The 57,159-nt window shown below is 65.2% G+C and carries 51 protein-coding genes and 1 tRNA gene (1 of these 52 only partly in view); 25 read left to right on the top strand and 27 right to left on the bottom strand.

What is annotated here, in order from left to right; translation table 11 throughout:
• Positions 1-685, bottom strand: partial view of a hydrolase gene (locus K6T56_03905; protein ID MCL6555490.1) — the 5' portion only. Its footprint begins 338 nt before the window's first position; only the first 685 of its 1,023 coding nucleotides appear in the window; it begins with the start codon at positions 683-685; its stop codon lies beyond the left edge, outside the window.
• Positions 685-1,101 carry a nuclear transport factor 2 family protein gene (locus tag K6T56_03900; protein ID MCL6555489.1) on the bottom strand — a complete coding sequence of 139 codons (417 nt, stop codon included), beginning with the start codon at positions 1,099-1,101 and terminating at the stop codon, positions 685-687. Before K6T56_03900 ends, K6T56_03905 begins: the two co-directional genes overlap by 1 nt.
• A gap of 57 nt (positions 1,102-1,158) precedes the next feature.
• Here K6T56_03900 and hemN point away from each other — a divergent pair, with 57 nt between their 5' ends.
• Positions 1,159-2,523, top strand: a complete 1,365-nt coding sequence (gene hemN, locus K6T56_03895; GenBank protein ID MCL6555488.1) for an oxygen-independent coproporphyrinogen III oxidase — start codon at positions 1,159-1,161, stop codon at positions 2,521-2,523.
• A gap of 57 nt (positions 2,524-2,580) precedes the next feature.
• On the opposite strand, the gene K6T56_03890 is transcribed toward hemN, so the two are convergent.
• From K6T56_03890 to glnE, 6 genes are all read right to left on the bottom strand, one after another.
• Complete coding sequence (locus K6T56_03890; GenBank protein ID MCL6555487.1) at positions 2,581-5,025, bottom strand: EAL domain-containing protein; 2,445 nt, start codon at positions 5,023-5,025, stop codon at positions 2,581-2,583.
• 8 nt (positions 5,026-5,033) lie between these two features.
• Entirely contained in the window at positions 5,034-5,870 is an 837-nt protein-coding gene (locus tag K6T56_03885) for a phosphate/phosphite/phosphonate ABC transporter substrate-binding protein (GenBank protein MCL6555486.1), read from the bottom strand.
• 55 nt (positions 5,871-5,925) lie between these two features.
• Positions 5,926-6,951 (bottom strand): lipopolysaccharide heptosyltransferase II, encoded by a 1,026-nt coding sequence (gene waaF, locus K6T56_03880; protein MCL6555485.1) that lies wholly within the window; start codon positions 6,949-6,951, stop codon positions 5,926-5,928.
• A gap of 82 nt (positions 6,952-7,033) precedes the next feature.
• Positions 7,034-7,228 (bottom strand): zinc-finger domain-containing protein, encoded by a 195-nt coding sequence (locus K6T56_03875; GenBank protein ID MCL6555484.1) that lies wholly within the window; start codon positions 7,226-7,228, stop codon positions 7,034-7,036.
• 10 nt (positions 7,229-7,238) lie between these two features.
• Positions 7,239-8,159 carry a branched-chain amino acid transaminase gene (locus K6T56_03870; protein ID MCL6555483.1) on the bottom strand — a complete coding sequence of 307 codons (921 nt, stop codon included), beginning with the start codon at positions 8,157-8,159 and terminating at the stop codon, positions 7,239-7,241.
• 121 nt (positions 8,160-8,280) lie between these two features.
• Entirely contained in the window at positions 8,281-10,929 is a 2,649-nt protein-coding gene (gene glnE, locus K6T56_03865) for a bifunctional [glutamate--ammonia ligase]-adenylyl-L-tyrosine phosphorylase/[glutamate--ammonia-ligase] adenylyltransferase (protein MCL6555482.1), read from the bottom strand.
• An 80-nt stretch (positions 10,930-11,009) separates the two neighbouring features.
• Between glnE and acs the strand changes: the two genes are divergently transcribed.
• From acs to K6T56_03835, 6 genes are all read left to right on the top strand, one after another.
• Entirely contained in the window at positions 11,010-12,980 is a 1,971-nt protein-coding gene (acs, locus tag K6T56_03860) for an acetate--CoA ligase (GenBank protein ID MCL6555481.1), read from the top strand.
• An 85-nt stretch (positions 12,981-13,065) separates the two neighbouring features.
• Positions 13,066-16,890 (top strand): TIGR02099 family protein, encoded by a 3,825-nt coding sequence (locus tag K6T56_03855; protein MCL6555480.1) that lies wholly within the window; start codon positions 13,066-13,068, stop codon positions 16,888-16,890.
• Positions 16,891-17,027: 137 nt separating this feature from the next.
• Positions 17,028-17,351: a hypothetical protein gene (locus K6T56_03850; GenBank protein MCL6555479.1), complete on the top strand. Its 324-nt coding sequence runs from the start codon at positions 17,028-17,030 to the stop codon at positions 17,349-17,351.
• Positions 17,348-18,238: a carbon-nitrogen hydrolase family protein gene (locus K6T56_03845; GenBank protein ID MCL6555478.1), complete on the top strand. Its 891-nt coding sequence runs from the start codon at positions 17,348-17,350 to the stop codon at positions 18,236-18,238. The genes K6T56_03850 and K6T56_03845 overlap by 4 nt, the downstream gene beginning before the upstream one ends.
• Before the next feature lie 7 nt (positions 18,239-18,245).
• A complete protein-coding gene (gene tldD, locus K6T56_03840) occupies positions 18,246-19,721 on the top strand; it encodes a metalloprotease TldD (GenBank protein ID MCL6555477.1) in 1,476 nt (491 codons plus the stop codon).
• A 312-nt stretch (positions 19,722-20,033) separates the two neighbouring features.
• A complete protein-coding gene (locus K6T56_03835) occupies positions 20,034-20,462 on the top strand; it encodes a DUF2934 domain-containing protein (GenBank protein MCL6555476.1) in 429 nt (142 codons plus the stop codon).
• Between the two features lie 200 nt (positions 20,463-20,662).
• On the opposite strand, the gene K6T56_03830 is transcribed toward K6T56_03835, so the two are convergent.
• From K6T56_03830 to aat, 6 genes are read right to left on the bottom strand one after another with little or no spacing between them, the layout of a single operon-like run.
• Positions 20,663-21,484 (bottom strand): metal-dependent hydrolase, encoded by an 822-nt coding sequence (locus tag K6T56_03830; GenBank protein MCL6555475.1) that lies wholly within the window; start codon positions 21,482-21,484, stop codon positions 20,663-20,665.
• Positions 21,485-21,499: 15 nt separating this feature from the next.
• Complete coding sequence (locus tag K6T56_03825; protein MCL6555474.1) at positions 21,500-22,021, bottom strand: dihydrofolate reductase; 522 nt, start codon at positions 22,019-22,021, stop codon at positions 21,500-21,502.
• Positions 22,022-22,032: 11 nt separating this feature from the next.
• A complete protein-coding gene (locus K6T56_03820) occupies positions 22,033-22,827 on the bottom strand; it encodes a thymidylate synthase (GenBank protein MCL6555473.1) in 795 nt (264 codons plus the stop codon).
• 18 nt (positions 22,828-22,845) lie between these two features.
• The gene (locus tag K6T56_03815) at positions 22,846-23,655 is read right to left on the bottom strand and encodes a hypothetical protein (GenBank protein ID MCL6555472.1); all 810 of its coding nucleotides are present in this window, start codon (positions 23,653-23,655) and stop codon (positions 22,846-22,848) included.
• Positions 23,655-24,380, bottom strand: coding sequence for an arginyltransferase (locus K6T56_03810; protein ID MCL6555471.1), 726 nt, complete (start codon positions 24,378-24,380; stop codon positions 23,655-23,657). The genes K6T56_03815 and K6T56_03810 overlap by 1 nt, the downstream gene beginning before the upstream one ends.
• A gap of 4 nt (positions 24,381-24,384) precedes the next feature.
• Positions 24,385-25,092: a leucyl/phenylalanyl-tRNA--protein transferase gene (aat, locus tag K6T56_03805; GenBank protein MCL6555470.1), complete on the bottom strand. Its 708-nt coding sequence runs from the start codon at positions 25,090-25,092 to the stop codon at positions 24,385-24,387.
• Positions 25,093-25,231: 139 nt separating this feature from the next.
• Between aat and ccoS the strand changes: the two genes are divergently transcribed.
• From ccoS to K6T56_03765, 8 genes are all read left to right on the top strand, one after another.
• Positions 25,232-25,426 (top strand): cbb3-type cytochrome oxidase assembly protein CcoS, encoded by a 195-nt coding sequence (gene ccoS, locus K6T56_03800; protein ID MCL6555469.1) that lies wholly within the window; start codon positions 25,232-25,234, stop codon positions 25,424-25,426.
• An 18-nt stretch (positions 25,427-25,444) separates the two neighbouring features.
• Complete coding sequence (gene ccoN / locus K6T56_03795; GenBank protein ID MCL6555468.1) at positions 25,445-26,887, top strand: cytochrome-c oxidase, cbb3-type subunit I; 1,443 nt, start codon at positions 25,445-25,447, stop codon at positions 26,885-26,887.
• A gap of 14 nt (positions 26,888-26,901) precedes the next feature.
• Positions 26,902-27,516, top strand: coding sequence for a cytochrome-c oxidase, cbb3-type subunit II (ccoO, locus tag K6T56_03790; protein ID MCL6555467.1), 615 nt, complete (start codon positions 26,902-26,904; stop codon positions 27,514-27,516).
• A gap of 10 nt (positions 27,517-27,526) precedes the next feature.
• Positions 27,527-27,691 carry a cbb3-type cytochrome c oxidase subunit 3 gene (locus K6T56_03785; GenBank protein ID MCL6555466.1) on the top strand — a complete coding sequence of 55 codons (165 nt, stop codon included), beginning with the start codon at positions 27,527-27,529 and terminating at the stop codon, positions 27,689-27,691.
• 27 nt (positions 27,692-27,718) lie between these two features.
• On the top strand, positions 27,719-28,621 hold the full coding sequence (gene ccoP / locus K6T56_03780; GenBank protein ID MCL6555465.1) for a cytochrome-c oxidase, cbb3-type subunit III: 903 nt from the start codon (positions 27,719-27,721) through the stop codon (positions 28,619-28,621).
• A 103-nt stretch (positions 28,622-28,724) separates the two neighbouring features.
• Complete coding sequence (gene ccoG / locus K6T56_03775) at positions 28,725-30,101, top strand: cytochrome c oxidase accessory protein CcoG (protein ID MCL6555464.1); 1,377 nt, start codon at positions 28,725-28,727, stop codon at positions 30,099-30,101.
• 3 nt (positions 30,102-30,104) lie between these two features.
• Positions 30,105-30,599: a FixH family protein gene (locus tag K6T56_03770; GenBank protein ID MCL6555463.1), complete on the top strand. Its 495-nt coding sequence runs from the start codon at positions 30,105-30,107 to the stop codon at positions 30,597-30,599.
• 68 nt (positions 30,600-30,667) lie between these two features.
• Entirely contained in the window at positions 30,668-30,919 is a 252-nt protein-coding gene (locus tag K6T56_03765; GenBank protein ID MCL6555462.1) for a hypothetical protein, read from the top strand.
• Between the two features lie 49 nt (positions 30,920-30,968).
• On the opposite strand, the gene ettA is transcribed toward K6T56_03765, so the two are convergent.
• Both ettA and K6T56_03755 read right to left on the bottom strand, forming a co-directional pair.
• Positions 30,969-32,633, bottom strand: coding sequence for an energy-dependent translational throttle protein EttA (ettA, locus tag K6T56_03760; GenBank protein MCL6555461.1), 1,665 nt, complete (start codon positions 32,631-32,633; stop codon positions 30,969-30,971).
• A 150-nt stretch (positions 32,634-32,783) separates the two neighbouring features.
• Positions 32,784-33,524 (bottom strand): DUF599 domain-containing protein, encoded by a 741-nt coding sequence (locus tag K6T56_03755; protein ID MCL6555460.1) that lies wholly within the window; start codon positions 33,522-33,524, stop codon positions 32,784-32,786.
• Positions 33,525-34,039: 515 nt separating this feature from the next.
• Between K6T56_03755 and K6T56_03750 the strand changes: the two genes are divergently transcribed.
• Both K6T56_03750 and K6T56_03745 read left to right on the top strand, forming a co-directional pair.
• The gene (locus K6T56_03750) at positions 34,040-35,530 is read left to right on the top strand and encodes a HAMP domain-containing protein (protein ID MCL6555459.1); all 1,491 of its coding nucleotides are present in this window, start codon (positions 34,040-34,042) and stop codon (positions 35,528-35,530) included.
• Positions 35,530-36,891, top strand: coding sequence for a sigma-54 dependent transcriptional regulator (locus K6T56_03745; GenBank protein MCL6555458.1), 1,362 nt, complete (start codon positions 35,530-35,532; stop codon positions 36,889-36,891). Before K6T56_03750 ends, K6T56_03745 begins: the two co-directional genes overlap by 1 nt.
• A 19-nt stretch (positions 36,892-36,910) precedes the next feature.
• Here the strand turns inward: K6T56_03745 and K6T56_03740 are convergent, their stop codons facing one another.
• The 3 genes from K6T56_03740 to pdhA all read right to left on the bottom strand — a co-directional run bounded on the left by K6T56_03740 (position 36,911) and on the right by pdhA (position 41,970).
• A complete protein-coding gene (locus K6T56_03740) occupies positions 36,911-39,889 on the bottom strand; it encodes an FAD-dependent oxidoreductase (GenBank protein ID MCL6555457.1) in 2,979 nt (992 codons plus the stop codon).
• Between the two features lie 86 nt (positions 39,890-39,975).
• Positions 39,976-40,959, bottom strand: coding sequence for an alpha-ketoacid dehydrogenase subunit beta (locus tag K6T56_03735; protein ID MCL6555456.1), 984 nt, complete (start codon positions 40,957-40,959; stop codon positions 39,976-39,978).
• Positions 40,960-40,968: 9 nt separating this feature from the next.
• On the bottom strand, positions 40,969-41,970 hold the full coding sequence (gene pdhA, locus K6T56_03730; protein ID MCL6555455.1) for a pyruvate dehydrogenase (acetyl-transferring) E1 component subunit alpha: 1,002 nt from the start codon (positions 41,968-41,970) through the stop codon (positions 40,969-40,971).
• A gap of 225 nt (positions 41,971-42,195) precedes the next feature.
• On the opposite strand from pdhA, the gene K6T56_03725 reads away from it, so the two are divergent.
• Positions 42,196-43,701: a leucyl aminopeptidase family protein gene (locus K6T56_03725; protein MCL6555454.1), complete on the top strand. Its 1,506-nt coding sequence runs from the start codon at positions 42,196-42,198 to the stop codon at positions 43,699-43,701.
• Between the two features lie 22 nt (positions 43,702-43,723).
• On the opposite strand, the gene K6T56_03720 is transcribed toward K6T56_03725, so the two are convergent.
• Positions 43,724-44,725 carry a zinc-dependent alcohol dehydrogenase family protein gene (locus K6T56_03720; protein MCL6555453.1) on the bottom strand — a complete coding sequence of 334 codons (1,002 nt, stop codon included), beginning with the start codon at positions 44,723-44,725 and terminating at the stop codon, positions 43,724-43,726.
• Positions 44,726-44,749: 24 nt separating this feature from the next.
• Positions 44,750-47,431, bottom strand: a complete 2,682-nt coding sequence (locus K6T56_03715; GenBank protein ID MCL6555452.1) for a cation-transporting P-type ATPase — start codon at positions 47,429-47,431, stop codon at positions 44,750-44,752.
• Positions 47,432-47,488: 57 nt separating this feature from the next.
• On the opposite strand from K6T56_03715, the gene aroC reads away from it, so the two are divergent.
• From aroC to K6T56_03700, 3 genes are all read left to right on the top strand, one after another.
• Positions 47,489-48,595, top strand: coding sequence for a chorismate synthase (gene aroC / locus K6T56_03710; protein MCL6555451.1), 1,107 nt, complete (start codon positions 47,489-47,491; stop codon positions 48,593-48,595).
• Positions 48,596-48,619: 24 nt separating this feature from the next.
• Positions 48,620-49,789 carry an MFS transporter gene (locus K6T56_03705; GenBank protein MCL6555450.1) on the top strand — a complete coding sequence of 390 codons (1,170 nt, stop codon included), beginning with the start codon at positions 48,620-48,622 and terminating at the stop codon, positions 49,787-49,789.
• Positions 49,790-49,907: 118 nt separating this feature from the next.
• Positions 49,908-49,983: transfer RNA gene (locus K6T56_03700), tRNA-His, on the top strand.
• A gap of 159 nt (positions 49,984-50,142) precedes the next feature.
• On the opposite strand, the gene smpB is transcribed toward K6T56_03700, so the two are convergent.
• Entirely contained in the window at positions 50,143-50,595 is a 453-nt protein-coding gene (smpB, locus tag K6T56_03695; protein MCL6555449.1) for an SsrA-binding protein SmpB, read from the bottom strand.
• A gap of 96 nt (positions 50,596-50,691) precedes the next feature.
• Here smpB and K6T56_03690 point away from each other — a divergent pair, with 96 nt between their 5' ends.
• Both K6T56_03690 and K6T56_03685 read left to right on the top strand, forming a co-directional pair.
• A complete protein-coding gene (locus K6T56_03690; protein MCL6555448.1) occupies positions 50,692-51,126 on the top strand; it encodes a type II toxin-antitoxin system RatA family toxin in 435 nt (144 codons plus the stop codon).
• Entirely contained in the window at positions 51,116-51,445 is a 330-nt protein-coding gene (locus K6T56_03685; GenBank protein MCL6555447.1) for an RnfH family protein, read from the top strand. Before K6T56_03690 ends, K6T56_03685 begins: the two co-directional genes overlap by 11 nt.
• A gap of 165 nt (positions 51,446-51,610) precedes the next feature.
• Here K6T56_03685 and K6T56_03680 read toward each other — a convergent pair whose 3' ends face one another.
• Together K6T56_03680 and K6T56_03675 are read right to left on the bottom strand one after the other, a co-directional pair.
• Complete coding sequence (locus K6T56_03680; protein MCL6555446.1) at positions 51,611-52,057, bottom strand: DUF4124 domain-containing protein; 447 nt, start codon at positions 52,055-52,057, stop codon at positions 51,611-51,613.
• 49 nt (positions 52,058-52,106) lie between these two features.
• Positions 52,107-52,433 carry a hypothetical protein gene (locus K6T56_03675; protein MCL6555445.1) on the bottom strand — a complete coding sequence of 109 codons (327 nt, stop codon included), beginning with the start codon at positions 52,431-52,433 and terminating at the stop codon, positions 52,107-52,109.
• Positions 52,434-52,593: 160 nt separating this feature from the next.
• Between K6T56_03675 and guaB the strand changes: the two genes are divergently transcribed.
• Positions 52,594-54,054 (top strand): IMP dehydrogenase, encoded by a 1,461-nt coding sequence (gene guaB / locus K6T56_03670; GenBank protein MCL6555444.1) that lies wholly within the window; start codon positions 52,594-52,596, stop codon positions 54,052-54,054.
• Between the two features lie 67 nt (positions 54,055-54,121).
• Positions 54,122-55,684: a glutamine-hydrolyzing GMP synthase gene (guaA, locus tag K6T56_03665; GenBank protein ID MCL6555443.1), complete on the top strand. Its 1,563-nt coding sequence runs from the start codon at positions 54,122-54,124 to the stop codon at positions 55,682-55,684.
• A gap of 239 nt (positions 55,685-55,923) precedes the next feature.
• Here guaA and K6T56_03660 read toward each other — a convergent pair whose 3' ends face one another.
• From K6T56_03660 to K6T56_03650, 3 genes are all read right to left on the bottom strand, one after another.
• On the bottom strand, positions 55,924-56,445 hold the full coding sequence (locus K6T56_03660; GenBank protein ID MCL6555442.1) for a DDE-type integrase/transposase/recombinase: 522 nt from the start codon (positions 56,443-56,445) through the stop codon (positions 55,924-55,926).
• Between the two features lie 120 nt (positions 56,446-56,565).
• Entirely contained in the window at positions 56,566-56,712 is a 147-nt protein-coding gene (locus K6T56_03655; protein ID MCL6555441.1) for a hypothetical protein, read from the bottom strand.
• Between the two features lie 128 nt (positions 56,713-56,840).
• The gene (locus K6T56_03650) at positions 56,841-57,065 is read right to left on the bottom strand and encodes a hypothetical protein (protein MCL6555440.1); all 225 of its coding nucleotides are present in this window, start codon (positions 57,063-57,065) and stop codon (positions 56,841-56,843) included.
• Positions 57,066-57,159 lie beyond the last annotated feature (94 nt).

Below are 57,159 nucleotides of genomic sequence, written 5' to 3'. Positions count from 1 at the left end.
CGAAGCGGTACAGGGTCGAGGCGCTGCGGATGGCGGCGGGACTCACCGGCAGCCGGTGGCGGGCGATTTTGTCCAGGGCCTTGGCCCTGAGGCTTGCCAGAAAATGACGCACATAGAGCTGGCGGTTCAAACCCCGGTCCAGCGTCCGGCCGGCGGCGACGAGGTCCACGGGGGCGGAGACCGCGGCTGCCGCATCGATCACCGACCGGCAGGCGGCACCCCCCTCCCCCAGCCATTTGAGGAGCGCATTGCCCCCCAGGGAAACCCCCACCGCGAAGAGGGCCCGGCGGGGAAATTCGGCGCGCAGCCGGCGCAGGATGAGATCGATTTCCGCGCTGTCTCCGGAATGGTAGGCGCGGGCCAGGCGGTTGGGCTCGCCGCTGCAGCCGCGGAAATGGGGGATGACTCCGGAGAAGCCGCGCCGGCGCACCGCCTGCATGAGCGCCCGCGCATAATGGCCGCGGGAGCTGCCTTCCAGTCCATGGAAGAGCACCAGAAGCGGCGCATCGAGGGGCCCGTCCACCCAATCCAGGTCGAGGAAATCACCGTCGGCCAGCACCCAGCGCTCGCGGCGATAGGGGATGGAGGGCACGCGCACCAAGAGCGCCGCATAGAGCGTCTGGAGATGCCCCCCGGCGAGCCACAGGGGCGCCCGATAGGTGGAATGCACAAGCCGGCCGGGCATCAGTGGAGGGCGTGGCCGCTTGTGGCCGTCGCCGCTCCCGGTGCCGGCGAGGCATGGTGCAGCACCATGCGCCAGCCCAGGGGCGTGCGTCGGTAGATGTTGGTGGCGGTCATGGGCGCCACGGGCCGGCCATCCGGCACCAGGATGTGCTCCATGACGATATGGATGGCGAGGTCATCGTGGCGGCTCACCTGCACCGCTTCCACGCCGAAGCGCATGGCCACCTCGGCGCCGAACAGTTCCCGCCATCCCTCCCGCACCGCGCGCACGCCGCGCAGGGGTCGGCCCATGGGATGCACGCACACGACGTCGTCGGCTTCATCCCATACGGCCATCATGGCGGCCAGATCGTTGGCTTCGAAGGCGCGGTAGAACGCCGTTTCCGCGTCGGCAGGGGTTTCGAAGCGGGAACTCATGGGGCCGTCTCCGTTGGGCTATAATGGATAGCCTTATCCTCTTTGTGCAAACCTGCCATGCGTGTCGCGCCTGAACTGCTCGAAAAATACAGCAAGCCCGGCCCCCGCTATACGTCGTATCCGACGGCTCCCTATTTTACGGAGGCGTTCGGGGAAAGGGAATGGCGGGAGGAGATGCGCCGCGCGCAGCATCACCGCGGCTTGTCCCTTTACGTGCACATTCCTTTCTGCGACACCCTCTGCTACTACTGCGGCTGCAACATGGTGGCGACCCATGATTACAGCAAGGCGACGCGCTACCTCGATTTCCTCAGCCGCGAAATCGATTCTTATGCCGACCTCATCGCAAAGGGGCGCAGGGTCGAACAGCTCCACTGGGGCGGCGGCACGCCGACCTATCTGCGACCGGATGACATCCGACGCCTCGCCGAGCATCTGCATCGCCGTTTCGTCTTTGCCGGGGAGGTGGAGGCGGGCTGCGAGGTGGATCCGCGGGAGCTTTCCCGGGAGCACGTGGCGGCACTGAAGGAAGCTGGCTTCAACCGCCTGAGTCTGGGCGTGCAGGACCTCGACCCGGTGGTGCAGCGTGCGGTGAACCGGGTGCAGCCCGAGTCACTGGTGCGGCAAGTCTTCGGCTGGATGCGGGAGGCGGGTTTTGCCAGCATCAACATGGACCTCATGGTGGGCCTGCCCCACCAGAGCGTGGCAAGCTTCGCCACCACCCTGGAAAAAATCATCGACATGGGGCCCGACCGGCTGGCGGTGTTTAGCTACGCCCACGTGCCGTGGCTGAAGAAGCACCAGAAGCTCATCCACGAGGCCGACCTGCCGGATTTTTCCACCCGCATCGCTCTGCAGCAGCTCATCCTGGAGCGCCTCACCGCGGCAGGCTACGTCTATATCGGCATGGATCACTTCGCGCGGCCCCATGACGAGCTGGTCAAGGCGCAGGCGCAAGGCACCCTGCACCGCAATTTCCAGGGCTACACCACGCACAAGGACTGCGACATCTACGCCTTCGGTGTCTCGGCCATCAGCCAGACCGAAGACGTTTATGTGCAGAACTGCAAGCGGCTTTCGGACTATGAGGCGCGCATTGCGGCGGGGCGCCTTGCCACGGAACGGGGTGTCCGGGTGAGCCGCGACGACAAAATCCGCCGCGATGCCATTCTCGCCCTGATGTGCGATCTTTACCTCGACCGGCAGGCCCTGGCGGCGAAATGGGGCATCGATTTCGACGCCTATTTTGCCGACGCCCTCGATGAGCTTGCCGGGCTGGCGGCGGACGGGCTGGTGGTGATCACCCCGGAACGCATCGCGGTCACCGACCTGGGGCGCATCTTCCTGCGCAATATCGCCATGTGCTTCGATGCCTACCTCAAGCGTGATCGGGACCAGCCCCGCTATTCACGCACGGTGTGAACGGGTCTTCCCGGCCGGGCGGCCGGTCATCGGCCTTTGAGGAAAGCGGTTGGGGATTCAGGGGTGGCCGCCCTGCGCCTGCTGCGTATCGCCGTCATCGGCGCGCAGGGGCTCGGGGCGGTGCAGATGGAAGCCCTGGCCGTAATCGACGCCGATCTCCCGCAGCGCGATGAGGGTGGCTTCATCCTCCACGAACTCGGCGACACAGCTTAGACCCAGGCTGCGGGCGATCTGGGCGATGGCAACCACGATGGCGCGGTCATGGCCATCGCTCAGCATGTTGCGCACGAAGCCGCCATCGATCTTCAGATAGTCCACGGGCAGGTTTTTCAGATAGCCGAAGGAGGACAGTCCGCTGCCGAAATCGTCGAGGGCGAATTGACAGCCGAGGGCCTTGAGTTCCGCCATGAAGCGATGGGCCTGGCCGATGTGCTGGATGGCCGCGGTCTCCGTGATCTCGAAGGCCAGGCGGCGGGGATCGATGCCGCTTTGACGGATGCTCTCCCTGACGAAATCGAGGAAGGCTGGCTGGCCGAGGGATTGGCCCGAGAGGTTGATGGCGTAGGAGGCATAGCGGTCTGGCGGCAGCCGCGCGATGAGGGCCAGGGCATGCTGGATCACCCAGCGGTCGATGTCCGGCATCTGGCGGAAGCGCTCGGCGGCGGGGATCAGTCTGCCGGGCAGCACCAGCGTGCCATCCGGCTCCACCATGCGCACCAGCAGTTCGCAGCGGCGGGGAAGTCCGGCATCCTCTCGTAGCGGCAGGATGCGCTGGTGATGCAGGACGAAGCGGTTTTCCCGGAGTGCCGGCGGAATGCGCGCCGACCATTGCATTTCCATCTGCCGCCGCGCCTGTTCCACATCGTTTTCGCGGAACACGTAGATTTCGCTGCGTCCCTTGTCCTTGGCGATGTAGCAGGCTACATCGGCGGCGGTGAGCACCTCCGCCAGCGTGCCGGTATCGGGACCGAGGGCAACCACACCGATGCTGACACCCACCTGAAAGGTGTAGCCGTCGCTGCGGAAGCGGTAATCGCGAATGGCATCCCGCAGAAGGCCGGCCAGCGCCTGGGCCTGTTCCAGGTCCACATCGTGCAGCAGCAGGCCGAATTCATCGCCACCGAGGCGGCCCAGCAGATCCTTCTCCCGGATTTTGCTGCCGAGCAGATGGGTGAGCTCGATGAGCAGCCGGTCGCCGGCGGCATGGCCGCAGGTGTCGTTGACCACCTTGAACTGGTCCAGGTCCATGTAGCAGAAGGCATGGCTGCGACCTTCCTGTTGCGCTTCCGCCAGGGCCCGTTCCAGGGCCTGCTCGAAGGCGCGGCGGTTGATTAGCCCGGTGAGCAGGTCATGGGTGGCCTGATATTCCAACTGCCGGGTCGCCTCCCGCGCCGCGGTCACGTCGCGCACGGCCAGCAGCGCGCCGATCAGCCTGCCGCCTTCGTCGTAGAGGGGCGAGACGGTCTCCTCCACGGAATGCCGGGTTCCGTCGCTGCGCCGCAATTGGGCGCGCGGTGTGCCCGGGATCACCGTGTCCTGGGCGAGGCACTGACGCACCGGGTTGGAAAGGCGCACGCCGGTTTCCTCGTCCACCACCTCGTAGATTGCCTCCACGGGCTTGTTCCGGGCTTCGGCCAGGGTGTGACCGGTGAGGGATTCGGCGACCGGGTTCATGTAGGTGACGCGGCCTTCGGCGTCGGTGATGATCACGCCATCGGCAATGGCGTGCAGGGTGACCTCCGCCCGCTGTTTTTCCAGGAACAGGGCCTGCTCCGACCGGCGCAGGGCTTCGATGCGGTCGCGCACGGCCGCCGACATGCGGTTGAAGTTTTCGGCCAGTTCCCGGATTTCGTCCCGGCCCCGCGCCGGGATGTGGATTGCGTAATCGCCGGCGGCCACCCGGCGGGTGGCGTTGAGCAGGGAGCGGATGTGACGGGTCAGCAGGAAACCTGCGGCGCCCAGGAGGAGAAAGGAAAGGAACACCTCGGTGCCGGCGATCCAGGCACTCTGGCGCAGGAGCTTGTCCCGGGAACGGGCCAGGGAGGCGAGGGACAGACCGAAGCGCACACTGCCCACCTGCACACTGCCCACGGTGAGGGGCGAATAGGCATCATAGGTGAGATCGAGGAGGCTGCCGGCGACATCGCGGTCCAGCGGCGGCATGGCTGCAGGATCCACTGCGCCTTCCAGCGCATAGACCTGCCCCCGGTTGTCGTAGACCACGATGTAGGCGAGATCGGCGCGGGGGCTGTTCACCAGTTGCTGCAGGATTTCCCGGATGGACGCATGGTCCCGTTCGAAGAGGCGGGCGGAAAGGGCCGCGTTGAGGAGTGGGGTCAAGGATTCCAGCCGGGCCTGGGTCTGTTCCTGCAGCGTCTCATTCAACAGACGGAAACTGTTGGCCAAAAGCAGCCCCAGCATGAGCACCTCCACGACCAGACTGACCAGAACCAGCTTGGTGCGCAGGGAGCGCCAGAAGGGAACAGGGGGAAGGTCCGGCATCGTCTCGTTTACGGTTTGTTTGCCAACGCCGCTTCCACGACCGGGACGAAGGGGTCGATGGCTTTCATGCTTTGATCGTCAATGGGCCGGAAGCCCTTGAGTCCCGTCTGCTCGAAATAAGCCCGGCCTTCCGGTGTCTGGGGGAAGCGCAACAGTGCGGCGCGGATTTTCTCCCGCAAGGCCGGCTCAAGGTGCGGATGGGCATGGAGTGTGAAGCCGGGGGTGCCCGGCGTGCGGTCCAGCTCCCGCAGTTGCGCTTTCAGCGCCGGCTCGGCGTTGATCCAGAGCAGGATGCCGGTGGCCGAGGCATCCGCTTCCCCGCGCGCGGGGGCGTAAAGGGCGTTATTGTGGGTGCCGGTCTCCACGATGGTGACGTCGCGGCCCGGGACGAGCCCGTGCTGGCGCAGGTGTTCGACGGCCATCTGATAGATGAGGGAAACGGGCTGGGCGATCATCACCGTGCGGCCCTTGAGGTCGGCAAGCTCACGGATGGGCGACTCCCGCTGCACCAGGAAGACCGCCTGCACTTCGTGTCCCGTCATCACGAGCCGCTGAAAGCCGGCGCGCTTTTCCGCCAACCGCCCAATGTGGGGCGCGCTCAAGATGAGGTCGTATTCCCCCGCCAGGGTGCGTCTGGCATAGGTGAGGAAATCCGGCGCGGTGACAAGCTCGACGGGACGCTTGAGCTCGGCTTCGAGATAACGCTTGAGGGGGGTGTGGAATTCCACCAGCTGGACGCGGGAGACGTAGGGAAAAAGGGCCAGGGTGAGCGAGTTGGCGGCAGGGGCCGCGGGGCTTGCCAGCAGCAGAACGATGCCGAATGCGCGCAAAAGGAAACGCACCATGATTCCCTCCCCGGTTGGTCCGACAATCCCAACCTAGGAAGCCCGAGCCGGCGAGTCAAGAATTCCCCTTAAGCGCGGGAGGGGCAAGGAGGGCGGCGAGGGTGTTGCGCACGGCTTCCGGGGTGAGTTTTTCCAGGCAGTCGAGGTGGCCCAGGGGGCAGACCCGCTTGAAACAGGGGCTGCAGGGCAGGGCAAGGCTCAGGATGCGCGCTTGGTCCGAGAGGGGGGGTGTGAAAGCGGGACTCGAGGAGCCATAGAGGGCAACCAGCGGGGTTTGCACGGCGGCGGCCACATGCATGAGGCCGGAATCGTTGGTGACGACGGCACGGGCGCTCGCCAGAAGATCGATGGCCTCCTCAAGGCCCGTCCTTCCGCACAGATTGCGGGCCGGGCTTTCCGCGGCGATGGCTTCCCCCAGGGGGCGATCCCGCTGCGAGCCCAAAAGCCACACGGTGTGGCCCGCTTCGGCCAGCAGGCGGGCGAGATGGGCGAAATGGTGCGCCGGCCAGCGCTTCGCCGGCCCGTATTCCGCCCCGGGGCAGAAGGCGATGGGGGCGGGGTCGCCGGCAAGGCCCAGGCGGGCCAGGGTGGCGGTGCGCTGGGATTCTTCCACCCGCAGCCGGGGGGGCGGCAGGGGCCGGGAAAGGGGAGCGTCCTTTTCCTCCGCAAGCCAGGCGAAACGCTCCACCATGAGGGGCAGCGCCGCCTCGTCGAGGTGCCGCACATCGTTGAGGAGCCCATAGCGGAACTCGCCCACATAGCCCGTGCGGCGCCGGATGCCGGCAAAGAAGGGCAGCAGCGCCGATTTCAGGGAGTTGGGCAGCACGATCGCCCAGTCGAAGCGGCCCGCCAGCGCCCGGGCAAGCCGCCAGCGGCGGCCGAGCGCCAGTTCCCCATGGGCAAAGGGGTTATGGATGACTTCGTCCACCTCCGGCATGCGTGTCGCCAGCGGCGCCACCCAGGCGGCGGCGAAGACGGCGAGCTGCGCGCTGGGGAAGCGCGCCTTGAGCCGGGCGAAGAGGGGTTGCGCCATCACGGTGTCTCCCACCCAGGAGGGGGCGATGACCAGGATGCGCACCATGTTTAGGCCGCCCTCCCGCCCGAAATGCGGCCTCTCCCCAAAGGCACGGGGCCATGGCCGGCTGGGCTTGAGGCAGGGGACCTCACTCGTGGGGGCAGGCGCGGCCGCGCAGCCGATACTGGGTGCCGCAGTAGGGACAGAGGGCTTCCCCCGTTTCCTCGATGGGCAGGAAGACCCGCGGGTGGGCGCTCCACAGGGGCATGTCGGGGGTGGGGCAATAGAGGGGCAGATCGTCTTCCGTGATTTCGCGGAAGCGCGTAGGCTGGGTGTCGGCCATGGTTTGCGCCTCAGACGTAGGTGAGCCAATCCTGGTGCTGGGGATGGCGGCCGGTGACGCACTCGAAGAACAGCGTCTGCAGGCGGGTGGTGACGGGGCCGCGGCGTCCCTCGCCGATGACGCGGCCATCCAGCTCGCGGATGGGGGTCACTTCCGCCGCCGTGCCGGTGAAGAAGGCTTCATCGGCGCTATAGACCTCGTCGCGGGTGATGCGCTTTTCGATCACCGGCACGCCGATTTCCTGCGCCAGGGTGATGATGGTGTCGCGGGTGATGCCCTCCAGGGCGGAGGTGAGATCGGGGGTGTAGAGTTTGCCGTTACGCACGATGAAGATGTTCTCCCCCGAGCCTTCGGCGACGAAGCCGTCCACGTCGAGGAGCAGGGCCTCGTCATAGCCATCCTGTTCCGCCTCCTTGTGCGCCAGGATGGAGTTCATGTAATTGCCGTTGGCCTTCGCCTTGCACATGGTCACGTTGACGTGATGCCGGGAAAAGGACGAGGTCTTCACCCGGATGCCCTTCTCCAGGGCTTCCTGGCCCAGGTAGGCCCCCCATTTCCAGGCGGCGACGATGACGTGGACGGAAAGGTTCTTCGCCGAAATGCCCATGGCTTCCGAACCGTAGAAGGCCATGGGGCGGATGTAGGCGGAATCGAGGCCGTTTTCCCGCACCGCAGCAAGCTGGGCCTGGGAGAGGGTTTCCTTGTCGAAGGGCAGTTTCATGCCCAGGATGTGGGCGGAGCGGAACAGGCGGTCGGTATGTTCCCTGAGACGGAAGATGGCCGTGCCTTTTTCGGTCTTGTAGGCGCGCACGCCTTCGAACACCCCCATGCCGTAGTGCAGGGTGTGGGTGAGGACGTGGGTGGTGGCCTGCCGCCACGGCACCATCCTGCCGTCGTACCAGATGAGTCCGTCCCGGTCCGCCATGGACATGTCGCTTTGCTCCCCGATTCGTTGCAAAAGTGCTCATTTTAGCGTGAAACGAGGCGACGCGTTTCGCCCGCCCGCCTGAATCATGGGGGGCGGCAGGCTGCGACTGGCGGGCTGGTGTCCCTCAGCCCAAAAGCTGCCGCCAGAGGTGCAGGACCGCCTCCACGTGGGCGGCCACCTCGCCCGCTTCGACGCGGGCGTAGGTTTCGCCCGCCATGCGCAGGTTGTGCTGCAGGCGACGAAAGGTGCGGTAGGCCTCCTGCACCCGCGCCGCTTCACCGGCATCGATGAGACCGGCAGCGGCGGCGCGCCCCAAAAGGGCGAGGTTGCCCACGTTCTCGGCGAGTTCCGGATGCTGGTGGGCATGGGCCAGCACAAGAAACTGCACCATGAACTCCACATCGATGAGGCCACCGCGATCGTGTTTGAGGTCGAAGAGATTGGAGCGGTTGGGATGCGCATCGAGCATCTTTTGCCGCATGGCCACCACGTCGGCACGCAGGGCCTCGATGTTCCGCGGCCGGCAGAGGATGTCGTGACGGATGGTGGCAAAGGCCTCGCCCACCTGCGGGTCGCCTGCCACCCAGCGGGCACGGGTGAGGGCCTGGTGTTCCCAGGTCCAGGCGCTTTCCTCCTGGTATTGGCGGAAGGCGGGAATGGAGCTCACCAGAAGCCCCGAGGCCCCCTCCGGCCGCAGTCTGAGGTCGGTCTCGTAGAGCACCCCGGCGGCGGTGTAGGTGGTGAGCCACGTGTTGATGCGGGCCGCCAGCCGGCTGTAGACCTCCTGGGCTTCCTCGGCCGAATCGTCGTAGAGGAAGATGATGTCCAGGTCCGAGGCATAGCCCATTTCCCGCCCGCCCAGCTTGCCGTAGCCGATGATGGCGAAACAGGGCTCGGGCCGGTGCCGGCGGGGCAGGGCAAGCCAGGCAAGACGCAGCACTTCGCCAAGCAGCAGATCGGCGAGTGCAGTGAGCTCGTCGGCGAGTGCCTCGATGGAGAGCATGCCTTCCAGGTCGCGGGCGAGGATCCGGAAGGTGCAGGTGTGCTTGAAATGGCGCAGCACGTCCATCTGCCGCTCCGGGTCCACGCCCTCGCCCAGCTGCGCGCGCAGCTCCTTCGCCAGCGCTTGCCAGTCCGGCGGGGCAAGCAAGGTTTGCACATCCAGCAGCTCATCGAGCAACAGCGGATGGCGGGTGAGGTATTCCGCCGCCCAGGGGCTGCGGCTCAACAGTCGCGCCACATGGTTGAGGCTTTGCGGATATTCCGTGAGCAGGGCGAGGTAGCTGGAGCGCCGGGCGATGGTTTCCAGCAGGTTGATGAGGCGGGTGAGGGTGACGTCGCGATTGGGGAAGGCCGCGGCGGCACGCACCAGGAGCGGCAGCAGGCGGTCGAAGCGTTCCCGGCTTCTTTCCGGCAGACTCTGGTAACGGCTGCCCGCTTTCAGCCGGACAAGCCTCTCCCAGGTCTCCTCCGGGTTGGGAAAGCCCAGGCGCGCAAGCTCCGCGATGGCCTCCTCCTTGCCCCCGGCCAGGCCGCCGGCGGCTTCCCCTTCCCTTTCCGGTGCCCCGGCGAAGACGTCCTGAAAGGCGGCCTGCACCCGCGCCCGGTGGCCGTCGAGCTCCTGTCGCAAGGCGGCCCAGTCGGCCACCCCCATGGCGGCGGCGATACGCACTCGATCCTCGTCATTCTCGGGCAGCCGCTGGGTCTGGGCATCGTCCAGGTATTGCAGCCGGTGCTCCAGTCGGCGCAGATAGGCATAGGCGGCTTCAAGCGCCGTCACGGTTTCCTCTGGCAGCAGCCGCCGGCTGCGCAAAAGGGCGAGGGCGGCGCGGGTGGGCCTCACCTGGAGCAGGGGATCCTGGCCGCCGCGGATGAGCTGGAAGACCTGGGCGATGAATTCGATTTCCCGGATGCCGCCGGGCCCCAGCTTGATGTCGTCCGAAAGCTCCCGTCGGGCCACTTCGCGGCGGATCTGTGCGTGCAGCTTTCGCATGGCGGCGATGGCATCGTAGTCGAGGTACTTGCGATAGACGAAGGGACGGGCAAGCGCCATCAGGCCCTCGCCGTCGCCGCTCAACGGCTGCGCCTTGATCCAGGCGTAGCGTTCCCACTCCCGGCCGTGGGCGAGGAAGTACTCCTCCAGGGCGGCGAAACTGGTCACCAGGGGTCCCGACTCGCCCCACGGGCGCAACCGCGTGTCCACCCGGAAAACGAAGCCGTCCGCCGTCAGTTCCGAGAGGGTCTGGCTCAGTTTCTGCCCCAGCCGGGTGAAATATTCGTGGTTGGAGACCACCCGCGGCCCCCGGGTCTGCCCGTCCTCCGGATAGACGTAGATCAGATCCACGTCGGAGGAGACATTGAGCTCGCTGCCTCCCAGCTTGCCCATGGCCACCACCACCAGTTCCTGGCGGGCGCCGGATTCCTCTCCCACCGGCTCGCCGTAAACGGTGGCAAGCCAGCCGTCGAGCCGGCGCAGGGCCTCAAGGATGGCGATTTCCGCCAGGGCGGTCACGGTCTCCATGACTTCCTCGAGGCTTGCCAGTCCCAGGGAATCGCGGGCAATGAGCCGCGCATACACCCGCTTGCGCAGGCGACGCAGGTTGCGTTTGAGTGCTTCCTCGTCGGCGGCTTCTCCGAGGTTTGCCTCCATTTCCGCCCGCGTCCAGGGGCGGCCAAGGGCCTGTGCGGTGTCGGCGGCGAGGGCGGGCTCGGCGGCAAACAGTCGCGCAAGATAGCGGGAGAGCCGCAGGGCGGGTTCGAGGGCGGGGTCCACGGCAGTGTTCCGGTCGAGGGTTTGGTAAGATAGGCCCCCAATCGTACCGCATCATCAACCAACAAGACCCGGAGGAGGCCATGGCCACCATCGAATCCGTTCTCAACGAAACCCGTGTCTTTCCCCCCAGCGAGGCTTTCGCCAGACAGGCCAACGTGTCGGGCATGGAGGCCTACCGGGCGCTCTGTCGGGAGGCGGAAGAGGATTACCAAGGCTTCTGGGCGAAGCGGGCGCGGCAGCTCATCGATTGGCACAAGCCCTTCACCCAGGTGCTCGACGAAAGCAACGCCCCCTTCTACCGGTGGTTTTACGATGGCGAGCTCAATGTCTCCTACAACTGCCTGGACCGGCATCTCGCCAGCAAGGGCGACAAGACCGCCATCATTTTCGAATCCGATGACGGTCAGGTGCGCCGCCTGACCTACCGGGAGCTCCACGCCCAGGTGTGCCGCTTCGCCAATGGGCTCAAGTCTCTGGGCGTGCGCCAGGGTGACCGGGTGGTGATCTACATGCCCATGGGGCCGGAGGCGGTGATCGCCATGCAGGCCTGTGCCCGCATCGGCGCCATCCATTCCGTGGTCTTCGGCGGCTTCTCCGCCAAAAGCCTGCACGAGCGGGTGATCGACGCCGGGGCCAAGGTGATCGTCACCGCCGATGAGGGCCTGCGCGGCGGCAAGGCGGTGCGGCTCAAGGATGCGGTGGACGAGGCTCTCGCCCTGGGCGGTTGCGATACGGTGGAAAAGGTCGTCGTCTTCCGCCGCACCGGCAATGCCATTGCCTGGACCGCAGGCCGCGATTTATGGTGGCATGAGCTCGCCGACGGGCAGGCTTCAAGCTGCGATCCGGTGTGGGTGAATGCGGAACATCCCCTCTTCATCCTCTACACCTCCGGCTCCACCGGCAAACCCAAGGGGGTGCAGCATTCCACCGGCGGCTATCTTTTGGGGGCGATCCTGTCCATGCTCTGGGTGTTCGACTACAAGGACAGCGACCTCTACTGGTGCACCGCCGACGTGGGCTGGATCACCGGTCACACCTACGTGGCCTATGGCCCGCTGGCGCTGGGGGCCACCATCCTCGTCTTCGAGGGCGTGCCCACCTATCCCCATCCCGGCCGCTTCTGGGAGCTCATCCAGAAGCACAAAGTGACTACCTTCTACACGGCGCCGACGGCGATCCGTTCCCTCATCAAGCTGGGGGCCGAACTGCCCCGCCAATACGATCTTTCCAGCCTGCGCCTTTTGGGCACGGTGGGCGAGCCCATCAATCCGGAAGCCTGGATGTGGTACTACGAAGTGGTGGGGGCATCCCGCTGTCCCATCGTGGATACCTGGTGGCAGACGGAGACGGGTTCCCACATGATCGCGCCCCTGCCGGGGGCGATTCCCACCAAGCCGGGCTCCTGCACCCTGCCACTACCCGGCATTGCCGCCGACGTGGTGGACGAGCACGGCCAGCCGGTGCCCCAGGGGCAGGGAGGCTTCCTCGTCATCAAGCGGCCCTTCCCTTCCCAACTGCGGACGCTGTGGAACGATCCCGCCCGCTTCAAGACCGCCTATTTCCCCGAGGACATCGCCGGTGGCCGCTATTACCTCGCCGGGGATTCCGCCCACCGGGACCAGGACGGCTATTTCTGGATCATGGGCCGCATCGACGACGTGCTCAACGTTTCCGGCCATCGTCTGGGGACCATGGAGGTCGAATCGGCGCTGGTGGCCAATCCCCTGGTGGCGGAGGCTGCCGTGGTGGGCAAACCCCACGAGATCAAGGGCGAGGCCATCGTCGCCTTCGTCGTCCTGAAAGGGCCGCGCCCGGAGGGCGAGGCGGCGAAGAAAATCGTCGCCGAACTCAAGGAATGGGTGGCGAAGGAAATCGGTCCCATCGCCAGACCGGACGAAATCCGCTTTGGTGACAACCTGCCCAAGACCCGTTCCGGCAAGATCATGCGGCGGCTGTTGCGGGCCATCGCCAAGGGCGAGGAGATCACCCAGGACACCTCCACCCTGGAAAACCCGGCCATCCTGGATCAATTGCGGCAGGTGGTGTCCTGATCGCCATCGTGGGGCGTGAGCGGGGGCGAGGCCGCGCGCCCCGTGCTCCGTGGCGGACCGCCCCCGCGGCTGGACGTTTGTTCCCATGAAGACCCTGTCCCTCAGGGTCGCCGGCTGGGTCTGGCAGACCCTGGCGGCGACGGTCCTGCTCGTGCTCATTCTGGGCGCGGCGGCGGTGCTCACCCTGCGCCACGTGGTGCTGCCGGACATCCAGCGCTATCGCGGGGAAATCGCCACCGCCCTTTCCCGCGCCGTGGGCCAGCCCCTGACCCTCGCCGCGGTGCAGGCCGACTGGAAGGGCCTCTGGCCCCGGCTCACCCTGCAGGGCATCGTTCTCTTCGATGCCCAGGGGCAGCCGGCGCTGACCCTGGAAGAGGTGGATACCCTGCTTTCCTGGCAGTCGGTGCTGGTGGGGGAGCTGCGCCTCAAGCGCCTCATCATCGACCGCCCGCGGCTTGCCATCCGTCGTGAGGCGGATGGCCTCATCTACATCTCGGGCATTCCCGTCAACCGCCCCGGCGCCCGGGCGGGGCTTGCCGACTGGATACTGAGACAGGGGGAAATCCGCATCCAGCATGCCCGCCTCGAGTGGGAGGATCGGCTGCGCGGCGCGCCGCCCTTGGTCCTGGAAAACGTCGGCCTGCGCCTTGACAACGATCCGCTGCTGCGTCGCCATCGCTTCGGCATCGTCGCCGAGGCGCCCCGCGATCTTGCCGGCCCCATCGACCTGCGGGGCGATCTGCGGGGGCGCACCTTCGACGATCCTGCCGGCTGGCGCGGCACCCTCTATGCCCGTCTGCCGGCGACGGATTTGTCCGCTTGGGCGGCGTGGGTGGATTTCCCCTACGCCGTGCGGCGTGGCGTGGGCGATGTGCAGGTCTGGCTCGACATCGGCCAGGGGCGGGTGAAAGGTATCACCGCCGATGTGGCCCTCAAGGGTGTGGCGGCGCGCCTCAAGCGGGACCTGCCGGAGTTGGATCTCGACCTCCTCCAGGGGCGGGTGGCCTGGCAGGCGCTCCCCCGGGGCTATCAGGTGGAATTGCGCCGCATCACCGCCGTGGGGCCCGATCTCAATCTGCCGGCGGGCAATCTGCTTTTCCGCTATGAGGAGGCGGGAGGCGGCGCGCCGGAAAAAGGCCGCCTCAAGGCCGAGGAAATCGCCCTGGCGCCCCTCGTGGAGCTGGCGCTGCGGCTCCCCCTCACCGCCTCCCAGCGCTCGGCCCTGGCGGAGACTTCGCCGCGAGGGGTGATTCGCCAGCTCAGCCTGGAATGGGAGGGGCCCATTGCCTCGCCCCGCCGTTATGCCGCCCAGGCCCGCTTCGCCGACCTGGGCGTCAACGCCTGGCGGAAGTTGCCGGGTTTCACCCGCTTGACGGGCAGCGTGGACCTCGACGAGAAGGGCGGCAACCTCCTCATCAGCGGCCAACACAGCGCCTTCGACCTGCCGCAGGTGATGCGCAATCCCGTGGGCTTCGACACCCTGGAGGTGGCGGCGAGCTGGCGGGTGCGGGAGGGCCGCGTGGATCTCACCCTCTCCCGGGCGGTCTTCGCCAACAGCGATGCCGCGGGAAGCCTCAGTGGCCGTTACGAATCGGTGCCCGGCGGCCCTGGCTGGGTGGACCTCACCGGAGGCCTCACCCGGGCCAATGCCCGCGCCGTGCATCTCTATCTGCCGCGGGTGGTGGGGGAGGCCACTCATGACTGGCTGCGGGATGCGCTCCTGGCCGGGCGGCTGACGGATGTCCGGCTGCGCCTCAAGGGGGACCTCGCCCATTTCCCCTTCCCCGACGACCGCGAGGGTCTCTTTCAGGTCACCGGCCGGGCGGAGGACGTGCGCCTCGCCTATGCCGAGGGGTGGCCGGTAGGGGAGAACCTCCGTGGCAACGTGCAGTTCCGCGGCGCCCGCTTCATGGCAGGGATCCAGGGGGTGCTCGCCCAGGTGCGTATCCCCCGTCTTGAGGTCACCATCGACGACCTCACCGCGCCGGAGGAAATCCTGCGGCTTGCGGGCGAGGCCCAGGGCAACGCGGCGGATGTGCTGCGTTTCATCAATGGGAGTCCCGTTTCCGTGTGGATGGATCACACCCTTGACGCGGCCGTGGCGGAAGGGCCGGTGCGCCTGGCCTTGCGTCTCAACCTGCCTTTGCGGGGCGGTGGCCCGGCCAAGCTTTCCGGCAACCTGCAATTTGCCAACAACACCCTGCGGCTTTCCCCCCATCTGCCCGTCTTCCGTCAAGTCAATGGCCGCCTGGATTTCACGGAAAAGAGTGTTACGAGCCCCCGTATCCAACTGGAAACCCTGGGGGGACCCGCCACCCTCGCCTTCAATACGGGGCCAGAGGGCACCCTGCGGGTCACCGCCAGCGGACGGGCGACGGTGGAAGGGGCGCGCGACTGGCTGCCCCCGCCGTTGCGGGACAGGCTCAAGGGGGGGACGGGTTGGAGTCTGAATCTGGCCCTTGCCAAGGGGCTTGCCAATTTCAACGTGGCCTCCGATCTGGTGGGGCTGGAATCCACGCTGCCCGCGCCCCTCAACAAGGCGCCGGGCGAGGCACGGCCTTTGCGCCTGGAACGGCGGGCGCTTGATGCGCGGGAGGATTTGCTGCGCATTGACCTCGGCCAGGTCCTATCCGCGCAGCTGGCGCGGCGCCTGGAGGAAGAGGGGATGACGATCCGCAAAGGGCGGGTGCGTCTGGGGGGCGGGGCGGCGGCCACACCGGTGCACGACGGCGTGTGGGTGGAGGGCGAGCTGCCGGCACTGGACGTGGACCTCTGGCGGGCCGTCCTCGACGGGGGTGGCGGGATTGCCCTGCCCCTTGCCGGGGTGAACCTGCGGGTGGCGGCGCTCGACGTGCTGAGTCGCCGTTTCCACCGGGTGCACCTCAACGCGTGGAGTCAGGGTGTGCAATGGCAGGCGACGGTGACGGCCGATGAGCTGGAGGGGGAGGGCGCCTGGCGTAGCCACGACGGTGGCCGCTTGACCGCCCGCCTGAAGCGCCTGGTGGTGCCCGACCCCCTGCCGCAACCGGCGGTCCCGCCGGCGGGGGGACGGGATGTGGAGCTGCCCGGCCTGGACGTTATCGCCGATGAACTCACGATCGCCCAGCTCAAGCTGGGGCGGCTGGAACTTCTGGCAGCCAAGAAGGACCAGGACTGGCGCATCGAAAAGCTGCGGCTTGCCAACCCCGAAGCGCAGCTTTCCGCGACCGGCCTGTGGCAGAGCTGGCTCAAGGAGCCCGCCACCCGGCTGCGCATGGAGCTCGACGTCAGCGACGTGGGGCGTTTCCTCGCCCGCCTGGGGCATCCGGACCGCATACGGCGGGGCAATGCCCGGCTCAAGGGGGAAATCGCCTGGCGGGGTGGGCCCGCCGCCTTCAACCTGGGCACCCTCTCCGGCAACCTGGCGCTGGAAGCCCACAGCGGCCAGTTTTTGCGAATCGATCCCGGCCTGGGCAAGCTGTTGGGGCTTTTGAGCCTGCAATCCCTGCCGCGGCGCCTCACCCTGGATTTTCGCGATGTGTTCAGCGAAGGGTTCGCCTTTGATAACATTGCGGCCACCACCACCATCGCCAACGGCGTGCTGAGCACCACCGATTTCATCATGCAGGGGCCCGCCGCCGTGGTCACCATCAGTGGCACCACGGATCTCGTCCGGGAGACGCAGAACCTGCGCATCCGCGTGGTCCCCGCCCTAGGCGAAGGCGTGGCGGTGGCGGGTGCATTCCTGGGCGGCCCCGTGGTGGGGGTCACCGCCTTCCTGCTGCAGAAGCTTCTCAAAGACCCCGTCGGCCAGATGATCGCTTATGAATACCAGGTCACCGGCACCTGGGCGGATCCCCAGGTCACCAAGGTGGGCCAAGGTCCGGCCGGCGCCCCCACCCGGGAAGGCGCCGAGGGGACGCGTCCATGAAGGCTTGGGGTGCCCTCGCCCGTAGAGGCGGGTGGCCTTCCCCTGCGTGGCTTCGGGGGGAGGCCAGGACGGGGTGGGGCCGGTGGCCGGCTTTTTTTCTGCCACGGCGGGGTGCGGCTTTTTTCCTGGCCGTTTTTTTGCCGGGGATTTTCCTTCCTGCCTTTGCCGAGAGCTTCACCCTGCCTGCGGCCTTCTGGCTCAGCCCGCGCAGCGGCGCGGCGGTGCTGGCGGAGCCTGCCATTGCCGAGCCGGTGCGCCTGTGGCTCAATCGTCCCGGCGCCCGCCTCATCCTGCACCATGCGGCGGAGGACGAGGCCCAAGCGCAGGCCGAAGAGCTGCGCGGCTGGCTGATTGCCCTGGGGATTGACGCCTCCCGTCTGGAACTTGCCCCCGACGGCCCCACCGGCCGGCTGCTGCGCATCGAAGTCACCCCTGCCGCCCCCGTGAAAGCCAAACCATGACAGCCACCAGAACCACGAGCTCCGGTTTCGCCAAGCGCAAGACCCGCACCACCTTTGCCAAGAGCAAGCCTCAGCCGGGCATTTTCAAGATTGCCGCCATCCAGATGGCTTCCGGCCCCAGTGTCACCGCCAACCTGGCGGAGGCGGAGCGGCTCATCGAGATGGCGGTGGAACAGGGCGCGCGGCTGGTGGCACTGCCGGAATACTTCGCCATCATGGGCCTCAAGGACACGGACAAGGTGGAGGTGCGGGAGACCCCCGGCAAGGGGCCGATCCAGAAATTCCTCTCCAGCCAGGCGAAGAAGCACAGGATCTGGCTCATCGGTGGTTCGGTGCCCCTGGAGGCGCGGGCGAAAACCAAGGTGCGCAACAGTTGTCTCGTCTATGACGACAAGGGGCGGCTCGCGGCCCGCTACGACAAAATCCACCTTTTCAATCTGGACCTCGGCAACGAACACTACCACGAGGAGCAGACCATCGAGCCGGGCCGGGAAGTGGTGACGGTGGACACCCCCTTTGGCCGGCTGGGGCTGTCCATCTGCTACGACCTGCGTTTTCCCGAGCTCTACCGGGCGATGGGGGAGGTGGATATCATCGTCGTGCCCTCCGCTTTCACCGAAACCACGGGCAAGGCCCACTGGGAGACATTGATCCGCGCCCGGGCCATCGAAAATCTCGCCTACGTGCTGGCGCCGGCCCAGGGCGGCTATCATCTTTCCGGGCGCGAAACCCATGGCCACAGCATGATCGTCGATCCCTGGGGCGTGATCCTCGACCGGCTGCCCCGGGGTTCGGGGGTTGTGATCGCCGGCGTCAACCCCAGTTACCAGAAAAGCCTGCGCAATAGCTTGCCGGCGCTCAAACACCGCACCCTGCACAAATGTTGAGGAAGCCATGACCTTGGCCCAGGAAGTGATCCCCCATGAAACCCTCCTTCGCACCGCCGAGGCGAGCCTGCTTGCCCCCTATGGCATCGAACGGGGACAGCTTGCCGCGGTGCTGGACCAAATCCTTCTGCGCGGCGTCGACTTTGCCGATCTCTATTTCCAGTACAGTCGCAGCGAGGGCTGGCAGCTCGAGGAAGGCAAGGTCAAGACCGGCAGCTTCAGCATCGACCAGGGCGTGGGCGTGCGCGCCGTGCATGGGGAAAAGACGGCTTTCGCCTACAGCGACGACATCAGCCTGACCGCCCTTAAGTCGGCGGCGGCCGCCACTCGTGCCCTGGCCCGGGCCGGGGCCGCGGCGCGCGTGGAGGCGCTCGTACCCGGTGCCCCATCGCCGCGACCCACCCTCTATGCCCCCCACGATCCCCTGTTGAGCCTTGCCGATGCCGACAAGGTGGCCCTGCTGGAGAAGGCCGAGCGGATGGCGAAAGCGGCGGATCCCCGCATCACCCAGGTGATCGCCACCCTGGCCGGTGAATACGAGGTGGTACTCATCGCCCGTTCCGACGGCCAGCTTGCCGCCGACGTGCGGCCGTTGGTGAGGTTTTCGCTGCAGGTCATCGCCGAGGCCCACGGTCGCCGGGAGCAGGGCAGCGCGGGTGGCGGCGGGCGTTTCGACTACGGCTATTTCACCGACGAAGTGCTAGCGGGCTATGTGCGGGAGGCGGTGCACCAGGCCCTCACGAATTTGGAGGCGCGACCGGCGCCCGCCGGCACCATGACGGTGGTGCTGGGTCCGGGGTGGCCCGGCATCCTGCTGCATGAAGCCATTGGTCATGGCCTGGAGGGGGATTTCAACCGCAAGGGCAGCTCCGCCTTCGCCGGCCGCATCGGCACCCGGGTGGCGGCACCGGGGGTCACCGTCGTGGACGATGGCACGCTAGCCCGGCGGCGCGGCTCCCTCAACGTGGACGACGAGGGCAACCCCACCCAATGCACCGTGCTCATCGAAGACGGCATCCTCCGGGGCTACATGCAGGACACCCTGAATGCCCGCCTGATGGGCATGCCGGTCACCGGCAACGGCCGGCGGGAATCCTTCGCCCACATTCCCATGCCCCGCATGACTAATACCTACATGCTGGCCGGTGACAAGGACCCGGAGGAAATCATCCGCTCCGTCAAGCGGGGCCTCTATGCGGTGAATTTCGGCGGTGGCCAAGTGGATATCACCAGCGGCAAATTCGTCTTCTCCGCGGCCGAAGCCTACATGATCGAGGACGGCCGCATCACCACGCCCGTCAAGGGCGCCACCCTCATCGGCAACGGGCCGGATGTGCTCACCCGCGTTTCCATGGTGGGCAACGACCTCAGGCTGGATCCCGGCGTGGGGACCTGCGGCAAGGAAGGCCAGAGCGTCCCGGTGGGGGTCGGCCAGCCCACCCTGCGCATCGATGGTCTCACCGTCGGCGGCACAGCAAGCTGACGCTCATGGCGCCGCGTCGCCCATAATGAGGGGACGGCGATCCGCCAGGAAGCCTGCCCTTGCCTCTTCCCCGGTCGAGAGAGGGGGCAGCGAACGCTTCGGGTTCTTCCGGTGAAAGGCGCCCTCCCTTGGTGCAGACCCGCCCCTTTTCCGGGCGAAAAGTGCCCTTGATGTGCCCTTGGCGGCGGGCAAAAAGGGGCGACTCACAGTGGCATGGCCCTTGCAAAACGGTTCCCCATGCGCGGTAATGTTGCCGTCATGAGGCCGTGCTATAGTCCGTACTTTGCTACGCAGTTGAATGGAGGTGTCCCCATGGCGCAATCCCCCGGCAAGGCCAAACTCACCGCGAAGCCCGCGGCTTCCCCAACCTCCCCCGCCTCCGGCAAGGCTTCCTCCACCCCCAAGACCCGCGCCAAGCCCAAGGCAGCCCAGGGGGCTGACAAACCCGCCGCCAAGCCGCAAGCCAAGGGCAAGGCGCCCGCCAGGAAGGCCGCCGCCCCGGAGGACAAACCCAAGGCCGTGCGCCGGCCCGCCAAGGCAAAAGAAGCAGCGGCCAGCCAAAAGCCTGCCGCCCCCGTGGTCACTCCCGAGCAGCGTTACCGCATGATCTGTGATGCCGCCTATTTCCGCGCCGAGCGGCGCGGTTTCGTCGGCGGCAGCGCCCTCGAGGACTGGCTGGCGGCGGAAGCGGAAATCGACGCCCTCCTGCGGGAGATGCAGGCACGCGAAGCGGGGCAATAAGGCCTTGATTCCCCTAGGGTGGGCAGCGGCGGGGGCCGTCCCCTGCCCGGCCGCGATGGCTTGGGCGATCAGCCGGGGGACGCCTTTCCTGCGGGGCAAAGTCCCCTTCGCGCGCAGGCCGCAATGCCGGCTCCCAGGGGCTGACGCAACCCTGTAGCCGAAGCGGCGGGCTTAAGCCGGCTTGGATTCAGAACTTGAATTCAGAAGCTTAAAGTCTGACCAGGGGTCATGACCGCGAGTCGCGCTTTGGCGCCCTGACGTTTGAGGGCCGCGGCGAACTGTTCGGGGCTGCCGGCGAGCACCGGGAAGGTGCCGAAGTGCATGGGGATCACCATCTTCGGCGCCACCAGGCGCACCGCATGGGCGGCGCGTTCCGGATCCATGGTGAAATGGCCGCCGATGCAGGCGAGCATGACATCCACCTTGCCGAAGCGGCTGATGAGGGCCATGTCGGAGAAGACGTCGGTGTCCCCCGTGTGATAGAAGCTCGGCCCGTTGCGCACGCTGATGAGGAAGCCGCCGGGATGCCCGCCGTCGTGGATGTCCTTGTCGGCACTGCCTTCCGGCGCCATCACCGTGGAACTGTGGACGGCGGGGATGAAGGTGATTTTCACCTCGCCATCCAGCAGGGTGAGGGTGCCGCCGAAATTGCCCTGGGTGTCGAAACCCATCTGATCCTTGGGAAAGCCGCCGTACTGCACCAGCGCCCGTCCCAGGTCGAAGGTGGAGACCAGGCGCGCGCCCGTCTTTTTGGCGATCTCCACGCTGTTACCCACATGGTCGAAGTGGCCGTGGGTGATGAGGATGAGATCGGCCTTTTCCATCCGGGCCAGGTCCTCCTTGCCGTTCTTGTTGGCCGGATTGGTGAGCCAGGGATCGATGAGGATCACCTTGCCGCCAGGTGTCTTCAGGCGGAAGGCGGCATGGCCGTACCAGGTGAGCTCCGTGGAACCGGCGGCAAGGCCCGCCTGGGCGAGGCAAAGCAGGGCCAAGGCAAGGGTGACACGCAACAGTCGGTGCATGATGCCTCCATTGGGTCAGTGATCGTGGGGTGAAGGGCGGTTTCGCTCGTAGATCACGAAATGATACTCGAAGTCCTCCCCGTTCTGTTTGTGGTGACGCTCGCGGGAAATCTCCCGCCACTCGCGGGGATCGAAAACGGGGAAGTAGGCATCGCCGGGAAAATCCCGCTTGATCTCGGTCAGATAGAGACGGTCGGCGATGGGCAGCACCTGGGCATAGACCTCCGCGCCACCGGCGAAAAAGATTTCGCTATCGCCATGACAGGCGGCCAGGGCGGCATCGATGGAATTGACGGCGATGCAGCCCGGCGCCGCATAGTCCACCTTGCGTGTGACAATGACAGTGGTGCGGCCGGGCAGCACCCTGCCGATGGAGGCAAAGGTCTTGCGCCCCATGACGATGTGATGGCCCATGGTGAGCGCCTTGAAATGCTGCAGATCCTCCGGCAGGTGCCAGGGCAGACGGTTGCCCTGACCGATCACCCGGTTGGCGGCCATGGCGGCGATGATGGAGATGCGCGGCTTCTGCGGGGTCATGGCTTTCCTCGTCAAACGGCCACCGGCGCTTTGATCGCCGGATGGGGGTCGTAGCCTTCCAGGGTGAAGTCTTCATAGCGGAAGGCGAAAATGTCCTTCACCGCCGGGTTGAGTCTCATGCGCGGGAGCGGCCGCGGCGTGCGCGACAACTGTTCCCGCGCCTGTTGTAGATGATTGAGGTAAAGATGGGCATCGCCCAGGGTGTGAATGAATTCGGCCGGCTCAAGGTCGCACACCTGGGCCACCATCATGGTGAGCAGGGCGTAGGAGGCGATGTTGAAAGGCACGCCGAGGAAAATGTCGGCACTGCGCTGGTAGAGCTGGCAGGACAAACTGCCCTCCGCCACGTAGAACTGGAACAGCACATGGCAGGGCGGCAGCTTCATTTTGGGCAGCTCGCCCACGTTCCAACTGGAGACGATGAGACGGCGCGAATCGGGATTGCTGCGAATTTCCCGGATCACCTCGCTGATCTGGTCGATGTGGCGGCCGTCTGCGGTGGGCCAGGAACGCCACTGATAGCCGTAGATGGGACCGAGGTCGCCGTTTTCGTCGGCCCATTCGTCCCAGATGGTGACGCCGTTGTCGTGCAGGTATTTGATGTTGGTGTCGCCACGCAGGAACCACAACAGCTCGTGGATGATGGAGCGCAGGTGGAGTTTCTTCGTCGTCAGGAGCGGAAAGCCCTGCCTCAGGTCGAAGCGCATCTGGTAGCCGAACACCGACAGCGTGCCCGTCCCGGTGCGGTCGCTTTTGCGATGGCCGTGTTCCAGGACATGACGCATGAGGTCGAGATACTGCTGCATGGCTGAAATTCCCTCGTTTCAGTCGCCGGGTGCGGCGGGGGCGGCCGCGACAGACAGCGATTCCAGGAAACGCTGCCCGGCCTCGGCCAGGGTGAAGCCAAAGGCGGCGGTGAAGGCGGCGGCGAAATCCTCCCGCGACTGCACCCGCAGCAGGAAATCGCGGAAGCCCGCCTCGCTGACGGATTTCAGGTACTCGAGAAACATCATCGCCTGCCGGTAGAAAAGATAGGGGGAAAGATTCCAGCTCTCGGCGCGGTGACGTTTCTCCGGGGTATCCAGCACCGCCGGGGAAAAGGCGCGGCCGGCAAGCCAGTTGGCACGGGCCTCCTCTTCGCTCGCATAATCGGCACCGCCCCCGCCGGAGGCATAGGCGGCCAGACCCTCGTGGAACCAGACGGGCACGGCCGGGCTGTAATGCCCCAGGCGCTGGCCCAGATGCAGGTGGGAAAGCTCATGGGCGAGGATCAGGGGCAGACGGTGTGCCTCCCGTCCAAAGAGACGCGGGGAGAGAAAGACCCGGTTGTCGGGGACGGTGGCACCACTCACGTTGGGAGTGCTCACCTGGCTGTCGAAGCAGGCGTCCGTCACGCAGACGTGCACGGTCACGGCTTCGGCGAAGGGGGAATAATGGGCCGCCTCCACCCGGCTCACCGCCTCCGGCAACAGCTCCGCCACGCGGCGGGCGTGGTGTTCCCCGCCCACCTCGAAGCGCACCCGCGGCTCCTCCGCCAGCATCTCGAAAGCGGGGGATGTGCGCACCGGCTGCAGGCTGCAGCCCACGTTCGCCACCGTGAGCAGAAGGAAAGCCGCAAGATGGCCGGGTCTCATCACGAGCCTGCCTCCAGCAGGCGCCACTTCCCCTCCACCAGTCCCTCGAGCGGCCGGAAGCGGATCTTGTAGGCCATTTTGTCACTCTCGGCGATCCAATAGCCGAGGTAGAGGTAGGGTAGCCCCCGCCGCCTGCATTCCGCGATCTGCCAGAGGATGTTGTAGGTGCCGAAGCTCGCGCGGGGTACGTCCGGGTCGAAGAAGGTATAGACGGCGGACAGGCCATCCTCCACTTCATCGATGATGCTCACCATGCGCAACAGGCCCGCTTCGCGGAACTCCACCAGCAGGGTGCTCACCCCGCTTTCCAGCAGAAACTGGTGGTATTGCTGGGCGTCGTCCTGGTCCATGCCACCGCCGGGATGGCGCCGGCTCTGATAGCGGCGGTAGAGGGCGAAATGTTCCTCCTCAAAGCGCAGCGGCCCGATGTGCACGGTGAGGCCACCATGGCGCGCCGCCGCCCGGCGCTGGGAGCGGTTGGGGGAAAAGGCCGCCGTCCGCACCCGCACCGGCACACAGGCCCGGCAACGGTCACAGAGGGGCCGATAGACATAAACCCCGCTGCGCCGGAAGCCGAGCTCAATCAGTCTGCTGTAGAGAGGCGTGGTGATGAGCTGGCTGGGGGTCGCCACCTGGGAGCGGGCCACGCGCCCGGGCAGATAGCTGCACGGGTAGGGCGAAGTGAGATAGAACTGCAGCCGGTGGGCGGGAAAGTCGTTCAGCATCGCATCATGCCGGGTGATCTTCGCATGTCCCCTGAAACCGCCAGGGGCCGGGGTGATGGGGCGATTCTATCAGCTTGCGCAAAAGCCGCACGAACTCCGCCCGCGGAATTTCCCGGGCGCCCAGGGAGGCGAGATGGGCGGTCTTCATCTGGCAGTCGATGAGGCCGAAGCCCAGACGCTTAAGCTGCTCCACCAGATGCACGAGGGCGATTTTGGAAGCATCGCGCACCCGATGGAACATGGATTCGCCGTAGAAGACGCCCCCCAGGGCCACGCCGTAGAGACCGCCGGCGAGTTCGCCCCCGATCCACGTTTCCACCGAATGGGCAAAGCCCAGCGCATGCAGGTGCGTGTAGGCTTCGATCATCTCCGCCGTGATCCACGTCCCCGACTGGCCGGGACGCGGCGCCGCACAGGCTTCCATGACGCGGCGAAAGGCGGTGTCGAAACGAATCTCGTAGGGCCGGTTGCGCAGCACCTTGCGCAGGGACCGCGTCACACGCAATTCATCCGGGAAGAGCACCATGCGCGGATCCGGACTCCACCAGAGGATGGGCTCGCCCTCGCTGTACCAGGGGAAGATCCCCTGCGCGTAGGCGGCCAGCAGCCGTTGCGGGCTGAGGTCGCCGCCTGCGGCAAGCAACCCGTTTGGGCGACGCAACGCCTGGGAGACCGGGGGGAAGGGCGTGTCGGAGTCGAGCCAGGGAATCACCCGCCCATTCTAGCCGCAGCCAAACCCGACTGCCTTACTCGGGCAAAATCGGTGCTATAGACAAAAAGGACTTGCGACCTTCCGCCGCATTTCCTAATATTACGAATAAAAGATGCGAATATCCCGTTAGTGGCGGTACGTGGAAATCCTCTATCTCCTCATTCCGCTCAGCCTGGTGCTGGTGTTGCTGGTGGGCCTCACCTTCGTCTGGGCGGTGCGCAGCGGCCAGTTCGACGACCTGGAAGGGCCGGCCTTTCGCGTGGTGATGGATGATGACACGCCCCCGGGGGCGGAGGCTGCCGAGCCAGGCGAGGTGACAGCCATCAGGCGGTAAGGGAGCCGCCTGATGGCTATGACCTTAACGAAAGGAGAGGTGCGCATGGAAACCACATACAACTACAAAGTGGTCCGGCAATTCGCCCTGATGACCGTGGTCTGGGGCATCGTCGGCATGCTGGTGGGCGTGTTCATCGCCGCCCAGCTGATCTGGCCGGACATGACCTACGGCATTCCCTGGCTCAGTTACGGCCGACTGCGACCGCTGCACACCAATGCGGTCATTTTCGCCTTCGGCGGCTCCGCCCTGTTCGCCACCTCCTATTACGTGGTGCAGCGCACCTGCCATGTCCGGCTGTTCTCGGACAAACTGGCGGCGTTCACCTTCTGGGGCTGGCAGCTCATCATCGTGCTCGCTGCCATCACCCTGCCCCTGGGTTACACGACGTCCAAGGAATACGCCGAGCTGGAGTGGCCGATCGACATTCTCATCGCCATCGTCTGGGTGGCCTACGCCATCGTCTTCTTCGGCACCATCGCCAAACGGCGCACTCCCCACATCTATGTGGCCAACTGGTTCTTCGGCGCCTTCATCATCACCATTGCCCTGCTGCACATCGTCAACAACATCGAGATTCCGGTGGGTCCGATGAAGTCCTACTCCGTCTATGCGGGGGTGCAAGACGCGATGATCCAGTGGTGGTATGGCCACAATGCGGTGGGCTTTTTCCTTACTGCCGGCTTCCTGGGCATGATGTATTACTTCGTGCCCAAGCAGGCGCAGCGGCCGGTGTACTCCTACCGCCTGTCGGTGGTGCACTTCTGGGCGCTCATCTTCACCTACATGTGGGCGGGTCCGCACCATCTGCATTACACCGCACTGCCGGACTGGGCGCAGTCGCTGGGGATGCTGTTCTCGCTCATCCTGCTGGCACCGTCTTGGGGTGGCATGATCAACGGCATCATGACCCTGTCCGGGGCCTGGCACAAGCTGCGCACGGACCCCATCCTCAAGTTCCTGATCACGTCGCTGTCCTTCTATGGCATGTCCACCTTCGAAGGGCCGATGATGTCCATCAAGACGGTGAATGCCCTCTCCCACTACACGGACTGGACCATCGGCCACGTGCACAGCGGTGCGCTGGGCTGGGTGGCGATGGTGTCCATCGGTTCCCTCTATTACCTGATTCCCCGGCTGTTCGGCCGCACCGAGATGTACAGCACGCGGCTGATCACGGTGCACTTCTGGGTGGCCACCATCGGGGTCGTGCTCTATATCGCCTCGATGTGGATCGCCGGCGTCATGCAGGGGCTGATGTGGCGTGACTTCAACGTGGATGGCACGCTGAAGTACAGCTTCGCCGAAGTGGTGAAGGCCATGTATCCCTACTACATGATCCGTCTGCTGGGTGGGGTGCTCTTCTTCGCCGGCATGCTCATCATGGCCTACAACGTGATCAAGACCATTGCCGGGCAGAAGGCCGTGGATGCGCCGATCCCCGCCCCGGCCCACGCCTGAGAAGGGAGAACGTTATGAGCACGACACACGAGATCATCGAGAAAAACATCGGCCTCATGATGTTGCTCATCCTGCTGGTGGTGAGCGTGGGCGGCCTGGTGGAGATCGTCCCCCTCTTCTTCCAGAGGTCCACCACCGAGCCGGTGGCAGGCCTCAAGCCCTATACGGCGCTGCAACTGGCGGGGCGCGACGTTTATCAGCGGGAGGGATGTTATGTCTGCCATTCGCAGATGATCCGCCCCTTCCGCGCCGAGACCGAGCGCTACGGCCATTATTCGGTGGCGGGGGAGTTCGTCTATGACCATCCCTTCCAGTGGGGTTCCAAACGCACCGGCCCGGATCTTGCGCGGGTGGGCGGGCGTTATTCGGACGACTGGCACCGGGCGCACTTGCGCATGCCCCGCGACGTGGTGCCGGAATCCAACATGCCCGCCTATCCCTGGCTGCAGAATGCCATGGTGGATGGGGATGCGATCGTCCGCCACATGAAAGGCCTGCGTCTGGTGGGCGTGCCCTATACCGACGCCGACATCGCCGGGGCCAAGGAAGCGGTGGCGGGCAAGACGGAGGAGGACGCGCTCATTGCCTACCTGCAGAGCCTGGGCACTGCACTCAAGGCCTCGAGGTGAGGGGAATCGCATGGACATCAACGATCTGCGCAGTCTGATGACCGTCCTTTCCCTGTTGACCTTCGTCGGCATCGTGCTGTGGGCTTACAGCAGCCGCCGGAAACAGGCCTTCGACGAAGCCGCACACCTGGTCTTCGACGAAGAGGACGAAGGGATGCAAGACCGCGCGGCATAACGCCGGTAATCAGCGAGGAGAATACAAATGGCAGACTTCGTGAGTGGTTTCTGGGGACCCTACATCGCCGTCATCACCCTGGCGAGCGTCATCGGGTGCGCCGTATTCCTGAAGATGATGAGCATCCGGCGGCTGGCGCCCGGCGAGAAGGCGGCCACCACCGGCCACACCTGGGACGAAGACCTGGCGGAATACAACAACCCGCTGCCCCGCTGGTGGGCGGGCCTGTTCTACCTGACGGTGATCTTCGCCCTGGGTTACCTGCTCTATTATCCCGGCCTCGGTGTTTTCCAGGGCCTGGGCAACTGGTCTTCCCAGGGGCAGTACGAGCAGGAGATGGCGCGGGCGGAGGCCACCTATGGCCCCATCTTCAACAAGTTTCTGCAGCAGGATCTCAAGGTCGTGGCCGCCGACCCGGAAGCCCGGCAGATGGGGCAGCGCCTGTTCCTGACCTACTGCTCCCAGTGCCATGGTTCTGATGCGCGCGGGGCACGGGGCTTCCCCAACCTCACCGACAACGACTGGCTCTACGGGGGTGAGCCGGAGACCATCAAGACCAGCATCACCGAGGGTCGCAATGGGATGATGCCACCCATGGTGGCAGCGGTGGGGGGCGAAGAAGGCGCGAGGGAAGTGGCCCACTATGTGCTTTCCCTCTCGGGGCGCCCCCATGATCCGCAGCTTGCCGCCCGCGGCAAGGAGAAGTTCGCCGTCTGTGCCGCCTGCCATGGGCCGGACGGCAAGGGCAACCAGGCCATCGGCGCCCCCAACCTGACCGACAACGTCTGGCTTTATGGGGGAAGCGAGGCCAGCATCATCGAGACCATCACCAAGGGACGCAACGGCCAGATGCCGGCCCAGAAGGGCAAGCTGTCGGAGGCCAAGATCCATCTGCTCGCCGCCTACGTGTACGGCCTGTCCCATCAGTGACCCCCTGAGGTAACATGAAGCCGTGGTGTCCCCGCACCGCGGCTTTTTTTGCGAAGGAAAAACCGTGACGCGCACCCCTGCCGATGCCAGCGCCAGACAGGACATGGAGCAGGCGCTCTATGCCGTTCGCCAAAAAATCTACCCGCGCGCCGTCACCGGCCTTTATGCCAACCTGCGCTGGGCGGCGGTCTTCCTCACCCAGGCGTTGTACTATGGGCTGCCCTGGCTGAGCTGGGACGGCCGCCAGGCCGTCCTCTTCGACCTCGTCAACCGCAAGTTCTACATCTTCGGCCTCGTGCTGTGGCCGCAGGATTTCATTTTCCTCACCGGGCTTTTGGTCATCGCCGCCCTTTCCCTCTTCCTCTTCACCGCGGTGGCGGGTCGCCTGTGGTGTGGCTATGCCTGTCCGCAGACCGTCTATACGGAGATTTTCCTCTGGCTTGAGCGGGTCATCGAGGGGGATCGTCCCAAGCGGATGAAACTCGACCAGGAGCCCATGTCGCCGCGGAAATTTGCCATCAAGTTCGCCAAGCACGCAGCCTGGATCGCCGTGGCCTTCTGGACCGGTTTCACCTTCGTTGGCTATTTCACGCCCATCAAGACGCTGGCCACGGAACTGGTCCATTTCAATCTGGGCCCCTGGGAAACCTTCTGGATCATCTTTTACGGCTTTGCCACCTATGGCAATGCCGGTTTCATGCGGGAACAGGTGTGCAAGTACATGTGCCCCTACGCCCGCTTCCAGGGGGTAATGTTCGACCCGGACACCCTCATCATCACCTACGATGCAACGCGGGGCGAACCTCGCGGGCCGCGCCGCAAGGGCGAGGACCCGCGCGCGAAAGGCCTGGGGGATTGCGTGGACTGCAGCATCTGTGTCCAGGTCTGTCCCACCGGCATCGACATCCGCAACGGGCTGCAATACGAATGCATCGGCTGTGGGGCCTGTATCGATGCCTGCAACCAGGTGATGGACAAGATGGGCTATCCCCGCGGCCTCATCCGTTACTCCACCGAGAACGTGATGAAGCACAAGTACAGCGACCGGGAAATCCTCCGCCATGTGCTGCGCCCGCGGGTGATCGTCTATGGGGTGATCCTCCTTGTTGCCGTCGGCCTGCTGGTGACGGCGCTGGCACTGCGCATCCCCCTGCAGTTCGACGTCATCCGGGACCGCAACGCCCTGGCGCGGGAGACGGCGGAAGGGCTGGTGGAGAACAGCTACCGCCTCAACGTCATCAACATGGATGACCGCGACCATACCTACCGCCTCACCGTGAGCGGCATCGAAGGCGCGCAGGTGGAGCTGGATGCGGTGCCCCTCACCGTGCCGGCGCTCTCTTCCCGGCTGGTGGCGGTGCGGGTGAAGGCGGACCCAGCTGCAGTACCCGGGCGCACGGTGCGGCTGGAATTCCGGTTGATGGACGAGCAGGACCCGCGGGTGCTGCGGGTGCAGAAATCAACCTTCTTTGCCCGCTGAGCCATGGAAGACAAAGAACTTCGGCCCTGGTACCGGGAATTCTGGCCATGGTTCCTCATGGCTCTGCCGGCCGCGGCGGTCGTGGGCGGCATCATTACCCTGCGCATTGCCGCCAACACCGACGACGGGGTGGTGGAGGACGATTATTACAGGCAGGGCCTGGCCATCAACCGGGTGCTGGCGCGGGGCGAGGCGGCGGCGGCCTTCGGCCTGCAGGGCGAACTGCACATCGATGGCGGCAGGGTGCGCCTCGAACTCACCGGCCAGCCCACGCAATGGCCCGAGCAGGTGGTGTTGCGCGTGCTGCACCCCACCCGCGCCGGCCACGATCAGACGCTTCTGCTTGCGCGGGAGGGGGCGGCCACCTATGAAGGGCGCGGCGCGGCCTTGGGCAACGGCAAGTGGAAACTGGTGCTGGAGGATGCGGCGCGCACCTGGCGCCTTTCCGGCGAGATCGAGCCGGGCGCCACCCGCGCACGGCTGCTGCCGCTACAATAGCTGACAAAGCCGCCGGGCATACGTCGGCGTGGGTCTGCTGCGGCGGGCGAAAAGAAGGGGGGACTGCCATGATGAAACGCCTGATGTGGATTCTGTGGCCATCGTTTCTGGTGGCCATCGCGATGGATGGGGTGTTGTTCTCCAGCTTCGATCCGCTGGAACTGAGCTACGCCGGCGAGCCCCTGTTCCAGAACCGGCTGGCCGCCTACACCATCGGCTTCTTCGTCTTCTGGCTGTTCGCCGCGGGCTCAAGTGCCCTCACCTGTTACCTGCAAAGCACCCTGCGTGAGCAACCGGGTTGCCCGCCCCCTGCCTCCTGAGGCGGCCTTCCCCTTTATTGCAACCCCCGTCCCATCGGGGCGCGGGCGGTCAGCGTACCAGGGGCTTGTAGCGGATGCGCTTGGGGCGCGCGCCTTCCTCGCCCAGGCGGCGCTTCTTGTCGGCCTCGTACTCGTGATAGTTGCCGTCGAAGAACACCCACTGGGAGTCGCCCTCACAGGCGAGGATGTGGGTGGCGATGCGGTCGAGGAACCAGCGATCGTGGGAGATCACCAGCACGCTGCCGGCAAATTCGAGCAGGGCTTCCTCCAGGGCGCGTAGCGTCTCCACATCCAGGTCGTTGGAGGGCTCGTCGAGGAGGAGGACGTTGCCGCCCGCCAGCAGGGTCTTCGCCAGGTGCAGCCGTCCCCGTTCGCCGCCGGAAAGATTGCCGACGATTTTCTGCTGATCCGCGCCCTTGAAGTTGAAGCGGCCGAGATAGGCCCGGGCGGGGATCTGGTGTTTGCCCACGGTGATGAGGTCTGCCCCGCCGGAGATGGCCTCGAACACCGTCTTCTCGTTTTCCAGGCCTTCCCGTGACTGATCGACGCTGGCGAGTTTCACCGTGGGACCGATGACGATCTCGCCGGCATCGGGTTTCTCCCGGCCAAGGATCATGCGGAAAAGGGTGGACTTGCCCGCGCCATTGGGACCGATGATGCCGACGATGGCACCCGGCGGCACGCGGAAGCTCAGGTTGTCGATGAGGAGCCGGTCCCCATAACCCTTGCTCACGTTGCGGAACTCGATCACCTGATCCCCCAGGCGGTCGGCGACGGGGATGAAGATTTCCTGGGTTTCGTTGCGCTTCTGGTATTCCACCGAGCTCAATTCCTCGAAGCGCGCCAGCCGCGCCTTGGACTTGGCCTGACGCGCCTTCGGGTTGGCGCGCACCCATTCGAGCTCCCGCTTCATCGCCTTCATGTGCGCGTCGATCTGTTTCTGCTCCTGTTCCAGGCGCGCCTCTTTCTGCTCCAGCCAGGAGGAATAATTGCCCTTCCAGGGGATGCCATGACCGCGGTCCAGCTCCAGAATCCATTCCGCCGCGTTGTCCAGGAAATAGCGGTCATGGGTGACCGCCACCACGGTGCCCGGAAAACGGGTGAGATATTGCTCCAGCCATTCCACGGACTCCGCGTCCAGGTGGTTGGTGGGTTCGTCCAGAAGCAGCATGTCCGGCCGGGAGAGCAGCAGCTTGCACAATGCCACCCGGCGCTTCTCGCCGCCGGACAGATGGGCGATGCGGGCTTCCCACGGCGGCAGGCGCAGGGCATCGGCAGCGATCTCGAGCTGGTTTTCGATGTCGGCTCCGGCGCTGGCGAGGATGGCTTCGTACTTCGCCTGCTCCTCGGCAAGCTTTTCGAAATCGGCGTCCGGCTCGGCGTAAGCCGCGTAGATCTCCTCCAGCTTCTGCCGGGCCTCCAGAACCGGCCCGAGCCCCGCCTCCACCTCCTCGCGCACCGTCTTGGCGGGGTCGAGCTGCGGCTCCTGGGGCAGGTAGCCGATGGAAATGCCGGGCTGCCATTGCACTTCGCCATCGTATTCCTTGTCCACGCCGGCCATGATGCGCAGCAGCGTGGACTTGCCGGCGCCATTCAGGCCCAACAGGCCGATCTTGGCGCCGGGGAAAAAGGACAGGGAAATGTCCTTGAGGATTTGCCGCTTCGGCGGCACGGTTTTGCTCACATGGAGCATGGACATCACGTATTGGGCCATGCCGGATCGTAACCTCGGTCAGCGTTGGAAGAGGGTAGGACTTCAGGCCCGCCATTTTAACCCGGCTGGCAACGGTCGGCGCGCGACAAGAAAAAGGGCCGCGAAGCGGCCCGAAAGGCGTGTTGCCGGTTATTATCGTTGCGTGGGGACTCAGTCGGCCTGTCTGGCTCGCTGCAGGGGGATGACAGACGTTCTGTTGGGTACAGGCAGGCAGTCCGCTTCAATCTCTTCCTGCGTTTCACTGCGGTCAAGGCGATGCAGGGTGATCACCAGGCCCACGGCTGCGAGCAGAAGGAAATACGGCCCGAACAACCAGAACACCAACGGGATGGCGATGAAGAAGGCGCGCATGCCGATCGCAAACATGTTGCCGGCGCGGTGAAGCCGGCGAGCCACGGCCTTCGGCGAGAAGTTGTGGTGGGCATCGTGTTCGGGAACGTTGATCATGAACAACACATGATTGGCCAGACGCACCGACATGGCGAAGGCGAAGAAGGCGACGATGAAGTCCACCAACAGAAGCATCACTTTGAAAATCCACAGGGCGCTGGAGGAGGAGCCGCCGATACTCAGCACGTGCCAGGTCCGGGAGATATTGTCGGCCTGGCCGGAGAGGGTCAGCGTACCGATGATGAGCAGCGCAGCCGTGGAAGCCATGAGGGAAGGGGCCATGATGAAATTGCGCAAAGACTGAACGGCCATGATGTCCTTGGCGGGATTGCGCATGACGTTCTCCACCCAGAGGCGGCGCGCCAGGGCATTGACACCATGGATGGTGTACGTGGGATTGGTGCGCACCCTGCGCTGGAGAAAGTAATAGTAGCCCGCCACCAGCAGGCAGCTGGCAACGAACGACAGTAGGTCGGCAGCGAATTCCTCAAGGTGACTCATTTGCTCTCGCGTGTTCCTTTCGAATCGTCCATGCCGGTGGAGGGAGGCGCTAGCGGGTTTGATCAAAGAGCGGGATGGGTGCCGCGGGCAGACGCTTTTTTCGCCCTGCGCCAGGCTGCTGCGAAGCGGACCGGCTCACCAAGGGCCCGGGCGGCGGAGTGTCGCGCAACAGGGTCAGAAATTCATTCATGTTGCCTGCATTGGCAAAAGCCAAGCAGGCGAGGAGTCGTTTGCCGGTAGACTGGTGGGGGTCCATGCCCTGCTCCGTTGAGAGTTTTCTCGGCCATGGCCATGCAGCTTGCGTGCCAGCCTCTCTAAACGCCTGTTTTAATTTGATTTTATCGCTAGCGCGGCGAAACGGGGTTCGACGCCGCACGTTGAACTGCGCAACGCGGGGCACGGAACCGAACCGCTAACCCTCGGGCAGCAAACTCAAAATCTCCTTATCTGGGTCTGTTGCAAAATGTGACGGCCTGTTGCATAGTGGGACACCTTGGTCGGGGATTGGGGCGGCAATGGGATTGGGCATCGAAGGTCTGCTGGGGCTGCGGCATTCCCTGCGGGGGAAGATCACCTTGGGCTACGCCGCGGTGGCAGCCATGATGGTGGTGGCAACACTCTTCTTTGTCGGCGAACTGCGCACGCTGGAGGCCCGGGTCGTGCTGGGTCAACGCGCCACCGACCTATTCGATACGGTGCTGGAGATCCGTCGTTTCGAGCGCAACTATTTTCTTTATCATGTGGCAAGCGATCGTCTGGAGGCCGCCCGTTACGTCCAGCTCGCACAGCATCTGCTGCGCAGCCACCGCGCCGAGTTCCTCGCCATCGCGCCGGCGGCGCGGATTGGTCAGCTGGATCTGCTGCTCGACCGCTATCAGCAACGCCTGTCGGCATTGGCGGCGGCCGATGCGGCGGGGGAAATGCGGGCCAATGAGCCGTCGCTAAGAGCGCTAGGCCAGGAGGTGGTGGCTATCGCCGAGGACATGGCCACCTCCGAGCGGCGTGAGGTCCAGGCTACCCTCGCATCCCTGCGTACCTTGCTCCTTGCCGTTATTGTTGCCGTGGCTTCGCTGATCGTGGTCATCGGCCGTGCGTTGTCACAGCGGGTGGTACGTCCCCTCAAGGAAATGGAGGCCAGTGTGGCGGCGATCGGCGCGCAGCGCCGGGAGTTCCTCTCGCCGCCGTCCAATGACCGGGAAATCCTCTCCATCATTTCCGCCTTCAATCACATGCTGAAGGAGCTGGATCTGCGGCAGAAGTCGCTCATGCGTTCCGAGCGGCTGGCCTCGCTCGGCACCATGCTCTCCGGCGTGGCCCACGAGCTGAACAACCCGTTGTCAAACATCTCCACCTCCTGTCAGATTCTGCAGGAGGAGTTGGGTGAGGCCGATCCGCAAACGCAGAAAGCATACCTCGAAGCGATCGACCAGCAGACCGAGCGGGCGCGCCACATCGTCCGTTCCCTGCTCGAGTTCTCGCGGGAGAAACAATTCCGCAAGGAACCCGTGCTGCTACGGCCACTGATCCAGCAGACCGTGGGCTTTGTGCGGGGCGAAGTGTCCGCGAAGTCGGTGGTCGGGTTGGATGTTCCTGAGGACCTGTACGTCCCGGCCGATGCGCAGCGTCTCCAGCAGGTGTTCGTGAATCTGATCCGCAATGCGCTGGACGGTCTGAGTACGGATGGGGAGATCCGCATCTCCGCGCGGCGGCTCCGGGTGGACGGGCCGCCGCAGGGTACCTCCCTCGGGATCGGCTGCGAAACGGAGGGCGAGGTCGTGGAGATCAGTGTCGCCGATAACGGTCCGGGAATCGCTCCTGACATCCTGCCCCACATTTTCGATCCCTTCTTCACCACCAAGGAGGTGGGCCACGGGATGGGACTGGGGCTTTTTGTGGTCTACCAGATCGTGGACGAACACGGCGGATGCATCGCCGTGCAAAGCACGCCGGGAGAGGGTGCAACCTTCCGCATCCGCCTGCCTGTGGCAGAAGTGGGAGATGCCTGATGCAAGCCCATTTGCTCATCGTCGATGACGAAGAGATCGCGCTGCGCAATCTGCAGCACGTGATGGAAAAGGAGGGCTACCGGGTCACGGCCTGTCAAAGTGGTGCCGAGGCGATGGACTGTCTGGAACGCATGCGCTTCGACGTCGTGCTCACCGACCTGCGTATGGAAGGTGCCGATGGCATGGATGTCCTCAAGCGGAGCCGGCAACTGCAACCGGATGCCGAGGTGATCTTCATCACCGGCTACGCGACGGCGGAATCTGCTGTGCAGGCGCTGAAGCATGGGGCCTTCTACTACCTGGCCAAACCGTTTCGCCTGGATGAAGTGCGCAAGGTCGTGGCCGAGGCGGTGGAAAAGGTCCGCCTGCGCCGCGAGAATCAACTGCTGCGGCGGGAAATTGCGCGCTATCGGGACGATGTGGGGATCGTCACCCAGGACCCGGCCATGCAGCGGCTCCTGGAGATCGCGCGACAGATTGCCCCGACGGACTGCAATGTGCTCATCACCGGCGCGAGCGGCACTGGTAAGGAACTGCTTGCCCGCTATGTCCATCAGTACAGCAACCGACGGGATGGCCCCTACACCGCCATCAACTGCGGCGCGTTCACGGAGGAGTTGTTGGCAAATGAATTGTTTGGACACGAAAAAGGCGCTTTCACCGGTGCCACAGCTCTGAAAAAGGGGCTCATCGAAGTCAGCACGGGCGGCACTCTCTTTCTTGACGAAGTGACGGAGATGACGCCGTCCATGCAGGTCAAGCTGCTGCGCGTGTTGCAGGAAAAAGAGGTGTTGCGCCTTGGCAGCACCCGTCCGGTGCCCTGTGATGTGCGGGTGTTGGCAGCCACCAATCGTGACGTGGAGGAGGCGGTCAGCAGTGGCCGTTTCCGGGAGGATCTCTATTTCCGCCTCAACGTGGTCAATCTGCACCTGCCTTCACTGGCGGAGCGCCGCGGCGACATCCCGCTGCTTGCGCACCATTTTCTCGCCAAGTATGCGCGGCGAATGAACAAGGCGGTAAGCCGGCTCTCGGCGGAAGTGATGGCGACGCTGATGGAATATGGTTTCCCCGGCAATGTGCGGGAATTGGAAAATCTGATCGAACGTGGCGTGGCCATGGCCACGGACGATACCATCGAGGTCATTCACCTGCCTGAGCATGTGCAGAAGCGAGCAGGCCGTGGACTCGTGCCACCGGGCAACCGTCTGCCCACGCTGGCGGAGCAGGAGCGCGCTTACATCCAGCGGGTGCTGAAGGAGGTGAACGGAAACCAGACCGCGGCGGCGCAGATTCTCGGCATCAACCGCGCTTCCCTCTGGCGCAAGCTCAAGGCATGGCAAAGCGAAGGCCGCGACGGCTGAGGCTGCTCGCCGTTGCCCCTTAAGCCTTGGCCTTCGTCGTCCGGCGCAGCCGCGCCAAAAGCCGCCGCGCCAGCTCGCCAAAGAGTTCGGTCTGCGTGGGGTGGGGGAAGATGGCCTCCGCCACCTGGGCAAGGGTCATGCCGCCGCTGACCATCATCACCGCCGCGCCGATCAGGGTGTCGGTGTGGTCGGCGAGAAAATGCACGCCGATGATCTTCTGCGTGGCCTTGTCCGCCACCAGCTTGATCATGCCGTGGGTCTCCAGGCTGATCATCGCTTTGGCATCGATGCTCAGGGGAATCTTGGCTTCCACCGCGTCGATGCCCTTCGCCTTCGCCTGCGCCAGGGACAGACCGACGAAGCCGGCCTGCGGCCGGGAGAAGGTCACAGCGCAGTCGAGGTCCGGATTGTAGCGGGCGGGATGTCCCGTAAGGTTGCGCGCCGCCACCCGGCCCTGGGTGGCTGCAGTGTGGGCCAGCATGTAGCCGCCGATGACATCCCCCACCGCGTAGATGTGGGGCTGACTGGTACGGCAGGCGGCATCGACCTTGATCGCGGCGCCATCGAGGGCGACCCCCGCCTTGTCCAGGGCGAGCCGCGAGGTGTCCGGGCGTTTGCCCGTGGCCATGAGCACGTAATCACAGGCGTACTCGTGGCGTGCGCCGCCGCCATCGGTGTACTCGATGCGCATGTTGCCGGGCTCACCGGAAATGGCGGTGATGGTTGCCGAGGTCACCACGGGGAATTCAGCCGTAAGGAGGGTGGTGAGCTGTTTTGCGATCTCCTCCTCCACTTCGGCGAGGATGCGATCCCGGGCTTCCAGCATCAGGATGTCGGCGCCGAAGTCCTTCCAGATCTGGGCCATTTCCACGCCGATCACGCCGCCGCCGATGATGCCGAGCCGGCGGATGGGGGCGGGCAGATTCCAGATGGTGTCGGAGGTGAGCACGCCACCGCTGGCCAGGCCCTCGCGTGCCCCGGGAATCGGCGGCACGAAGGGTGGAGCACCGGTGGCGATCACCGCCGCGCCGAAGGTGAGGCGGTAGGGTTCGCCCTCAACGGGGGTGATTTCCACGGTGTGGGCATCGACGAAGCGGGCGAAGCCCTGGCGCACGTCGATTTTCATGCCCTTGTCGGTCTTCAACGCCATCTCGCCGCGGCTTTGAAGGACCTGTTTGCGGTGCGCCTCCAGCGTTTCCCAGACGAGCCGCGGCCGATCGGTTCCCGCCACGCCCTTGGCCGCGTCATGGGCGCGGTCGCGGATGAGGTCGGCCGCATGGCGCCAGGCCTTGGACGGGATGCAGCCGCGCCACAGGCATTCACCGCCGGGCAGCGGGGCATCGTTGACCATCACCACCTGGATGCCATGATCGGCCAGATCGCGGGCGCAGTCCTCACCCCCCGGACCGCCGCCGATGACCAGCACCTGCGTATCCCACTTGCCTTCGGGAATGGGGGAGAGGGGCGGCGCGGAGACGGCGGCCCCTTCCATCCAGGTTTCCGGATGTTCGATGACGTTTTTCAGCTCTACCAGGTAGGCGGCCACGTCGGCGCCATTGAGCACCCGATGGTCGGCGGTGATGGTGAAGGGCGTGCCATTGGGGCTGGCGGCAGCGATGGCCAGGATGGCGGCGATGCCCGGGGTGGGGATCGCCGTGAAATGGGTGATGCCGAACATCCCCATGTTGGAGATGGTGAAGGTGGGATTGGCGAATTCCCGCGGCGCCAGCTTGCGGATGCGCGCCCGCGGCACGAGCTCGCTCCACGCCGCCTGCAGTTCCTTGAGACTGCGGCGTTCCACGCCGGCCAGAATGGGTACGACAAGCCCCCCGTCGTCGCTCTTCACGGCGATGCCGAAATCGTGGTGGCTGCGCTCCACTAGCTTGTCCACCGGCTGATAGGCCCAGTTCATCCGCGGGTGCTTCTGCATCGCCAGCGAGCAGGCTTTGGCGATGGCCACGGTCACCGACACCCCCTGCGCCTTGGCGGCCTGGGTGAGCCGGTTCATGTCGATGTTCATGGTGGCATGGAAGGTGGGCATGGTGAGGGAGGCCGTCATGGCATGGGCCACAGCCTTTTCCATGGAGGTCATCGGCCGGCCCTCGCCCGGCACGTCCACCTGCGGCAGACTGTGCGCCACCTCTTTCATGGAGGGGCGGGCGCGTTGCACGTCGAGGGCGACGACCACGCCTTCCGGGCCGCTGCCGGCGATGGTGGAAATGTCCACCCCCAGGGCGCCGGCCACCTTGCGCGCGTAGGGGGTAATTTTGCGACCGGGCACGCGGGGCACGGGTTTGGCCTCTGCACTCACGGAGGGGGTTGCGGTGAGCAGGGGTTTGGCCGGGGCGGGGGTGGCCGGCTTAGGCGGTGTGGGCGCCTTGTGGTGCACATCGGTGACCCGGTGGTCGGCGGTGATGGTGACCGCGGTGTCCACCACCTTGGCGGGATCACTGACGATGAAGCCCATGGGATGGCCCACCTCCACGGTGCTGCCCACGTCCGCCAGCGGCCCCGACAGAAAACCCTCCTGGAACACCTCCACGTCCATGATGGCCTTGTCGGTTTCCACCGTGGCCACGATGTCGCCGCGCTTGATGGGGTCGCCGATGTTCTTTTCCCAGCTCACCACCACGCCTTCGGTCATGGTATCGGATAGCTGCGGCATGACGATGGCGGTGCCGGCATGGTGCGGGATCATTTCCGAGGGCGCCTTTTCCGTGACCACCTCGTCGGACGGCACCGTCAGATCGCCCGGAGTATCCGTGATGTAACCGAGCACACCCCCGACGGGAACGGTGGAGCCCACTTCGGCCAGCGGGCCGGCGAGGTAACCCGCCTTGAACACCTCCACGTCCATGATGGCTTTGTCGGTTTCCACGGTGGCGACGATGTCACCCCGTTCGACGCGATCACCGGGTTTCTTTTCCCAGGTGACCACCACGCCCTCGGTCATGGTGTCCGAGAGCTGCGGCATGGTGATGACGTAATGGGAGGACATTGCGACCCCTCAGTTCTCAAGGTGAAGACGCAGGCTGGGCAAAGAAAACCGCGTTTTCCCTGCGATTCCTGCGTTCCCGCATTGGATCAGGATTTTCCGAACAGCTTAAGCACGGCGTTCACCACGTCCTCGTGGTCGGGGATGGCTGCCTTTTCCAGCCTGCGGTTGTAGGGCTGGGGGACGTTGGCGGAATGCACCCGCACCGGCGGGGCGTCGAGGTCGAAGAAACATTCCTCGTTGATGATGGCCATCACTTCCGCGCCCACGCCCACCGGGCCCTCGTCCTCCTCGGCGATCACTGCACGGTGTGTCTTGGTGACGGATCTGCGGATACCTTCCCGATCGAGGGGGGAGAGGGCGTAGAGGTCCACCACCTCCGCGCTGATGCCGTATTGCTTGTCCAGAATCTCCGCCGCTTTGAGACACCAGTGGACGGAGATGTTGTAGCCGAAGAGGGTGACATCGGTGCCGGCGCGGGCGATTTCCGAGCCTTCCAGGGGATGGAAGTACTCGTGGTCGGGCACATCCCCCTTCATGTTATACATGAGCTCGTGCTCGTTGATGAACACCGGATCGTCGCAGCGCACGGCCGATTTGAGCAGGCCATAGGCCTGACGGGGATTGGACGGGGTGACCACGCGGATGCCGGCCACCCCCATGAACACCTTTTCCATGCGCGCCGAATGCTGGGCACCGAGCTGATGGGCGCTGCCACCGGGAGCACGGATGACGATGGGTGCCGCGAGCTGGCCTCCGGACATGTAACGCACCTTGGCCGCGGTGTTGAAAATCTGGTCCATGGCCAGCCAGGCGAAGTTCACCGACATGATCTCGACGATGGGCCGCACGCCGATGAAGGAGGCGCCGATGGCCAGCCCGGTGAAACCGTTTTCCGAAATCGGGGTGTCGATCACCCGCAGCGGCCCGTATTTCTCGTAGAGTCCCTTGGTGGCCTTGTAGGTGCCGCCGGCCACGCCGATGTCCTCACCCAGGCAGATCACCATGGGATCGCGCGCCATTTCCTCATCGTGGGCGCGGCGGATCGCTTCCCAATACATCATTTCAGCCATGTTCGCTCCTTATGCCACTTTCCCGGTGAGCCAGGGCAACTGTGTCTCGCGGTCGGCAAAAACGTATTTTTCCAGGTCCTTGACATCCGGCTCCGGGGACTCCTCGGCAAAGCGGACCACTTCGTTTTCGATGTAGTCGTCGATTTCCTTTTCCAGCTTCTGGAACTCTTCCATGGTGAGGGCGCCTTCCTCGATGAGGCGGTCGCGGAGAATGAAAATGGGGTCGCGCTTCTTCCACATTTCCTCTTCCTCGCGACTGCGGTAAGAACGGGAATCGGACATGGAGTGCCCGCGGTAACGGTAGGTGAGCAGCTCGAGAAAGTAGGGCCCCTTGCGGGAGCGCACATAATCCACGGCGCGGCGCGCGTGCTCGTAGACCACTTCCACGTCCTGCCCGTCACACTGGGCCGATTCGATGCCATAGCCGCAGACGCGCTTGTACTGGTCCACCACCGCTGTGGAGCGGGTAATGGCCGTGCCGATGCCGTACTGATTGTTTTCACAGACGAACAATACCGGCAGCTTGTAGAGCGCCACCATGTTCATGGTTTCGTGGAAGGTACCCTGATTGTTGGCGGCATCACCGAGGAAACAAATGGCGATCTCATCCCCGCCCTTCATCTGGATGCCCTTGCCCAAGCCTGCGGCGAGGGGGAAGGGACCGCCCACCAGAGCGTAGCCCCCCATGAAGCGGTGGGCCACGTCGAAAATGTGCATGGACCCGCCGCGCCCCTTGGAACAGCCGGTTTCCTTGCCATAGAGTTCGGCCATCACCGCTTTCGGATCGGCGCCGCACTTGATGGCATGGATGTGATCCCGGTAACCCGTGATCACGTAGTCGTAGCCGGGACGGGCGGCTTCCATGACGCCGATGCAGCACGCCTCCTGGCCGGGGTAGAGATGCAGAAAGCCACCGATCTTGCGCTCCATGTAGGCCTGGTAGCAGCGCTCCTCGAAGCGGCGCGCAAGCACCATCTCGCGCAGGACGCGTTTCTTGTCTTCCAATTTCATACGCGGTTCCTTGACTGTTGATTCCGGGTTTGCGGCAAGCGGATGCGGCAGATGCGGAATGGGTAGAAGGGGATGGCCGCGTGGGGCCGTCGCGCCTGCCGGACGAGGGTTTGGCTCGTTTGTTTTTGCCGCGGCAGGCCTGTTTCTACCCCGAATCTGGCCCGAACAAAGTCTGCTATCATCGCCAAAGAGTCTGCCTCCGTCAAGCCAATCGTCAGGATTTACATGGATTTACGCCGTTTTCCCGCCGGAGTTTCCTCCCTTGCCCGCATCAACGCCCACGCAGCCCCCGCCAGCGAGCGGAATCTTTCAGGGGCGGGTCATGTGTTGATGGTGCTGCCCGACAGTGAAGCGCTGCCGGATGCGCAACCCCCCTTTGCCAGCAGCCTGCGCCACACCTTGGCGCGGCGGCGGTTGCAACCTGCGCATCTCGCCCGCGAGCCCGTGCTGAGCCAAACGGCCTCGGGGACGCTGGTCTCCTGGGTGAGGCTTGAAGAGGCGCGCACGCCCTTCGAGCGCCTCACCCTTCTGCGCAAGGGACTTACGCCCCTCCTTGAGGAGAATCCGCAGCGGCTTCTGCTGGCGGTGTATGGCACGCCGGAGAAGCGTGCGCGCGCAGCAGCGGAAGCGGCCTACGTGGCCCTCATCAACGGCGCCCCGCTGCCCAGCCACAAGAGCAAGGACGCCCGGAAGGCGCTGGCGTGCATCGATCTTTATGGTTTTGCCGGGGCGCAGACCCTGCGGCGTGTGCAGGCGGTGGCGGCGGGCAATGTGCTCACCCGCGCTCTCACCCAGTTGCCCCCCAATGAACTGACCCCCGGCCTCTACCGCCAACGCATCCGGGCACTGGCGCGGGGGCGGCGCTGGAAATTGCGGGAATTCGGTTTCGACGCCTTGCGCCGCATGGGGGCAGGGGCCTTCTGTGCCGTGGCGCAGGGCAGTCTCACCCGGGATGCGGCGATCGTGCACATAAGTTATGCCCCGCGTGGGGCCAGGCGCAGGCTGGCGCTGGTGGGCAAGGGCATTTGCTTCGACACCGGGGGCCACAACCTGAAACCGGCGCGCCACATGCACGGCATGCACAAGGACATGAACGGCTCGGCCGTGGTGCTGGGTATCCTGCAGGCGGCAGCGGATCTCGCGCTTCCGGTGCGCATCGATGCCTGGCTTGCCTTGGCGCAGAACCACATCAGCCCTGCCGCCTACAAACAGAACGACGTCGTCAGGGCCCTGAACGGCACCACCATCGAGGTGGTGCATACGGATGCCGAAGGGCGCATGGTGCTCGCCGACACCCTGACCCTGGCGGCGCGGGAAAATCCGGAATGCATTCTCGATTTCGCCACCCTCACCGGCAGCATGAAGGTGGCGCTGGGCAACCGCTACAGCGGGGTGCTTTCCAATTCCACCCAACTGCTGGATCTCGCCATTGCCGCGGGTCAGGCCAGCGGGGAGCGGGTGTGTGCCTTCCCCATTGATGCCGACTATGAGGCGGCACTGGAAAGCAAAGTGGCCGACATCAAACAATGCACCATGGAAGGGGAGGCCGACCACATCCTGGCGGCGCGCTTCCTGATGCGCTTCATCGAAGGCCGGCCATGGCTACACATGGATCTCTCCGCCGATGACTGCGAGGGCGGCCTGGGTGCGGTGGCCGGGGAAGTCACCGGTTTCGGCGTGGCCTGGGGCGTGGAGATGATCGAGCGTCTGCTGAAAGAGGCACCACGGTAGGGGCGGACACCCCCTACGCGGCTTAGGCAATTTTCAGCACGATCTTGCCCGTCGTGTGTCCCTGCTCGATCAGGCGGTGGGCCTGCGCCGCTTCCGCAAGCGGCAGGATGTGGGAGACCTTCACCTTGAGCCGGTCCGCTTCCACCAGACGCGCGCCTTCCTCGAGGATGCGCCGCTGGTGGACGCGGTGCTCATGGAGCTGGAAGAGGGAGGGCGTGAGCATCAGCTCCTGGACCACGGCCAGATTGCGCAGCCGCGCGGTCTTGATGGCTTCCGCCGCGCAGTCCATCTGCAGCAGGGTCACCACGCGGCCGTAGATGCGCGTGCAGGCAAAGGAACGGCAAAGGGTCTCACCGCCCACGGTGTCGAGCACCACGTCCACGCCGCGGCCCTGGGTCCAGTCCAGCACCGCCTGGACAAAATCGGCGTCGTGGTAGGCGATGACCCGGTCGGCGCCCAGATGGGTGACCCAGGCGGCTTTGTCCGGCGTGCCGACGGTGGTGATGACCGTGGCGCCGATCTGTTTGGCAAGCTGGATGGCGATATGCCCCACGCCGCCGGCGCCGGCGTGGATGAGCACGGTCTGCCCCTCGGCAAGACAGGTGCGGTCCACGAGGGATTCCCATGCCGTGATCAGCACGAGGGGCAGGGCCGCGGCCTCCTCCATGGTGACGTGGCGGGGCTTGAAGGCCACGTAGTCCTGGTGCACCACCGTGTATTCTGCGTAATTGCCCTGCTCCAGGCCCAGGCCCCCGTTGAAGAAATAGACCTCGTCGCCCGGTGTGAAACGGTGCACGTTGGCCCCCACGCTCTCCACGATGCCGGCGCCATCGCAACCCAGCACGCAGGGGAGCCGCTCCGGGTAATAGGTCCCACTCTTGCGCAGTTTGGTGTCCACGGGGTTTACCCCCGCCGCGCACAGTTTCACCCGCACGTGATCGGGGCTGGGCAGTTCCGGCAGGGGAAGATCGGCAGACTCGAGCACCTCGGGCCCGCCGGCGGCTTTCATGAGAATGGCTTTCATGGCGCCTCCTTGAAGCGGGCAAGTTTATCCGGCCCCGGCCGCCTTGGGAATTGCCCGCCGCCGCACCCAGGCCTTGCGCCCTTCCTCCAGCACCGCCATGGCCAGCGCCATGGTAGCGGCCACCGGCCAGAATTCCAGAGGCAGCGCGGCGGTGCCGAAGATGGCCTGGCCGGGCGCCGTGTAGACGATGGCCAGCAGAAGCCCGATTTCCACGGCGAGGGCGGGCAGCAGGAGACGATTGCCGCCCAGGGTGGTGTCGAACAGGGAGCGGTGGGGGCTGCGGCAGAGAAAGACGTTGACCACCTGCATGACGACGATGCTGGCAAGACAGGCCGTCGTCGCCAAGCGATAGGTCGGATCGGTGGCCGGTGGGATGTCGCCATAGTGCCAGCCATGCTGGGTGAGGACGAGGAAATAGGCGGTCATCGCTGCCGCGGCTTCCAGCAGGCCCAGCCACAGATAGGCGCGGGCGGCCAGGGGCAGATCCATAAGCCGCGCCTGGCGCGGACGCGGTGGCCGGCGCATGACCGCGGCATCAGGACGCTCGGCGCCGAGGGCGAGCGCGGGCAAAAGATCGGTGCCCAAATCCACCGCCAGGATTTGCATCACGGTGAGGGGAAGGGGAATGGCGAACAGCGCGAAAGCCACATAGGGCACGATTTCCGGAATGTTGGAGGTCAGGATGTAGGTGAGGAATTTGCGCAGGTTGTCATACACGGCGCGACCTTCCTCGACGGCGGCAACGATGGTGGCGAAATTGTCGTCGAGGAGGATGAGATCGGCCGCCTCCCGCGCCACATCGGTACCGCTTCTGCCCATGGCGATGCCGATGTCGGCGGCACGCAGCGCCGGCGCATCGTTGACGCCGTCTCCGGTCACCGCCACCACCTCGCCCTTGTGACGCAGGGCCTCGACGACGCGCGTTTTCTGATCCGGGCCGAGGCGGGCGAAGAGGGTTTGCGGCGCATCGAGGGCAAGCTGCAGTTCCGCTGCGGTCATGCGCTCGAGCTCCGGGCCGGTGATGATGCGGACCGGGGCTTCATCGGCAAGGCCGATTTCCCGTGCGAGGGCAAGCGCCGTGCGGGGATGATCCCCCGTCACCATGATGAGACGGACGCCCGCCCGCCGGCAGGTTTCGATGGCGGCGGGCACTTCCGGCCGGGGTGGGTCGCGCAGGGCGACAAAGCCGAGGAAGACGAGATCGGCTTCCGCTTCGGCCGCGTCCGCCTCGGCATCAACCGTTGGCGCAGGCGGCCGCCAGGCGAAAGCGAGCACCCGCAGTCCCCTCTCGGCAATGGCTGCCGCCGTCGCGGCGAGGGTGGCGCGTTCCTCCGCCGTCAGGGGACGTGGCCTGTCGCCCGCCCAGCTGCGGCTGCACAGGGGCAGCACCGTTTCCGGCGCCCCCTTGCAGTAGAGCACGGCGCCTTCCGGCGTGGCGTGCAGGGTGGACAGGCGTTTGCGCTCGCTGTCGAAGGGCACAAGCCCAAGGCGGGGGAAACGCGCCTTGATCCCGTGCCAGGCGGCGAATTCCGCCAGCGCGACCTCCATGGGATCGCCGAGCCGATCGGCGGGGGGCCCTTGCCCGTGCAGCTCGTGGCAGTGGGCGGCGGCGTCGAGCAGGGGGGCGGGCAGGTCCGCCCCTTCGGCCGGCAGGCGATGTCCGGCAACGAACACCTCGGCGACCGCCATCCGGTTCTCGGTCAGGGTGCCGGTCTTGTCGGTGACGATGACGGTTGTCGCCCCCAGTGCTTCCACCGCCGGCAGGTGGCGCACCAAGGCGCGGCGCCTGGCCATGCGTTGGGTGGCCATGGCCAGGGCCAGGGTCATGGTGGGCAGAAGTCCCTCCGGTACGTTGGCGACGATGATGCCGATGGCGAACATAAAATCCGCCGCGAGCGGCATGCCGGCGGCGCGCCCGGCGAAAAAGGCCGCCACCCCGAGCCCGGTGGCAAGCCAGGCGAAAAGCCGGCTCATGTGGGCGATCTCCCCCATGAGGGGGGAGGGCGCCTCCGGCTGCTGCTGGGTGGAGCGGGCAATGGCGCCGAACACGGTGCGCATGCCGGTGGCGAAGACCACGGCAGTGCCCGTGCCCGCCACCACCGAGGTGCCGGCGAGGACCACGTTGCGGCTGTCGAGGAGTGATTCGGCGACGGAGGGTTCGGGCGTGGCGGTGCGCGGCACCGATTCGCCGGTGAGGGTGGCGACGTTGAGGCGCAGGCGTTCGGCGCGGATGAGGCGCGCATCGGCCGGCACCGCATCGCCGGCGTCGAGCTCGATCACATCCCCCGGCACCAGCTCTTCGGCCAGAAGCTTCTCAAGCCGCCCCTGCCGCCACACCTTGGCGCGCAAGGGCAGCAGCCGGCGCAACGCGTCCAGGGTGCGTTCGGCGCGGTATTCTTGCCAGAAGGAAAAAATCCCGTTGATGAGGATGACGCAGACGATGGCGATGGCGAGGGTCCCCATGCCTTGCCCGGGCATGCGCCACTCGGCGAAAAAGGCCAGTGCCGCCGCCACCCACAGGATGAGGGCGAAGAAGTGGACGAACTCCCGCAAGAACCTGAGGAGCAGGGGCGTGCGCCGCGCCGCTTCGATGCTATTTTTGCCGAATTCCCGCAGGCGGCGCTCGGCCTCCGCGCGGGCAAGGCCCACGGGGGAGCTATTGAGACGGGCAAGCGCTTCCTCGACGCTGAGCTGGTGGATTTTCATGATGGGGCGGCAAAAGGCGCATGTTAAACTTAGCGCAAAAGCATCAGGTCCGCTCCCATGTCTGGCAACACCCTCGGCAAGCTCTTCTGCGTCACCAATTTCGGCGAATCCCATGGCCCCGCCATCGGTTGTGTGGTGGACGGCTGTCCGCCCGGCATGAGCCTCACGGTGGAGGACATCCAGCGGGATCTCGACCGGCGCAAACCCGGAACCTCTCGCCACGTGACCCAGCGGCGGGAGTCGGACCGCGTGGAAATCCTTTCCGGCGTGTTCGAGGGGCGCACCACCGGCACCCCCATTGCGCTGGTGATCCGCAACGAAGATGCGCGCAGCCAGGACTATGGCAACCTCGCCACCACCTTCCGCCCGGGGCATGCCGATTACACCTACCTGCAGAAATACGGCATCCGCGACCATCGCGGCGGCGGCCGGTCCTCCGCGCGGCTGACCGCCCCCACGGTGGCGGCGGGCGCCATTGCGCGCAAGTGGCTGAAGGAACGCCACGGCATCGTCATCCGCGGCTGTCTGGCGCAGATGGGGGAGAAGGAAATCCCCTTCGTCAGTTGGGACGAGGTGGATGAGAATCCCTTTTTCGCGCCCAACAATGCCATCGTGCCGGAGCTTGAGGCTTATCTCGACGCCATCCGGCGGGAGAAGGATTCCATCGGCGCCCGGGTGCGGGTGGTGGCCCACAACGTGCCCCCCGGCTGGGGCGAGCCCATCTATGACCGCCTCGATGCCGACATCGCCCACGCCATGATGGGGCTCAACGCGGTGAAAGGGGTGGAGATCGGGGCGGGGTTCCGCGCCGTCACCCAGCGCGGCAGTGAGCACGGTGATGAGCTCACCCCCGAGGGCTTCCGCAGCAATCATGCCGGCGGCATCCTCGGCGGGATTTCCACGGGCCAGGACATCGAGGTATCCATTGCCATCAAGCCCACCTCCAGCATCGCCGTTGCGCGGCGTTCCGTGGACCTTGCTGGCCAGCCGGTGCAGGTGGTGACCACGGGCCGCCACGATCCCTGCGTGGGCATCCGTGCCACCCCCATTGCCGAGGCGCTGCTCGCCATCGTGTTGATGGATCACGCCCTGCGCCATCGCGCGCAGAACGCGGACGTGGTGCCTCCCCTTCCCCCCATCCCGGGCCGCGCCGGCGGGGCCTAGGCCCCACAAAGGCGCCTCAATCCCATGCACACGGAAGGTGGGCAGCCGCATGCAGGCGGGCTCCCCTATTGGGAGCTCGCCGGGTTTTACTTTTTCTATTTCGCCTTCGTCGGCGTCATCTCCCCCTACTGGAGCCTTTATCTCAAGTCGCTTTCCTTCACCGCCTTCGAAATCGGCGTGCTCATGTCGCTGCTGGCCGTGATGCGCATGTTCGCCCCGAATGTGTGGGGACACCTCGCGGACCGCCATGGCCGCCGGGTCTTCATCGTGCAGATCGCCGCTCTTTCCAGCGTGATCGCCTTTTCTGGAGTTTTCCTGGGCGAGAGTTTCGCCCTGCTTTTCGTCTGCATGGCCTTGCTCGCCTTTTTCTGGAGCGCCTCACTGCCCCTGGTGGAGGCCACCACCTTGAGCCATCTGGGGGAACGCACCGATCTTTATGGGAGCATCCGCCTGTGGGGCTCGGTGGGCTTCATCCTCAGCGTGGTGGGGGTGGGGTATCTTCTGGACTACCTTCCCCTGCGCTGGCTGCCCTGGATCGTGCTCGCCACCCTGGTGGGGGTGGCCCTCTTTTCCCGCCACATCCCCGAGGCGCAGGTGGCCAGCCACGACAGTGCCCCGGGCTCGGTGTGGGCGGTGCTGCGCAAGCCGCCGGTCATGGCCCTCATCGCCGCCTGTTTTCTCATGTCGGCGGCGCATGGGCCCTACTACACCTTCTACTCCATTTATCTCGCTGCCCACGGCTACAGCAAAAGCGGCATCGGCTGGCTGTGGGCGCTGGGCGTGCTGTGCGAGATCGGCGTCTTCCTTTATGCGGGGCGGCTGTTTGGCCGTCTGTCCCTGGAGACGGTGCTCAAGGCCAGCTTCGCCTTTGCCGTGGCGCGCTTCCTCATCATTGCCTGGGGGGTGCGGCATCCCTGGCTCATCGTCCTCGCCCAGACCTTCCACGCCGCCACCTTCGGCGCCTATCACGCCTCCGCCATCGCCCTCGTGCATCGTTTCTTCCCCGGCCGCCTGCAGGCACGGGGCCAGGCCCTCTACAACAGCATTTCCTTCGGCGCCGGCGGCACGCTGGGCAGCCTCTACGCGGGTTACAGTTGGGACCTGTGGGGGCCGGCGGTGACCTATTCCCTCGCCGCCGGCTGCGCGCTGCTGGCGCTTTTGCTGCTCGCCTGGCAGCTTGGGCCCGGGCGGTGAGGGGTGTCTTATCAAAACGGCGGCGCCTTGTGCGGCAGAACGATTCCGCCGGATTGGTTGCTTTTCACCGGGGGCTGGGCCATAATTTCCTGCTTTACTGCTATCGCAGTCTCCCATGGCGGGGTTAGCTCAGTTGGTAGAGCACTGGATTGTGGCTCCAGGTGTCGTGGGTTCGATCCCCATACCTCGCCCCAAACAATCAAGCCCCTGCGACAACTCGCCCAAGGCGGCCGGCAAAAGTAAGCAGACCGTAAGCAGGCCGGCCTTTTCCCGGCGGGGAAAAGCAAGGCGTTTCCCCATCCGCCGCTGGGAGATGGCGGCCGGAGGCGCATCCCGGTGAATCGGGGTGAGCGTCAGCCGCTGCGGGGTGTACGCATGAGGCGCGCCCGCTCCCGCTCCCACTCCCGCTTTTTCTCGGCTTCGCGCACGTCGTGTTTCTTCTTGCCCTTCGCCAGGCCGATTTCCGCCTTGATGCGGCCTTTGCTGTAGTGCAGATCGAGGGCAACGAGGGTGTAGCCGGCACGTTCCACCTTGCCGATCAAGCGTTTGATTTCTTCTGCATGGAGCAGCAGTTTGCGGCTGCGGGTGGGGTCCGGGTGGACGTGGCGGGAGACCGTGGGCAGCGGGCTGATATGGGCCCCGATGAGGTAGAGCTCCCCGTTGCGGATGACGACGTAGGATTCCTTGAGCTGGACGCGCCCGGCGCGAATGGCTTTTACCTCCCAGCCCTCGAGGACGATGCCGGCCTCGTACTTTTCCTCGATGAAGTAATCGTGAAAGGCCTTCTTGTTCTGGACGATGGACATGGTGGCCGCCCGGGGTGAACCCGCCGGAAAAATCGCGTATTCTAAACACTTTTGCCATGGGCCGCCTGCCGCCGGCCTGCCGTTTTCGCCCTTACCATGGCGCAAGTCGAAAAATCCGTGCTGGTTGCCTACTCTGCGCCGCAGATGTTCGAGCTGGTGGACCGGGTGGAGGATTATCCCCTCTTCCTTCCCTGGTGCGCCCGCACCGAAGTGGCTTGCCGTGAGGAAGAGCGCGTGGTGGCCACCATCCATATCGATTATCACCACCTGAGGCAAAGCTTTACCACCGAGAATGTGCGGCTGCGCCCCCACCGCATCGAGATGCGGCTTAAGGAAGGGCCCTTTCGCGCCCTGGAGGGAAGCTGGGTGTTCCGTGCCCTGGCGGAGGACGCCTGCAAAGTGGAATTCCGGCTTCACTACGAATTTGCCACGCGCTGGATCGAGAACGTGGTCAATCCGGTGTTCAGCCTGATTGCCGGCAGTCTGGTGGAAGCCTTTGTTGCGCGCGCGGAGAAGCTCTATGGCAACTGAAGAAATCCTGGTGGAAGTGGCCTACGCCCGGCCGGATCAGCAGGTGCTCCTCCCGGTACGGTTACCACCGGGGGCGACGGTGGAGGAAGCCATCCGACGCTCCGGTGTGCTGGAGCGCTTTCCCGAAATCGATCTGACGCGCAACAAGGTGGGCATCTGGTCCAAGCTCAGCAAGCTGGACACTCCCCTGCGCGACCGCGACCGGGTGGAAATCTACCGCCCCCTCATTGCCGATCCGAAGGAGGTCCGGCGTAAACGGGCGGAGGAAGGCAAGGCGATGAAAAAAGGCGGGGGTGAACTCCCGGCCGAGGCTGAATGAGCGGGCCTTGCTTGGCACCTCAAAGGCGGCCCCGCAAGGCCCCCCTGCGGGTGAGCGTTCTTGCTAGGGCTAAGCCGCGCCGAAGCACGGAGGGAGGGATTGCGCTTCCTTTAGCCAGTGCTTCAAGCAAGAAGGGGGTTTTGATGGGGCCTGAGGGACTTGGGGCTACTTGCACCAGGTCTCCACGGCCTTGCGGGCATCGCGGATCGCCTTTTCCCGGGCTGCGTCGTCGAGGAATTCCCGTTCCCCCTCGGCGTTGACCCGCGCCACCCGCTGGCCGCTTTCCAGGAGCCGCAGGTGGTTGCGCGCGGCCTCGCAGTTTGCCTGTTTCTGCCGGGCTTCCTCCGCTTCCTTTTCCTTTTTCGCCTGGGCCTCCGCTTCCGCGGCGCGCCGCTGGCGGAACTCCATTTCCTTTTCCTGCCAGGTTTTCGCCGGGGCGGTGGGCGCGGCGTTGGAAGGCGCGGCCGGCAGGGATTTCGATGTCCTGGCACCAGCCGGCGGAGGCGTGTCCGAGTAGTGAACTCTGCCCTGGGCATCCACCCACCTGTAGAGCTGGGCGGCGGCAAGCCCGGGCAGGGCAAGGGCCAGAAGGAGGGGAAGCAGAACTTTCAAGGCTTGACGGCTCGAGCGAAAAGGCCGCCCGCAGGCGGCCTTGGGCGGCTTACTTGCCCACCACGCTCAAGGGGTAGGATTTCTGGGCAAGGCCCAGGGCGGCATGCTCGCTGGCCGTTTTCGCATGCTTGATCACCGCTGCGCTGTCCCCTTTTTGCGCGGCTTCCTTCGCCGCTTTCAGCGCATCTTCGGCGGTGGTCCACAGAGCGCCTTTGGCGTCGGCGGCCTTCACATCCGCTTCCGCCTTGGCCAGGGCGGCCTTGGCTTCGTCGGACAAAGCCGGGGTCGCTGCGGCCTGGGGCTGGCTCGGGGTGGTCTGGCAACCGGCAAGGGCCAGGAAACCGGCAGCGGCAAGGGTGATGAGTACCTGTTTCATCGTTTTGGGCTCCTCTTTTGGTCAGTGGATATCCTGATTTGCTTATATATGCGCTCTGCGCTGGCGCTACCTTAGCGTGATGGGCGGCCGGTCGTCAACCGACGCGTTTACCCGGGCCGGCGTGAGCCCGTATAATGTTTTTTTGTTCTGGAAGCCAAGAATGCGCATTCTGCAGAAAGCTCTCACCTTCGACGACGTCCTCCTCGTCCCGGCCTATTCCACCGTCCTGCCCAGGGACGTGTCCCTGAAGACGCGACTCACCCGCGGCATCGAACTGAATCTACCCCTGGTGTCCGCCGCCATGGACACCGTCACCGAGGCGGCCATGGCCATCGCCATCGCCCAGGAAGGCGGGCTGGGGGTGATCCACAAGAATATGTCGGCGGAGCAGCAGGCGGCGCAGGTGTTGCGGGTCAAGCGCTTCGAAAGTGGGGTGGTCAAGGACCCGGTCACCATCCCGCCGGACATGCCAGTGCGGGAAGTGCTCCAGCTCACCCGCCTGCACAGGATTTCCGGCCTGCCCGTGGTGGAGGGCAGGAAACTGGTGGGCATCGTCACCAACCGCGATCTGCGTTTCGAGACCAATCTGGATCAGCCGGTGAAGGCCATCATGACGCCCAAGGAGCGCTTGGTGACGGTGAAGGAAAACGCCTCCCGCGAGGAAGCCCTGGCCCTCATGCACAAATACCGCCTGGAACGGGTGCTGGTGGTCAACGACGACTTCGAGCTTAAGGGCCTGATCACCGTCAAGGACATCCAGAAATCCACCGAACACCCCAATGCCTGCAAGGATCAACTGGGCCGGCTACGGGTGGGCGCGGCGGTGGGGGTGGGCGAAGGCACCAACGAGCGGGTGGAAGCGCTGGTGGAAGCGGGGGTGGACGTCATCGTGGTGGATACGGCGCACGGTCATTCCAAGGGCGTGCTCGACCGGGTGAAATGGGTGAAGAAGCATTTCCCCCAGGTGCAGGTGATCGGCGGCAACATCGCCACGGCGGAAGCGGCGCGGGCCTTGGTGGATCACGGGGCGGACGGGGTGAAGGTGGGGATTGGCCCCGGTTCCATCTGCACCACGCGCATCGTGGCCGGTGTCGGCGTGCCCCAGATCACCGCGGTGGCCAATGTGGCCGAGGCCCTGCGGGGCACGGGGGTGCCCGTCATCGCGGATGGCGGCATCCGCTACTCCGGCGACATTGCGAAGGCGCTGGCGGCGGGCGCAGATGCCGTGATGCTGGGAGGGCTGCTCGCCGGCACCGACGAAGCGCCGGGGGAAATCGAGCTTTTCCAGGGACGCTCCTATAAATCCTATCGCGGCATGGGTTCCCTGGGCGCCATGCAGCAGGGTTCCAGTGACCGCTACTTCCAGGACGAGGCGAACAAGGAAAAGCTCGTGCCGGAAGGTATCGAGGGCCGCGTGCCCTACAAGGGCAGCGTGCTGACCGTCATCCATCAGCTCATGGGGGGGCTGCGTTCCAGCATGGGTTATCTGGGCTGTGAAAGCATTGCCGCCATGCATGAACGCGCGGTCTTCGTGGAAATCACCTCTGCCGGCGTGCGTGAGTCCCACGTGCACGACGTACAGATCGTCAAGGAAGCGCCCAACTACCGCATCGGCGACTGAAAGCGGCAGGCATGCCCGGGGGCCTGCACCGCCAGGGCATTGCAGTGCGGCCACGGGCTGACAGAACATGCACGACAAAATCCTCATCCTCGATTTCGGTTCCCAGTACACCCAACTCATCGCCCGTCGGGTACGGGAAAGTGAGGTGTATTGCGAGCTCCATCCCTACGATGTGGCGGAACAGTTCATCCGCGATTTCAACCCCAAGGGGATCATCCTCTCCGGCGGCCCGGCCTCCGTCTATGAGGCGCAGACCCCTCGCGCTCCCGATATCGTCTTCCACCTCGGTGTGCCCGTGCTGGGCATCTGCTACGGCATGCAGACCATGGCCGCCCAGCTCGGGGGCAAGGTGGAAAACGCCACGCATCGGGAATTCGGCTATGCCGAGGTGCGTGTGCACGGACATTCCGCCCTGCTGCGGGACATCCAGGATCGCTGCGATGCCGATGGCCACTGCTGGCTGGATGTCTGGATGAGCCATGGCGACAAGGTCACCGCGTTGCCGCCGGGTTTCAAGGTCATCTGTGAGAATGCGGCCACACCCATCGCCGGCATGGCCGACGACAGCCGGCGGTTTTATGGTCTGCAGTTTCATCCCGAGGTCACCCACACCCTGCAGGGCAGGGCCATCATCGACCGTTTCGTGCACGACATCTGCGGCTGTGGCCACGACTGGAACATGCCCGATTACGTGGAAGAGGCTATCGGCCGCATCCGCTCCGAGGTGGGCAGCGAGGAAGTCATCCTGGGGCTATCGGGAGGGGTGGATTCGTCGGTGGTCGCCGCCCTGCTGCACCGCGCCATCGGCGATCAGCTCACCTGTGTCTTCGTTGACAACGGCCTGCTGCGCGTCAACGAGGCGGAACAGGTCATGGCCACCTTCGCCCGCAATCTGGGGGTGCGCGTCATCCACGTGGATGCCTCGGAGCGTTTCATGTCCGCCCTGCGCGGGGTGACCGATCCCGAAGAGAAACGTAAGATCATCGGCCGCGAATTCGTCCACGTCTTCCAGGAGGAAGCGGCAAAACTGCCCAACGTCAAATGGCTGGCGCAGGGCACCATCTACCCCGACGTGATCGAATCGGCGAGCGCCAAAACCAAGAAAGCCCATACCATCAAGTCACACCACAACGTGGGCGGCCTGCCGGAAACCCTGCACCTCAAGCTTCTGGAACCGCTGCGTGAACTCTTCAAGGACGAAGTGCGCCAACTGGGGCTCGCCCTGGGCCTGCCCCATGACATGGTCTATCGGCATCCCTTTCCCGGTCCGGGGCTGGGAGTGCGCATCCTGGGGGAGGTGAAGCGCGAATATGCCGACCTGCTGCGGCGTGCCGACGCCATCTTCATCGAAGAGCTGCGTGCCTCCGGCTGGTACGAGAAAACCTCCCAGGCCTTTGCCGTCTTCCTGCCGGTGAAGTCGGTGGGCGTCATGGGCGATGGCCGCACCTATGATTACGTCGTTGCCCTGCGCGCGGTGCAGACCCAGGATTTCATGACCGCCCACTGGGCGGAGCTGCCCTACACCCTCCTGGCCAAAGTCTCCAACCGCATCATCAACGAAGTCCGCGGCATCAACCGCGTCGTCTACGACATCTCCAGCAAACCCCCCGCAACCATCGAGTGGGAGTGAGCAGGGGTCTCGCAGCGACTGGCGAGAACAAGCGATGGTCCCGGTCGTTTGCACAGCCACCGGGGAGGAATAAGCTAAGGCCGGTGCCGGAGAGATGGTTTTGGCGTTCCCGGATTTGAAAGATTGTAGGCGAAGCGCTGTGGAGCTTGTGGGCAGCCGCCTGAGCGCGCAAAGCGCTTAAGCGGGAACCGGCGCAGCCGGCTGCCCACAAATCCACAGTGCATCGCGCTTGTTGCATGTCACGCCGCCAAGGGTTGGGCTTTCGCCAACGCATCGAAGTAGGTCTCATCCAGCGTTTTCCAACCCAGCGACTGATGCGGTCGCTGGCGGTTATACCAGTCGAAGCATTCGGCAATGCGCCTTTTTTGCTCGATGCCCGTGTCGCACGGGTGCAGATAGACCCATTCGTGGTTGATGGTCCACCACAGCCGTTCGACGAAGATGTTACCGTGGCAGCGTCCCCGGCCATCCATGCTGATCTGGATGCCTTGCGCCTTGAGCACGCGGGTGAGTTCGGCGCGGGTGAATTGGCGGGCCTGGTCGGTGTTGAGGATCTCGGGGGTTCCGTAGCGGGAGATGGCCTCCTTGAGTGCCACCGTGCAGAAGTCGCTGGTCAGCGTGTTTGACAGACGCCATGCCAGCACTTTCCTGGTCGCCCAGCCCATGATCGCGCACAGGTAGAGGAAGCCGTGCCGTATGCGGATGTAGGTGATGTCGGTCGCCCAAACCTGGTTCGGCCGGTCGATGATGAGGCCGCGCAGCGGATAAGGCTAGACCTTGTGCTCCGGATGCGGCCGGCTGGGGCCGGGCTTGGGGCCGACCACCCACAGGCCGAGCTTCCCCATCAGCCGACGGATGCGGCAGCATCCGACGAGGACGGCTTACCGTTTGAGCATGACCTGCAGTCGCCGGCTGCCATACATCGGGTTCTCGGTGAAGCGTTCGTCGAGCCGCTTGAGCAGGTCGATCTCCTCCTGTGACGCCGGCTTGGGCCGGTAATAGACGCTGCTGCGAGAGATGGCCAGCAACTTGGCTTGCCGGGTTACGGACAGCACGCTCCCCCGGGCAATCATCGCGCGCCTTTCAGCAGGCGGGCCATGGCGGGCTGTCCGGCCAAGAAAACGCAGTTTCAGTGCAGGCTAACGCGGGCAGGGCGTTACGCCGGAACTAAATCCCGTTCGACCTGCAACTGGCCAATCTTGCGGTGCAGGTGGTCGATGACCTTCTGCGGGTCTTCCATCTTCTTGTTGCCCCGCTCGAATAGCGTCTTGGCGTTCTTCGCCAGTTCCTGCTTCCAGGCGCTGATCATCGTCGGATGCACGCCGAATTCCGAGACGAGTTCCGCCAGCCGTGTTGCTTGCGTTTCGCGCCCATGTTTCACGTTCCTTTCAAACAGTCGGTGGATTCAATCTCGAAGTGCAACGCGGCTGTATGATTGCATAAATACCTGATGAGGTGTTTTCCAGTTCAGGCGT

Source organism: Burkholderiales bacterium (assembly GCA_023511995.1).
Lineage (GTDB): Bacteria > Pseudomonadota > Gammaproteobacteria > Burkholderiales > Thiobacteraceae > Thiobacter.
Note: the sequence above shows the minus strand (reverse complement) of the source record. Positions and strands in the feature narration are given on the sequence as shown.

Coding starts and splice junctions, on each gene's coding strand:
- K6T56_03900 (MCL6555489.1), bottom strand. CDS start 1,101: ATGAGTTCCCGCTTCGAAACCCCTGCCGACGCGGAAACGGCGTTCTAC.
- hemN (MCL6555488.1), top strand. CDS start 1,159: ATGCGTGTCGCGCCTGAACTGCTCGAAAAATACAGCAAGCCCGGCCCC.
- K6T56_03890 (MCL6555487.1), bottom strand. CDS start 5,025: ATGCCGGACCTTCCCCCTGTTCCCTTCTGGCGCTCCCTGCGCACCAAG.
- K6T56_03885 (MCL6555486.1), bottom strand. CDS start 5,870: ATGGTGCGTTTCCTTTTGCGCGCATTCGGCATCGTTCTGCTGCTGGCA.
- waaF (MCL6555485.1), bottom strand. CDS start 6,951: ATGGTGCGCATCCTGGTCATCGCCCCCTCCTGGGTGGGAGACACCGTG.
- K6T56_03875 (MCL6555484.1), bottom strand. CDS start 7,228: ATGGCCGACACCCAGCCTACGCGCTTCCGCGAAATCACGGAAGACGAT.
- K6T56_03870 (MCL6555483.1), bottom strand. CDS start 8,159: ATGTCCATGGCGGACCGGGACGGACTCATCTGGTACGACGGCAGGATG.
- acs (MCL6555481.1), top strand. CDS start 11,010: ATGGCCACCATCGAATCCGTTCTCAACGAAACCCGTGTCTTTCCCCCC.
- K6T56_03855 (MCL6555480.1), top strand. CDS start 13,066: ATGAAGACCCTGTCCCTCAGGGTCGCCGGCTGGGTCTGGCAGACCCTG.
- K6T56_03845 (MCL6555478.1), top strand. CDS start 17,348: ATGACAGCCACCAGAACCACGAGCTCCGGTTTCGCCAAGCGCAAGACC.
- tldD (MCL6555477.1), top strand. CDS start 18,246: ATGACCTTGGCCCAGGAAGTGATCCCCCATGAAACCCTCCTTCGCACC.
- K6T56_03835 (MCL6555476.1), top strand. CDS start 20,034: ATGGCGCAATCCCCCGGCAAGGCCAAACTCACCGCGAAGCCCGCGGCT.
- K6T56_03830 (MCL6555475.1), bottom strand. CDS start 21,484: ATGCACCGACTGTTGCGTGTCACCCTTGCCTTGGCCCTGCTTTGCCTC.
- K6T56_03825 (MCL6555474.1), bottom strand. CDS start 22,021: ATGACCCCGCAGAAGCCGCGCATCTCCATCATCGCCGCCATGGCCGCC.
- K6T56_03820 (MCL6555473.1), bottom strand. CDS start 22,827: ATGCAGCAGTATCTCGACCTCATGCGTCATGTCCTGGAACACGGCCAT.
- K6T56_03815 (MCL6555472.1), bottom strand. CDS start 23,655: ATGAGACCCGGCCATCTTGCGGCTTTCCTTCTGCTCACGGTGGCGAAC.
- K6T56_03810 (MCL6555471.1), bottom strand. CDS start 24,380: ATGCTGAACGACTTTCCCGCCCACCGGCTGCAGTTCTATCTCACTTCG.
- ccoN (MCL6555468.1), top strand. CDS start 25,445: ATGACCTTAACGAAAGGAGAGGTGCGCATGGAAACCACATACAACTAC.
- ccoO (MCL6555467.1), top strand. CDS start 26,902: ATGAGCACGACACACGAGATCATCGAGAAAAACATCGGCCTCATGATG.
- K6T56_03785 (MCL6555466.1), top strand. CDS start 27,527: ATGGACATCAACGATCTGCGCAGTCTGATGACCGTCCTTTCCCTGTTG.
- ccoP (MCL6555465.1), top strand. CDS start 27,719: ATGGCAGACTTCGTGAGTGGTTTCTGGGGACCCTACATCGCCGTCATC.
- ccoG (MCL6555464.1), top strand. CDS start 28,725: ATGGAGCAGGCGCTCTATGCCGTTCGCCAAAAAATCTACCCGCGCGCC.
- K6T56_03770 (MCL6555463.1), top strand. CDS start 30,105: ATGGAAGACAAAGAACTTCGGCCCTGGTACCGGGAATTCTGGCCATGG.
- K6T56_03765 (MCL6555462.1), top strand. CDS start 30,668: ATGATGAAACGCCTGATGTGGATTCTGTGGCCATCGTTTCTGGTGGCC.
- ettA (MCL6555461.1), bottom strand. CDS start 32,633: ATGGCCCAATACGTGATGTCCATGCTCCATGTGAGCAAAACCGTGCCG.
- K6T56_03755 (MCL6555460.1), bottom strand. CDS start 33,524: ATGAGTCACCTTGAGGAATTCGCTGCCGACCTACTGTCGTTCGTTGCC.
- K6T56_03750 (MCL6555459.1), top strand. CDS start 34,040: ATGGGATTGGGCATCGAAGGTCTGCTGGGGCTGCGGCATTCCCTGCGG.
- K6T56_03745 (MCL6555458.1), top strand. CDS start 35,530: ATGCAAGCCCATTTGCTCATCGTCGATGACGAAGAGATCGCGCTGCGC.
- K6T56_03740 (MCL6555457.1), bottom strand. CDS start 39,889: ATGTCCTCCCATTACGTCATCACCATGCCGCAGCTCTCGGACACCATG.
- K6T56_03735 (MCL6555456.1), bottom strand. CDS start 40,959: ATGGCTGAAATGATGTATTGGGAAGCGATCCGCCGCGCCCACGATGAG.
- pdhA (MCL6555455.1), bottom strand. CDS start 41,970: ATGAAATTGGAAGACAAGAAACGCGTCCTGCGCGAGATGGTGCTTGCG.
- K6T56_03725 (MCL6555454.1), top strand. CDS start 42,196: ATGGATTTACGCCGTTTTCCCGCCGGAGTTTCCTCCCTTGCCCGCATC.
- K6T56_03720 (MCL6555453.1), bottom strand. CDS start 44,725: ATGAAAGCCATTCTCATGAAAGCCGCCGGCGGGCCCGAGGTGCTCGAG.
- K6T56_03715 (MCL6555452.1), bottom strand. CDS start 47,431: ATGAAAATCCACCAGCTCAGCGTCGAGGAAGCGCTTGCCCGTCTCAAT.
- aroC (MCL6555451.1), top strand. CDS start 47,489: ATGTCTGGCAACACCCTCGGCAAGCTCTTCTGCGTCACCAATTTCGGC.
- K6T56_03705 (MCL6555450.1), top strand. CDS start 48,620: ATGCACACGGAAGGTGGGCAGCCGCATGCAGGCGGGCTCCCCTATTGG.
- smpB (MCL6555449.1), bottom strand. CDS start 50,595: ATGTCCATCGTCCAGAACAAGAAGGCCTTTCACGATTACTTCATCGAG.
- K6T56_03690 (MCL6555448.1), top strand. CDS start 50,692: ATGGCGCAAGTCGAAAAATCCGTGCTGGTTGCCTACTCTGCGCCGCAG.
- K6T56_03685 (MCL6555447.1), top strand. CDS start 51,116: ATGGCAACTGAAGAAATCCTGGTGGAAGTGGCCTACGCCCGGCCGGAT.
- K6T56_03675 (MCL6555445.1), bottom strand. CDS start 52,433: ATGAAACAGGTACTCATCACCCTTGCCGCTGCCGGTTTCCTGGCCCTT.
- guaB (MCL6555444.1), top strand. CDS start 52,594: ATGCGCATTCTGCAGAAAGCTCTCACCTTCGACGACGTCCTCCTCGTC.
- guaA (MCL6555443.1), top strand. CDS start 54,122: ATGCACGACAAAATCCTCATCCTCGATTTCGGTTCCCAGTACACCCAA.